General features: G+C 59.5%; 50 protein-coding genes and 1 pseudogene (1 of these 51 running past the window's edge). 28 read left to right on the forward strand and 23 right to left on the reverse strand.

Annotated features, from left to right (window positions below; genetic code table 11):
* The first annotated feature begins 214 nt into the window (after positions 1–214).
* Positions 215–1,141, forward strand: a complete 927-nt coding sequence (locus AC1RS8_RS20260; RefSeq protein WP_150815309.1) for a LysR substrate-binding domain-containing protein — start codon at positions 215–217, stop codon at positions 1,139–1,141.
* A 58-nt stretch (positions 1,142–1,199) separates the two neighbouring features.
* A complete protein-coding gene (locus tag AC1RS8_RS20265) occupies positions 1,200–1,565 on the forward strand; it encodes a 5-carboxymethyl-2-hydroxymuconate Delta-isomerase (protein WP_090453683.1) in 366 nt (121 codons plus the stop codon).
* Between the two features lie 3 nt (positions 1,566–1,568).
* Here AC1RS8_RS20265 and AC1RS8_RS20270 read toward each other — a convergent pair whose 3' ends face one another.
* The 3 genes from AC1RS8_RS20270 to AC1RS8_RS20280 all read right to left on the reverse strand — a co-directional run bounded on the left by AC1RS8_RS20270 (position 1,569) and on the right by AC1RS8_RS20280 (position 4,736).
* Positions 1,569–2,507, reverse strand: coding sequence for a LysR family transcriptional regulator (locus AC1RS8_RS20270; protein WP_489339953.1), 939 nt, complete (start codon positions 2,505–2,507; stop codon positions 1,569–1,571).
* A 113-nt stretch (positions 2,508–2,620) separates the two neighbouring features.
* Entirely contained in the window at positions 2,621–3,538 is a 918-nt protein-coding gene (locus tag AC1RS8_RS20275; protein WP_489339954.1) for a DMT family transporter, read from the reverse strand.
* A 13-nt stretch (positions 3,539–3,551) separates the two neighbouring features.
* Positions 3,552–4,736 carry a cyanate transporter gene (locus tag AC1RS8_RS20280; RefSeq protein WP_489339955.1) on the reverse strand — a complete coding sequence of 395 codons (1,185 nt, stop codon included), beginning with the start codon at positions 4,734–4,736 and terminating at the stop codon, positions 3,552–3,554.
* Positions 4,737–5,234: 498 nt separating this feature from the next.
* On the opposite strand from AC1RS8_RS20280, the gene AC1RS8_RS20285 reads away from it, so the two are divergent.
* From AC1RS8_RS20285 to AC1RS8_RS20305, 5 genes are all read left to right on the forward strand, one after another.
* Positions 5,235–6,617: a glutamine synthetase family protein gene (locus AC1RS8_RS20285; protein WP_057716009.1), complete on the forward strand. Its 1,383-nt coding sequence runs from the start codon at positions 5,235–5,237 to the stop codon at positions 6,615–6,617.
* 190 nt (positions 6,618–6,807) lie between these two features.
* Positions 6,808–8,457: a phosphoethanolamine transferase gene (locus tag AC1RS8_RS20290; protein WP_489339956.1), complete on the forward strand. Its 1,650-nt coding sequence runs from the start codon at positions 6,808–6,810 to the stop codon at positions 8,455–8,457.
* Between the two features lie 232 nt (positions 8,458–8,689).
* The gene (gene rnd, locus AC1RS8_RS20295) at positions 8,690–9,823 is read left to right on the forward strand and encodes a ribonuclease D (RefSeq protein WP_090453691.1); all 1,134 of its coding nucleotides are present in this window, start codon (positions 8,690–8,692) and stop codon (positions 9,821–9,823) included.
* Entirely contained in the window at positions 9,820–10,113 is a 294-nt protein-coding gene (locus tag AC1RS8_RS20300) for a YcgL domain-containing protein (protein ID WP_057716006.1), read from the forward strand. The genes rnd and AC1RS8_RS20300 overlap by 4 nt, the downstream gene beginning before the upstream one ends.
* 119 nt (positions 10,114–10,232) lie before the next feature.
* Positions 10,233–11,165 carry a D-2-hydroxyacid dehydrogenase gene (locus tag AC1RS8_RS20305; protein WP_102671295.1) on the forward strand — a complete coding sequence of 311 codons (933 nt, stop codon included), beginning with the start codon at positions 10,233–10,235 and terminating at the stop codon, positions 11,163–11,165.
* Between the two features lie 123 nt (positions 11,166–11,288).
* On the opposite strand, the gene AC1RS8_RS20310 is transcribed toward AC1RS8_RS20305, so the two are convergent.
* Positions 11,289–11,882, reverse strand: a complete 594-nt coding sequence (locus tag AC1RS8_RS20310; protein ID WP_340314871.1) for a nitroreductase family protein — start codon at positions 11,880–11,882, stop codon at positions 11,289–11,291.
* 164 nt (positions 11,883–12,046) lie between these two features.
* Between AC1RS8_RS20310 and AC1RS8_RS20315 the strand changes: the two genes are divergently transcribed.
* Together AC1RS8_RS20315 and AC1RS8_RS20320 are read left to right on the forward strand one after the other, a co-directional pair.
* Complete coding sequence (locus AC1RS8_RS20315) at positions 12,047–12,496, forward strand: YcgN family cysteine cluster protein (protein ID WP_008015986.1); 450 nt, start codon at positions 12,047–12,049, stop codon at positions 12,494–12,496.
* A gap of 35 nt (positions 12,497–12,531) precedes the next feature.
* Positions 12,532–13,761: a hypothetical protein gene (locus AC1RS8_RS20320; RefSeq protein ID WP_489339957.1), complete on the forward strand. Its 1,230-nt coding sequence runs from the start codon at positions 12,532–12,534 to the stop codon at positions 13,759–13,761.
* Between the two features lie 128 nt (positions 13,762–13,889).
* Here the strand turns inward: AC1RS8_RS20320 and AC1RS8_RS20325 are convergent, their stop codons facing one another.
* The 4 genes from AC1RS8_RS20325 to AC1RS8_RS20340 all read right to left on the reverse strand — a co-directional run bounded on the left by AC1RS8_RS20325 (position 13,890) and on the right by AC1RS8_RS20340 (position 16,120).
* Positions 13,890–14,267 carry a YgaP family membrane protein gene (locus AC1RS8_RS20325; RefSeq protein WP_057716002.1) on the reverse strand — a complete coding sequence of 126 codons (378 nt, stop codon included), beginning with the start codon at positions 14,265–14,267 and terminating at the stop codon, positions 13,890–13,892.
* Between the two features lie 80 nt (positions 14,268–14,347).
* On the reverse strand, positions 14,348–14,818 hold the full coding sequence (locus AC1RS8_RS20330; protein ID WP_007993783.1) for an RNA methyltransferase: 471 nt from the start codon (positions 14,816–14,818) through the stop codon (positions 14,348–14,350).
* A gap of 193 nt (positions 14,819–15,011) precedes the next feature.
* A complete protein-coding gene (locus AC1RS8_RS20335) occupies positions 15,012–15,383 on the reverse strand; it encodes a YajD family HNH nuclease (protein WP_007898702.1) in 372 nt (123 codons plus the stop codon).
* A gap of 50 nt (positions 15,384–15,433) precedes the next feature.
* The gene (locus tag AC1RS8_RS20340) at positions 15,434–16,120 is read right to left on the reverse strand and encodes a spermidine synthase (RefSeq protein WP_489339958.1); all 687 of its coding nucleotides are present in this window, start codon (positions 16,118–16,120) and stop codon (positions 15,434–15,436) included.
* 95 nt (positions 16,121–16,215) lie between these two features.
* On the opposite strand from AC1RS8_RS20340, the gene AC1RS8_RS20345 reads away from it, so the two are divergent.
* Positions 16,216–16,506, forward strand: coding sequence for a hypothetical protein (locus AC1RS8_RS20345; RefSeq protein ID WP_057716000.1), 291 nt, complete (start codon positions 16,216–16,218; stop codon positions 16,504–16,506).
* Here AC1RS8_RS20345 and AC1RS8_RS20350 read toward each other — a convergent pair.
* Entirely contained in the window at positions 16,503–16,976 is a 474-nt protein-coding gene (locus AC1RS8_RS20350; RefSeq protein WP_057715999.1) for a Crp/Fnr family transcriptional regulator, read from the reverse strand. The two genes, AC1RS8_RS20345 and AC1RS8_RS20350, sit on opposite strands and share 4 nt — an antisense overlap.
* 217 nt (positions 16,977–17,193) lie before the next feature.
* Positions 17,194–19,248, reverse strand: a complete 2,055-nt coding sequence (locus tag AC1RS8_RS20355; RefSeq protein WP_057715998.1) for a S9 family peptidase — start codon at positions 19,246–19,248, stop codon at positions 17,194–17,196.
* A gap of 213 nt (positions 19,249–19,461) precedes the next feature.
* Between AC1RS8_RS20355 and AC1RS8_RS20360 the strand changes: the two genes are divergently transcribed.
* Genes AC1RS8_RS20360 through AC1RS8_RS20370 form a run of 3 tightly spaced genes read left to right on the forward strand, consistent with a single transcriptional unit; the run spans position 19,462 to position 21,322 of the window.
* Positions 19,462–19,959 (forward strand): MFS transporter, encoded by a 498-nt coding sequence (locus tag AC1RS8_RS20360; protein WP_489339959.1) that lies wholly within the window; start codon positions 19,462–19,464, stop codon positions 19,957–19,959.
* Positions 19,960–19,991: 32 nt separating this feature from the next.
* Complete coding sequence (locus AC1RS8_RS20365) at positions 19,992–20,768, forward strand: class II glutamine amidotransferase (RefSeq protein ID WP_090453698.1); 777 nt, start codon at positions 19,992–19,994, stop codon at positions 20,766–20,768.
* An 11-nt stretch (positions 20,769–20,779) separates the two neighbouring features.
* Positions 20,780–21,322 carry a DUF2937 family protein gene (locus AC1RS8_RS20370; RefSeq protein ID WP_489339960.1) on the forward strand — a complete coding sequence of 181 codons (543 nt, stop codon included), beginning with the start codon at positions 20,780–20,782 and terminating at the stop codon, positions 21,320–21,322.
* Between the two features lie 44 nt (positions 21,323–21,366).
* On the opposite strand, the gene AC1RS8_RS20375 is transcribed toward AC1RS8_RS20370, so the two are convergent.
* The 3 genes and pseudogenes from AC1RS8_RS20375 to AC1RS8_RS20385 form a co-directional block, all read right to left on the reverse strand.
* Positions 21,367–23,478 carry a TonB-dependent receptor gene (locus tag AC1RS8_RS20375; protein ID WP_489339961.1) on the reverse strand — a complete coding sequence of 704 codons (2,112 nt, stop codon included), beginning with the start codon at positions 23,476–23,478 and terminating at the stop codon, positions 21,367–21,369.
* Positions 23,479–23,492: 14 nt separating this feature from the next.
* Positions 23,493–23,755: pseudogene (locus tag AC1RS8_RS20380) on the reverse strand (MFS transporter); the annotation flags it as partial.
* A 261-nt stretch (positions 23,756–24,016) separates the two neighbouring features.
* Complete coding sequence (locus tag AC1RS8_RS20385; RefSeq protein ID WP_218496908.1) at positions 24,017–24,946, reverse strand: LysR family transcriptional regulator; 930 nt, start codon at positions 24,944–24,946, stop codon at positions 24,017–24,019.
* Positions 24,947–25,092: 146 nt separating this feature from the next.
* Between AC1RS8_RS20385 and AC1RS8_RS20390 the strand changes: the two genes are divergently transcribed.
* The 4 genes from AC1RS8_RS20390 to AC1RS8_RS20405 all read left to right on the forward strand — a co-directional run bounded on the left by AC1RS8_RS20390 (position 25,093) and on the right by AC1RS8_RS20405 (position 28,829).
* Positions 25,093–26,379, forward strand: coding sequence for an MFS transporter (locus AC1RS8_RS20390; protein ID WP_102671282.1), 1,287 nt, complete (start codon positions 25,093–25,095; stop codon positions 26,377–26,379).
* 73 nt (positions 26,380–26,452) lie between these two features.
* Positions 26,453–27,205, forward strand: a complete 753-nt coding sequence (locus tag AC1RS8_RS20395) for a 5-oxoprolinase subunit PxpA (protein WP_489339962.1) — start codon at positions 26,453–26,455, stop codon at positions 27,203–27,205.
* Positions 27,202–27,906, forward strand: a complete 705-nt coding sequence (locus AC1RS8_RS20400) for a 5-oxoprolinase subunit B family protein (RefSeq protein ID WP_102671280.1) — start codon at positions 27,202–27,204, stop codon at positions 27,904–27,906. The genes AC1RS8_RS20395 and AC1RS8_RS20400 overlap by 4 nt, the downstream gene beginning before the upstream one ends.
* A complete protein-coding gene (locus AC1RS8_RS20405) occupies positions 27,903–28,829 on the forward strand; it encodes a 5-oxoprolinase subunit C family protein (protein WP_489339963.1) in 927 nt (308 codons plus the stop codon). Before AC1RS8_RS20400 ends, AC1RS8_RS20405 begins: the two co-directional genes overlap by 4 nt.
* A gap of 100 nt (positions 28,830–28,929) precedes the next feature.
* On the opposite strand, the gene AC1RS8_RS20410 is transcribed toward AC1RS8_RS20405, so the two are convergent.
* From AC1RS8_RS20410 to AC1RS8_RS20420, 3 genes are all read right to left on the reverse strand, one after another.
* Positions 28,930–30,108 carry a vWA domain-containing protein gene (locus tag AC1RS8_RS20410; RefSeq protein WP_008055445.1) on the reverse strand — a complete coding sequence of 393 codons (1,179 nt, stop codon included), beginning with the start codon at positions 30,106–30,108 and terminating at the stop codon, positions 28,930–28,932.
* 11 nt (positions 30,109–30,119) lie between these two features.
* The gene (locus AC1RS8_RS20415; protein ID WP_057715989.1) at positions 30,120–30,965 is read right to left on the reverse strand and encodes an AAA family ATPase; all 846 of its coding nucleotides are present in this window, start codon (positions 30,963–30,965) and stop codon (positions 30,120–30,122) included.
* Positions 30,966–31,110: 145 nt separating this feature from the next.
* A complete protein-coding gene (locus AC1RS8_RS20420; protein ID WP_489339964.1) occupies positions 31,111–32,217 on the reverse strand; it encodes a DUF748 domain-containing protein in 1,107 nt (368 codons plus the stop codon).
* Positions 32,218–32,316: 99 nt separating this feature from the next.
* On the opposite strand from AC1RS8_RS20420, the gene cysK reads away from it, so the two are divergent.
* The 3 genes from cysK (at position 32,317) to AC1RS8_RS20435 (ending at position 35,838) form a co-directional block, all read left to right on the forward strand.
* Positions 32,317–33,291, forward strand: a complete 975-nt coding sequence (cysK, locus tag AC1RS8_RS20425) for a cysteine synthase A (protein ID WP_090453716.1) — start codon at positions 32,317–32,319, stop codon at positions 33,289–33,291.
* A 263-nt stretch (positions 33,292–33,554) separates the two neighbouring features.
* On the forward strand, positions 33,555–34,493 hold the full coding sequence (locus AC1RS8_RS20430; protein ID WP_489339965.1) for an aspartyl/asparaginyl beta-hydroxylase domain-containing protein: 939 nt from the start codon (positions 33,555–33,557) through the stop codon (positions 34,491–34,493).
* A gap of 481 nt (positions 34,494–34,974) precedes the next feature.
* Positions 34,975–35,838 (forward strand): DMT family transporter, encoded by an 864-nt coding sequence (locus AC1RS8_RS20435; protein ID WP_489339966.1) that lies wholly within the window; start codon positions 34,975–34,977, stop codon positions 35,836–35,838.
* A gap of 78 nt (positions 35,839–35,916) precedes the next feature.
* Here AC1RS8_RS20435 and AC1RS8_RS20440 read toward each other — a convergent pair whose 3' ends face one another.
* Positions 35,917–36,825, reverse strand: a complete 909-nt coding sequence (locus tag AC1RS8_RS20440; protein ID WP_489339967.1) for a DMT family transporter — start codon at positions 36,823–36,825, stop codon at positions 35,917–35,919.
* A 159-nt stretch (positions 36,826–36,984) separates the two neighbouring features.
* On the opposite strand from AC1RS8_RS20440, the gene aceK reads away from it, so the two are divergent.
* From aceK to AC1RS8_RS20455, 3 genes are all read left to right on the forward strand, one after another.
* Complete coding sequence (aceK, locus tag AC1RS8_RS20445; protein ID WP_057715983.1) at positions 36,985–38,703, forward strand: bifunctional isocitrate dehydrogenase kinase/phosphatase; 1,719 nt, start codon at positions 36,985–36,987, stop codon at positions 38,701–38,703.
* A gap of 178 nt (positions 38,704–38,881) precedes the next feature.
* On the forward strand, positions 38,882–42,793 hold the full coding sequence (gene hrpA, locus AC1RS8_RS20450) for an ATP-dependent RNA helicase HrpA (RefSeq protein WP_489339968.1): 3,912 nt from the start codon (positions 38,882–38,884) through the stop codon (positions 42,791–42,793).
* A 345-nt stretch (positions 42,794–43,138) separates the two neighbouring features.
* Positions 43,139–44,260 (forward strand): beta-ketoacyl-ACP synthase III, encoded by a 1,122-nt coding sequence (locus AC1RS8_RS20455; protein ID WP_057715981.1) that lies wholly within the window; start codon positions 43,139–43,141, stop codon positions 44,258–44,260.
* A 309-nt stretch (positions 44,261–44,569) separates the two neighbouring features.
* Here the strand turns inward: AC1RS8_RS20455 and AC1RS8_RS20460 are convergent, their stop codons facing one another.
* A complete protein-coding gene (locus tag AC1RS8_RS20460; RefSeq protein WP_489339969.1) occupies positions 44,570–45,901 on the reverse strand; it encodes a putative porin in 1,332 nt (443 codons plus the stop codon).
* Positions 45,902–46,182: 281 nt separating this feature from the next.
* Here AC1RS8_RS20460 and AC1RS8_RS20465 point away from each other — a divergent pair, with 281 nt between their 5' ends.
* Positions 46,183–47,307 carry a GNAT family N-acetyltransferase gene (locus AC1RS8_RS20465; RefSeq protein ID WP_489339970.1) on the forward strand — a complete coding sequence of 375 codons (1,125 nt, stop codon included), beginning with the start codon at positions 46,183–46,185 and terminating at the stop codon, positions 47,305–47,307.
* Positions 47,308–47,318: 11 nt separating this feature from the next.
* Here AC1RS8_RS20465 and aqpZ read toward each other — a convergent pair whose 3' ends face one another.
* The 5 genes from aqpZ to AC1RS8_RS20490 form a co-directional block, all read right to left on the reverse strand.
* Positions 47,319–48,017 carry an aquaporin Z gene (gene aqpZ / locus AC1RS8_RS20470; RefSeq protein WP_057715979.1) on the reverse strand — a complete coding sequence of 233 codons (699 nt, stop codon included), beginning with the start codon at positions 48,015–48,017 and terminating at the stop codon, positions 47,319–47,321.
* A 301-nt stretch (positions 48,018–48,318) separates the two neighbouring features.
* The gene (locus AC1RS8_RS20475) at positions 48,319–50,151 is read right to left on the reverse strand and encodes an ABC transporter ATP-binding protein (RefSeq protein WP_489339971.1); all 1,833 of its coding nucleotides are present in this window, start codon (positions 50,149–50,151) and stop codon (positions 48,319–48,321) included.
* Between the two features lie 94 nt (positions 50,152–50,245).
* The gene (locus tag AC1RS8_RS20480) at positions 50,246–50,809 is read right to left on the reverse strand and encodes a peptidylprolyl isomerase (protein ID WP_057715977.1); all 564 of its coding nucleotides are present in this window, start codon (positions 50,807–50,809) and stop codon (positions 50,246–50,248) included.
* A gap of 3 nt (positions 50,810–50,812) precedes the next feature.
* Positions 50,813–51,616, reverse strand: a complete 804-nt coding sequence (locus AC1RS8_RS20485; protein WP_489339972.1) for an alpha/beta fold hydrolase — start codon at positions 51,614–51,616, stop codon at positions 50,813–50,815.
* A gap of 14 nt (positions 51,617–51,630) precedes the next feature.
* Positions 51,631–52,554, reverse strand: a complete 924-nt coding sequence (locus AC1RS8_RS20490; protein WP_057715975.1) for a PA3225 family LysR-type transcriptional regulator — start codon at positions 52,552–52,554, stop codon at positions 51,631–51,633.
* 49 nt (positions 52,555–52,603) lie between these two features.
* Between AC1RS8_RS20490 and AC1RS8_RS20495 the strand changes: the two genes are divergently transcribed.
* The 4 genes from AC1RS8_RS20495 to AC1RS8_RS20510 all read left to right on the forward strand — a co-directional run.
* A complete protein-coding gene (locus AC1RS8_RS20495) occupies positions 52,604–52,918 on the forward strand; it encodes a hypothetical protein (protein WP_057715974.1) in 315 nt (104 codons plus the stop codon).
* Positions 52,919–53,153: 235 nt separating this feature from the next.
* Entirely contained in the window at positions 53,154–53,753 is a 600-nt protein-coding gene (locus AC1RS8_RS20500) for an FMN-dependent NADH-azoreductase (RefSeq protein WP_349737025.1), read from the forward strand.
* A gap of 354 nt (positions 53,754–54,107) precedes the next feature.
* Positions 54,108–54,974 carry a carboxylate/amino acid/amine transporter gene (locus AC1RS8_RS20505; RefSeq protein WP_349737026.1) on the forward strand — a complete coding sequence of 289 codons (867 nt, stop codon included), beginning with the start codon at positions 54,108–54,110 and terminating at the stop codon, positions 54,972–54,974.
* Positions 54,975–55,137: 163 nt separating this feature from the next.
* On the forward strand, positions 55,138–56,456 hold the 5' portion of the coding sequence (locus AC1RS8_RS20510) for a S41 family peptidase (protein WP_489339973.1). 115 nt of this gene lie beyond the right edge of the window; 1,319 of the gene's 1,434 nt are visible here — the first part of the coding sequence; the start codon lies at positions 55,138–55,140; its stop codon lies off the right edge, out of view.

Raw genomic sequence — 56,456 nt, forward strand, 5'->3', positions numbered from 1 at the left:
GGTCATCGTCAAGATTAAATTCCGAAACCCCTATCTGCGTATGCAGGTAGGGGTTTTGTTTTTGGCGTCCCTGTAGGTGCGAGCTTGCTCGCGATGGGCCTCAGTGCGAAATATCCCCTGACAGCCCGCATCAGGCTGTTGGACCTGTGTTGGATAGACGGCAGTCGCACCAGCTACCTAAACTGTCAGCAGATTTTTTGGATCGGGGCAGTGGATGAATCGCAATGAACTTCGCAAGGCGGATATCAACCTGATGGTGGTATTCGAAACGCTGATGCTCGAACGCAATGTCACTCGGGTGGCGGAGAAGCTGTTTCTCGGTCAGCCGACCATCAGTTCGGCGCTCAACCGCTTGCGTGCGATGTTCAATGATCCGCTGTTCATACGCGTTGGCCATCGCATGGAGCCGACGGCACGGGCCGAGGAGATCATCAGGCACCTGTCGCCGGCGCTGGATTCCTTGTCCGTGGCCTTGAGCCTGACCCATGATTTTGACCCGGCCAGCAGTACGATGTCGTTCCGCATCGGGTTGTCCGACGATGTGGAGTTCGGGTTGTTGCCGCCATTGCTGCGAGCGCTGCGCCAGGAAGCGCCCAACGTGGTGTTTGTGGTGCAGCATGTCGATTACTGGCGGATTCCCGACTTGCTGGCAGCCGGCGATATCACGGTGGGTATCAGCCAGACCCGTGGCTTGCCGGCCAATGCCAAGCGCAAGTTGTTGCGACACATCCAGCCCAGCATTTTGCGCGCCGATGCCTCTGATACACCGCTGACCCTCGATGAATATTGCGCGCGACCGCACGTGCTGGTGTCCCATACCGCCAACGTCAGTGGCTATGCCGACGAGTGGCTGGCGGATATCGGTCGCACACGCCAGGTGGTGCTTTCGGTGCCGCAGTACAGTGCATTGCCGGCCCTGCTTGCCGGCACCGACCTGATTGCCAGCCTGCCTGACTACACCGCTGAGGCGATGGCTGCATCGGGAATGCTGTTCAAGGAACCCTTTCCCTTCAAGACACCGACCCTGGATCTATCCATGGTCTGGCTCAGCCATGTCGATAGCGACCCTGCCGAGCGCTGGTTACGTTCGCGCCTGGAGGCGTTCATGAGTGAGCGTGCTGTATTGCCGCTGCCCGAATGAACAGGGTGGCGCTGTGTTATATGTACGACCTTTCCACCCCACTTACAGGAACCCACTCATGCCTCACCTGCACATGGAATACACCGCCAACCTGACTGATCTGAATGCCGAAGTGGCATTGATGCGGTTGAACAATACGCTGGTGGCTTCCGGTCAGTTTGCTGCCGAATTCGACATCAAGAGCCGCGCGATCAGGGTCGAGGCGTTCAAGGTCGGTACCGCATTGGCTGAACGGGCGTTCGTGCATGTGAAACTGGCACTGTTGAGTGGTCGTTCCGCACAGATCAAGAAACAGCTGTCTGAAAGCCTGCTGGCGGTGGTGCAGGACGTGTGTGAGTGGCCGAGCGGCGTTGAAGTCCAGTTGTGCGTGGAAATTCTCGACATCGATCGCGATTCCTACAGCAAGACCGCCATCAGCAACTGAGCATCAGGCCGTTTCCTGCTCGAAGCAGGCCTGGATCACTTGCGCTCGCAGCCAGGTGTTGGCGCTGTCCTGATCAACACCCTGGTTCCACTGCATGTCGAGGGTGAAACCCGGCAGGCCAGCGGGGGCTTCACAGTGATCGAAGGTGTCTGCACTGGCCAGTAGTCGCTGGATGCGCCGGGGCAGGGTCAGAACATAGTCGGTGCCGGTAATCAGCTTCAGCGCTGCGCTGTAGCTGTTGGCGCGTGCGACGATATGGCGCTGTTGTGCCTGCTGCGCAAGCCAGCCGTCGACCATGTTGGTGGCGGACGTCCAGGGTGTCGGGAACACGTGTCGACGTTCGACATAGGTTTGCAGGCTCAAGCGTGGTTCTGCCGGCGTGGCGCGTTTGTCGAAAACACACACCAGGTCATCTTCGAGCAGCGTCTGCGATTTGAAATCGACGTGACTGCGATGAAAGTTCGGGCCGAAGCACATCACCAGGTCGAGGCTGCCTTCGCGCAACGCTTGGGCAGGGATATCGGCCTGGAGTTTGAACACATTGACCATCACCGGAAGATCGGCGAGGTCGAAGGTTTTCAACAAGCGCGGCAGGATCAGTTGCTCGAAATACTCCGGGGCGCAGATGTTGAAGGTCACGGGTTGCAGGCCTGGGTCGAACGTGGGTAAGCCGGCGTGACACAGGTTGATGCTTTCGAGGATTTTCAGCACGTGAGGGTACATCGCGCTGGCCTTGCCGGTGGGCTGCATGCCGCCGGTGCGAGTATTGATGAACAGTTCGTCCTCGAAACTGGTGCGCAATTTCTTCAGGCAGTAACTCACGGTGGACTGGCTGACGCAAAGCGTCTCGGATACGTCGGTGACACTGTTCTGCTCATGCACGGCGACGAATACCATGAGGTCCTGCATGTCGAGCTTTCTAAGCGAATTACTGTTCAGCATCCATTCCATCTCACTGCGTCCCTTGCGCTGACCGTGTGCAAGGGTGGTGAATTATCCTAGCGGAATGGGCGAGCAGGGAGAATGCCTTGCAGGACGTTTCGCCCAAGGCCGTGTCAGCCCTGGACCATCGCCGACACGGCGCGGCGGCTGGACATCAATAGCGCGAACATGCCGAGGCCCACCAGCACCGCGCCGGTCATTTCCAGCGGCAGCGGCGTCTGGTGTCCCCATAGCCAGTGGAACAAGGTGATGAACAGCGTGCTCAGGTAGATGTAGGAAATCACTGAGGACGGCGCGATCACGCCGATGGCCCGGTGCAGCAGCCAGAACGTCGCCAGGGTGGCGAACACTGCCAGGTACATCAGCCAATAGAAGTCGTTGAGCGTTAGAAATGATGCCGAACGCCAACCGCCACTGAATCCACACAACACCAGCAGAAACAGCGCACCGAACAGCATGTTCCAGAACGTCATGGACACCGGTCCGCGTCCCTTGAGGCTATTGGCTTTCAGACGCTGGCTGAGGGGGGCGTAGAGCGCCATCGCCAAGCAACCGATGCCGTACACCGTCAATGCATAGGGCGATGGCAACTCGCCGGGGCGGGTGCCTTTCATGATCAACAACACCGCCCCGGCAGCGGCGAGCAGCATCGGCATAATCCGTTGTTTCAGACGGCTGTCAGGTGTGAGCACGGCTTCGAAACCCAGGGTCATCAGTGGCACCAGCGTGAACATCGTCCCGGTGTTGACGGCCGAGGTGTAGCGCAACGCTTCGAACAGCGAACCGAAGTACAGCGCCAGCAGCAGGCCGAGCACCGCGTGACCAAACAGTGCGCGGGCGGTCATGACGGCATCGCCTTTGAGCAGCAACAACGGCAGAAACACCAAAGCGCAAAACAGCAGGCGTAAACCCGTCAGCAGGATCGGGTCGATGGCCTGGCTGACTTGCGCCGCCGCGGAAAACGATGCGGCGATCAACAAGGCCCAAAGCAGCATGCTGGCGTGAGCGACGGCGAAAACGGTGGTTTTCATGGCAGGCTCCGGGTCAATGGATGTGGCGGGCGTAGTGCCTTGGGTTGAAGCGCAAAACCATCAGCATCATCAGCGCCATGACCGCCGTGAGCGACCACCAGGCCCATTCAAAGCTGCCGAGCTGGTCGCGGATGATCCCCGCCAGCAGCGGCGACAGGCCGGCGATCAAGTAGCCGATGCCTTGCACGAATGCGGTCAGGCCGCCAGCACGCAATGGATTGTCCAGGTGATCCAGCGATACGATCAGGCTCATCGGGAACAGGCCGCCAATGCCCAGCCCCAGCAGGCATGGCCACAGCAGGCTCAAATGCCGTGGGCTCAGAATCAGTCCGCAGAAACCGGCGATGATCAGTGTCAGCAATACCATCAGCACGACGCGGCGGTCGCGGCTGCGGTTGGCGATGACGGGCGTCAACAGACCCGACAGCACTTCCATGGCGGTCAGAAAACCGAGCAGCAATCCGGCGTGTTGCTCGCTCCAGCCCTTTTCTACGTAGTAAGGCGCCAGCCAGGCCAGAACACAGGTGTAGGACGCAGTGCCCAGGCCAAAGAAAATCGCGAGTAACCACGCGCGGGAATTGGCAAAGTACGAACCTTTGCCGGATGCCCTCGAATCCAGTGTTGGCATCCCCGCGCTTTGGCTGCGCCAGAAGAGCAATGCCAGCACGGCGAGAACGGCCCAGATCGCCAGGCCCATACGCCAGCTGCCGGTACGTTCCATCACCAGCGGCGCAAAGGAGGCACCCATGGCCGCACCGCCCATGATCGATGTGACGTAGAGCCCCATGCACAGGGCTACGTGGTCGCTGAAGCGGGATTTGATCAATGCTGGCATCAGGGCCTGGATCAGGGCGATCCCGACACCGGCCAGCACCGCGCTGAGGAGCAACTGCGGGGCTGAATCAAGGAACAACCGCGAAAGCGTGGCCACGCCGATGATCAGCAATGAGAAGACTACCGTGCGTTGATCGCCGAATCGCTGACTGACGCGCAGGCCGACAAACATCGCCAGCCCCATGGCCGTCACCGGCAACATTGTCAGCAGTGAAGCCTGGCTGAAGCTCAGCGCAATGTCGTCGCGAATCGCTGAGAGCAGCGGCCCGACAGCGGCCATGGAAGGGCGCAGGTTCAGGGCAACCAGGACAATGCTGAACATGAGCCAGAGGGCAGGGCGGGAAGTGGCTCGGGTGTTTTCCATGATCGGACCTTGATGAACAGGCACGCGATTAAGGCGCACGAGGCCCGAAGGGCGCAAATCAGAAAGTCCGGGGTGGTATTTAGAAATCAAATACAGGCCTTCTCCCCACAGAAGGCAGCACAAAACCACCAAATGTTTAGCCAGACGACATCCAAGGTTCTTCAAATCCTGATTTAACGACTTAAGCCATCGTGTGACGCTGCGGGTCATCTGTTTTCTGCGGTTCTCTCTATGGACGGTTGGCCAGTCGCAATCCACTGCAAGGCATCCAACGGCGTTCGAGCGTCGAGCCTTGGTCGTCGATTCACGCCTGCCACCGCGCCAAACCTCTCTGCACTTCCTTCTGAACTGGCTTTTTGGGCGCTGTGGCATTGCCGCCATGCGCGCCCGCCGGATTCCTGCTTTTTCCGCTGATTGTTCCTACCTGTTCCGCTTGATGGCGGGATTAAAGTGCGGGTGCTTTTGCGTACCCGTCTGACACGGAAAAAGAGAGTTCCCATGAGTTGTGCCACGACCTCGTTTGCCACCCGGCAAGAAGCCCTGACCTTTCTGGAGCAGAACCCGGATATTGAAATGTTCGAGCTGTTCATCCTCGACAACAACGGTGTGCCGCGGGGCAAGTTGCTGCATCGTGACGAGTTGCTGGCGGTGTATGAAAGCGGGCGACCATTGCCGAGCACCATCCTCGGCCTGACCATCAACGGTGATGACGTGGAAAACTCCGGGCTGGTCTGGGATGTCGGTGATATCGACTGCCGGGCCTACCCGATCAGCGGCAGCCTCACGCGTATGCCGTGGCGTCTGATACCGACCGCGGCCGTGCAGGTCAGCATGCACCCAACGGAGGGAATGCCCGCCACTATTGCCGATCCCCGTCATTTGCTGGCGAAGGTCATCGAGGGTTTGCAGGCAGACGGTTATTACCCGGTCATGGCGGCGGAATTGGAGTTCTACCTGCTGGATCAGCAACGCGACAGCAATGGCCGGCCGCAACCGGCACGGGATGTCGATGGCGGGCGTCCATACGGCACCCAGGTCTATGGTTTACGCGAGCTTGAACAGATCGAACCGTTCCTGGCCGATCTCTACAGTGCCTGCAAACTCCAGGGGATTCCGGCGCGCACGGCCATTTCCGAATACGCGCCGGGGCAAGTGGAGATCACCCTCGAACACCGCACCGACGCACTACAGGCGATGGATGAAGCGGTACGCTACAAGCGTCTGGTCAAAGGCGTGGCGCACAAGCACGGCATGACAGCCTGTTTCATGGCCAAGCCTTTCGATGACCTCGCCGGCACCGGGATGCACATGCACGTGAGCCTGGCGGACAAGGACGGCAACAACCTCTTCGCCAGCGAAGCTGCGGATGGAACGCCGCTGCTCAAGCAGGCCGTCGCCGGCATGCTCAGTACCTTGCTCGATTCGCTGTTGCTGTTCTGCCCCAACGCCAACTCCTACCGTCGATTCCAGGCCAACAGCTATGCGCCCCTGGCGGCCACCTGGGGCGTGGACAATCGCACCGTGAGTTTGCGTGTCCCAGGCGGGCCTGCGTATTCCCGGCACATCGAACACAGAATCTGTGGCGCAGATGCCAACCCCTATCTGGCGGCTGCGGCGATTCTGGCGGGTATTCATCGTGGCATCCGCGAACAACTCGATCCTGGTGCGCCGGTGGAAGGCAATGGCTACGCCCAGGCCACGAAACTGTTGCCGACAGACTGGCTGACCACCTTGCGATCACTGGAAGGTTCGAGTTGGGCCAGGGAAGCCTTCGGCGGTGAATTCCTCGGCGTCTACCTGGCGGTGAAACGCGCTGAGTATCGTCAATTCATGGGGGAGGTCGGTGAACAGGACTGGCGCTGGTACTTGCATCAGGCTTGAGTCGAATCTGAATCGGGGCTGAACCATTCTCAAATAGTCTGAAAGTGTCAGACGGACTTAATAAGCCAACTAATTGTTGGCTTATTTTTCACAAAAAATTGATTGTTGGCTTCCTAAAATTAGAGCTGTCTCGGTAAATGAAATTTTCACATTTGCCGTAGACACTTATTTTCAGGATCCGCCAAATATCATGCTTAATATTAAAGCCGTGCGCCCCGAATGGGTGACACTGATTGCCAGTGCACTTTTGTTAGTTGGCTTCAATTTTGTACTCTGGCAGCACCTGTTCGAAATCACCGCATCCGATGGCAAAGGCATCGTCATGCGCGCGGCCTTCGGGGTGATGATCTTCGCGGCCTTCAACATTGTGCTGACCCTGTTGGCATTCCGGCCGGTGCTCAAGCCGCTTCTGACCCTGCTGTTCATGACCAGCGCGGGCGTGGTTTATTTCATGAGCCAGTATGGTGTTTTGATCGATACCGGCATGTTGCGTAACTTCGCCGAGACCAATGCAACGGAAGTGCGTGACTTGCTGTCACTCAAATTGTTTGTTTATATTTTACTGCTCGGCGTTTTGCCGTCCTGGCTGTTGTGGAAGACACCGATTAATTATCGTCGTTGGCACCGTGAACTGCTCAGTAAAGTTTTGGTGACTTTTGCCTCGGCAGCAGTCATTGGTGGAGTTGCACTGGTTAACTATCAAGGCCTGTCTTCGTTGTTTCGCAATCACCACGAGTTACGCCTGATGGTGGTGCCAAGTAACTACATTGGTGCCTCGGCTGGCTTCTTGCGCGAGCAGGTTGCGTCTGCACATCAACCTTTTGTGAAGCTCGGTGAAGATGCCCGGCGCAATCCAGCCTGGCAAACTCACGGGCGCAAATCCCTGACGGTACTTGTCGTGGGTGAAAGTGCCCGGGCGGAGAACTTCGGTATCCTTGGCTATAGCCGCGACACCACTCCCAAGCTGAGTAAGGAAGACGGCCTGATCGCTTTCACCGATGTGCACTCCTGCGGTACTGAAACCGCCGTATCGGTGCCTTGCATGTTCTCCAACATGGGGCGCAAGGACTACAACGCCAGCAAGGCAAAGAACGAAGAAGGCCTGTTGGACGTGCTCAAGCATGCGGGTATCGACGTGATCTGGCGTGACAACCAGTCAGGCTGCAAAGGTACGTGCGATCGCGTCACCCTTCAGGACGTCAGCAATCTGAAGGACCCGGCGCTGTGCGCCAACAGTGAATGCCGCGATGAAATCCTGCTGCAAGGGCTGCAGCATTTCATCGATACCCTGGACAAGGACACGGTATTGGTACTGCACCAGATGGGCAGCCACGGCCCTGAGTACTTCAAGCGTTATCCGAAAGAGTTCGAGCGCTTCACCCCGGTTTGCGAGAGTAATGCCCTGAACAATTGCAGTCGCGAAAGTATCGTCAATGGCTACGACAACACCCTGGTCTATACCGACCATGTACTGTCGACCTTGATCGATCTGCTGCGCAGCAACCAGGACAAAGTGGATACCGCGATGCTGTATCTGTCGGACCACGGCGAGTCCCTGGGTGAATACAACTTGTTCCTCCACGGCACGCCCTACATGCTGGCACCGGAGCAGCAAAAGCATGTCGCCATGTTTGCCTGGTTCTCCGACAGCTATAAAAAGTCGTTTGCGCTAGATACCCGCTGCTTGCAACAGAGCCGTGAAAAGTCCCTCAGCCAGGACAACCTGTTCCATTCGATGCTTGGGCTGCTGGAGGTCGACAGCAAGGTCTACCACCAGGATCTGGACATGTTTGCCGGATGTCGTCGTCCAGTGACCGACGGCGTGTTGGCCAAGGATTGATCGCCTCTGACTCTGTTTCACGCGGCGGCCGTCGACCTGGTTTTTGACCGGTGTTGGCCTAACACGGTGATTCTCGCGACGGTTCCAGGTGCTGGGTAAGACCAGCTAGCTCGGCTTTGTAGGACTATTCTTTATGTCACGCAGTAATTTTCGCTAATGCTCTTGTTCAGTGGATGCGCGGAAATCGCCGGGGGCGATATATACTGCGCGCCATTCTTCAAGGGAGAGCCGTGTGGCCATCGATATTCACTGGATTCGCGACAACGATAGCCTCGGACGGTTGTGTGCCGAGTGGCAACAGTTGCCATTCGTTGCCCTCGACACCGAATTCATGCGGGTCGACACCTTCTACCCAATCGCCGGCCTGCTGCAGATCGGTGATGGCGTTCGCGCCTATCTGATCGACCCGTTGACCATCGACAACTGGCAGCCATTGGCCGCTTTGCTGGAAAACCCTGCGGTGGTCAAAGTTGTCCACGCGTGCAGCGAAGACCTCGAAGTCCTGCTACGCCTGACCGGCAGCCTGCCGGCGCCGCTGTTCGATACGCAACTGGCTGCCGCTTATCTGAACCTTGGTTTTTCCATGGGTTATTCGCGGCTGGTGCAGGAAGTGCTCGGCATCGACCTGCCCAAGGGGGAAACCCGTTCCGACTGGCTGCAACGCCCGCTTTCCGAAACCCAGATCAGCTATGCCGCCGAAGATGCCGTGCATTTGGCTGAAGTTTTCGTAAAACTGCGTCCAAAGCTTTCCGACGAGAAATACGCCTGGGTCCTGGAAGATGGCGCCGAACTGGTGGCCAACCTGCGCCGCGAGATCGACCCGTACGAGGTCTATCGCGATGCCAAGCTGGCCTGGAAGCTGTCTCGCGCCCAACTCGCCGTTTTGCGTGAGCTCTGTGCCTGGCGTGAAAAGGAAGCCCGGGCTCGCGACCTGCCGCGCAACCGGATCATCCGCGAGCATTCGTTGTGGCCGCTGGCGCGAACGCAGCCCGATAACCTCGGTGCCCTGGCGAAAATCGAAGACATGCACCCACGTACCGTGCGTCAGGACGGCGAGTTTCTGCTTGATCTGATCAAGCGCTCTGGCAGTGTGTCGCCTGATCAATGGCCGCCAGCCGTGCCGGAGCCGTTGCCGGTGGATGCTGCTGCGCTGCTCAAACAAATGAAGGCCATAGGCCAGGCCGAAGCCGAGCGTCTGAACATCGCGCCGGAACTGATGCTGCGCAAGAAAACCCTGGAAGCGCTGCTCAAGAGCGGCTTCCCCAATGGTCCCTACCAATTGCCTGATTCGCTGCGTGGCTGGCGCCGCGAATTGATGGGCCAGGCGCTGCTCGACAGCCTGGCCACCGCCGGAGAACAGCCTTGAAACGTATTTGCTCCATCTACCGCAGCTCGAAAAGAAACGAAATGTACCTGTATGTGCTCAAGAGCGATGCTCTGGAGCGCGTGCCGGATACCCTGATGGCAGCCTTCGGCAAGGCCATCCACGCGTTCGACCTGGTGCTGAGCCCCGAGCGCAAGCTGTCGCGCGAGGACATCACGGTCGTGCTGGAAAACCTCGAGAAACAGGGTTATCACCTGCAAATGCCGCCTGCCGAAGACGAGTACATCGAGCACTTGCCGGAAGAGTTGTTGCGTCGCAACGATCCGATGTGAGCGGCAGACAGACTCTGTTCAGAGTGGTTATGAAACACTGATTGATTTTAGCGATGGCAGCATCGACGGAGCACTGCTCTGTCGGCGGCCGTCTGCACTGTTTTTGAAAGGTTTGAAGCATGCGCGTCCTGATTGCTGAACACGACCACCCCGTGTACGCCCAACTGTTGCGCGAGGCGGCACCGGACCTGGAGGTACTGACCAGCGGTGATTCCGCCGAACTGGCCAGCCAGGCCGCCGATTGCCCGGTGTGGCTCGGCCAGCCTGATTTGCTGGCGACCCTGTTACGCCAGGGCCATCAACCGCAATGGCTGCAATCGACCTGGGCAGGCATCACTCCGCTGCTGGCCGATGGCTTGCCGCGGCACTATCGGCTGACCCGTGCAGTCGGAATCTTTGGCCAGGTCATGGCCGAGTACGTGCTCACGTACATGCTCGGTCATGAGCGTGAAGTGCTGGCGCGACTGGTCAGCCAGGTCGAGCGCAAGTGGGACAGTCGCCAGGTCCAGAGCCTGGCGGGGCGCAGGGTGTTGATCGTCGGCACCGGTGATATCGGTCAAAGTGTCGCGCAGTTCCTCGTGCCGTTTGGCGTCGAACTGTATGGTGTTGCCAGCAGCGCACGGGAGCAGGCACCGTTTATCGAAGTTGGTTCGATGGCGGATTTGCCGCGGCTGGTCGGTGAAGTCGATTACGTGGTCAATCTGCTGCCGAACACGCCGGACACCCACGATGTCTACGACGCGGCGCTGTTCAAGCAATTCAAGCCGACCGGGTTGTTCATCAACGCCGGGCGCGGAGTGGCGGTGGTCGATGCGGATCTGGTGGATGCCTTGAAGGAAGGGCACCTGGCGGGTGCAGTGATCGATGTGTGCCGTCAGGAACCCTTGCCCCAGCGTCATCCGTTCTGGACGGCCTGGGGCCTGCTGCTGACCGGCCACAGCTCGGCACCGACTTCGCCTTCGATGATGGTGAAGCTGTTTGTCGAGAACCTGCGGGCTTATGAGGCGGGAGAGGCGTTGCGCGGGGAAGTGGATTTCGATCGCGGGTATTGAACACACCATCAAAAACTGTGGGAGCGAGCTTGCTCGCGATGAGGCTGGTACATTCAACATCAATATTGACTGTCCTACCGCTATCGCGAGCAAGCTCGCTCCCACAGGGATTTTCAGTATGGCTCAGAGGGTGAAGTCACCTTCGGCCGCCAGTTCGCTCAACGGACGACGCGGGCTGGGTTCTTCACGGGCTTGCAGATATTCCGCCAGGCTCGCCTTGTCCCCCAGCTTGCCCACCGCGACGGCGGCGTGCAGGGCGTAGCCTTCAGGAATGTTCAGCGCCTTGCGGGTCAGCTCCTGGTCGAAGCCGGCCATGCCGTGGGTGTGCCAGCCGCTCAGGCTCGCTTGCAAGGCCAGGTGGCCCCAGGCGGAACCGGTGTCGAAGGTGTGCCACAGGGCCGGGGTTTCTTCGGCGGCGCCAGGCACGGCGAAGGTGGTTTTCGAAATCACGATCACCAGGGCCGAAGCATGTTGCGCCCAGCTGCGGTTGAATTCGTTCAGCAGGCCCAGGTAACGCTCCCAGTTCGGCGTGTCGCGACGTGCGTAGAGAAAGCGCCAGGGTTGCGAGTTGTAGGCCGAGGGTGCCCAGCGGGCGGCTTCGAAGAAGCTCAGCAGGGTTTCCTCCGGAATCGTTTCGCCAGTGAAGGCGCGGGGCGACCAGCGATCGGTGAACTGAGGGTGAATGGCGTAATCGGCAACGCGTGGGTTGGCACTCATCTAGAGATTCCTGGCTACGTTTGAAAGTGGGAGCAACACAAAACCCTACTTGGCAGCGCAAAAACTGACAAGCCCGGTGTACCGACAGTCGCCAGTGCTTGGCCCGCGGAGCTGCGGGCACTAGACTGGCGGCCTTTTCACCACCTGATGTCGATACTCGAACCATGGCCGCCAAAGTAGAACCGTTCTGGATACGCAAGACCCTTGATCAACTCGATCAGGAGGAATGGGAGTCGCTGTGCGACGGCTGTGGATTGTGCTGCCTGCAAAAGCTTGAAGACGAAGACGACAACAGCGTCTATTACACGCGCATCGCCTGCAAGTTGCTGGACCTGAAAACCTGCCAGTGCACGGACTATCCCAACCGCCGTGACTCGGTGCCGGACTGTATCCAGCTCACACCGGGCAAGGCCGACGAATTCAAATGGCTGCCACCGACCTGCGGCTATCGCCTGGTCAGCGAAGGCAAGGACCTGCCGTTGTGGCATCACCTGGTGTGCGGTGATCGCGATGCCGTTCATCACGAGCGGATTTCCCAGTCCGGGCGCATGCTCGCCGAAGGCAGCGTGCCGGAAGATGATTGGGAAGATCATCTGATTTTCCGCGCAGGCTGATTGCCTGAGGTTCAACGTTTCACGAAGGAGTGTGTATGGCTGTGGGATGGCGGCAGGCGTGGATCCTTGGATTACTGGCCGTGAATTCGCCGGCATGGGCTGCGAACAAGGTCAATCTGGATTACCACGTGCGCCTGTTGCCGCAGAGCGATCAGGCCGAAGTGCGCCTGACGCTCGCCCAGGGCTCGGCGGTACGCAGCCTGGATTTCGATCTTGGCGACGGCAGCCACTACAGCGATTTCAAGGCTGACGGCCAATGGCAATTGACCCCCGGCAAAGCGGCGCGCGGTGTCTGGCGTCCGGCTGCGGACAAGGCCAGCCTGACCTACCGCGTGAGTATCAGCCACGGGCGCAAGAGCGGCAGCTTCGACACGCGCATGACGCCAAGCTGGGCGTTGATGCGCGGCGACAATCTGGTGCCGGCTGCCAGACTCGATCAACAGGACGGCATCGAGCTGGTTTCACGTCTTGAGTTCGAGCTGCCCGGTGGCTGGAAAAGCGTTGAAACCGCTTGGCCACGAATCGGCCCGAATAAATTCCGTATCGATAACCCTTCCCGACTGTTCGACCGGCCTACCGGCTGGATGCTCGCAGGTGAGCTCGGCAGTCGCCGCACTCGTCTGGGCGAGACCGAAGTCACAGTCGCCTCGCCGCTGGGGCAGGGCATGCGCCGTATGGATGTGCTGACGCTGCTGACCTTCGTCTGGCCGCAAGTGCAGGCGCTGTATCCGCGACACCCGGGCAAACTGCTGATCGTCGGGGCCAATGATCCAATGTGGCGTGGCAGCCAGTCGGCGCACGAGTCGATCTACCTCAACAGTCGTCTGCCGGTGGTCAGCGAAAGCGGCAGCAGTGCCCTGGTCCGTGAGTTGGCCCAGGTGTTCGGGCGTGTCAAAGGCACCCGGCGCAGTGACTGGATCAGTGAGGGCTTTGCTGAGTATTACGCCATCGAACTGGTGCGTCGGGCTGGCGGCATGAGCGATGAGCGCTACGAGAGCCTGCATCGCAAATTGGTCAAGATCAGCCAGAAAGTCACCACGCTGCGCGGTGAGCGGATCAGCTCGACGCAGTTGGCCAGGGCGGTGGTGTTGCTGCAGGAGCTGGACCGCGAGATTCGCCTGAAAACCCACAACAAGCGTTCGCTCGATGATGTGCTGCGCGGGGCGATGCGGCTGGATAACGTTGATACCAAGGACTTTGTGCAGCTGTCGGAGAGTGTTATTGGCGACTCTTCCAAAGTCCTTGATACCGGTTTGCTTCAGTGAGTCCGTCATCGCGAGCAAGCTCGCTCCCACAGTGATTGGGGGTGAACACAAATGTTGTGAGCGCCACATAACCCTGTGGGAGCGAGCTTGCTCGCGATGAGGCCAGTGGCTTCAGCGCAAATCCCGATTCAAACCCCGGCTTTCGGCGACTTCAAGGAATCATTGCCGGTAACGGTTGCGGTTTTGGTCGCCGCCTCGGCATTGGCCTTCAGCGTCTTCAACTCTTCACCCGCCCGCTGAATTTTCGCCCGCACGTTGTTCATGTCCTGACGGCTTTTCTCCAGCAGGCTTTTCGCCGAGCTGTGACCGGTAATTCCACGCGCCAGGGCCACGCCGCCGATGGCCACCTGGATCAGGCCAAAGATCCCGCCACGCCGCAGTCCCTTGCCCACCATCACCACGCCACCGGCCAGGGAGCCAATGCGTTCCCAGCCCTGCACGTTTTGCTCGGAAGGGCTCTGGAACGGGGTGGATTCGATACGCTCGACGGGTTTGAGTTCGCTCATGGTCTGTCTCCAGGCTTCAGTGATCGATAGTCAAACTGACAGCCTGGGCGGGCAGCTCGTTCAATCGGATGTGTGGCGATTCAGCGGAATTTTGGCCCGGAGCGGGTATTGAGCCCCTTGGACATGCGGTCGTAGAGCACGACGTTGACCGTGGCGGCCAGGTTCATGCAACCGGTGGTCGGAATGTAGACCACGTCTTCGCACCAGTCGCGAATCTCTTTATCCAGCGATCCGTCTTCCGGGCCGAAGATGTAGAGCGCGCGATCCGGGTGGGTGTATTCCGGCAACGGGCGGGCGCCCTCGACCAGTTCCACGGCGACGGGCACACAATTGAGGGGCAGGATTTTCTTCAGGTCGTCGATGCCGATCAGCGGGATGTCGTAGTGCACGCGCTTGGTATCGGTGACGAAGTCGGCGGCGCGCTCATAGCGCTTGCCGGTGTAAAACACCGACGCCACGCCATAACAGCCAGCGGCGCGCATCACCGAACCGACGTTCTCCGGTGATTTGGGGTTATACAAACCAATGCAGCTGTACCGTTTGTCTGCCACGAGCGGGGTGCCTTTCGGGAAAAAAGCGGGATTATACGGGGATTGGGCGGCAGCGGTCAGTTTGGAGATTGGCGGTGGCAGGGCTATTGCCATCGCGAGCAAGCTCGCTCCCACATTTGATCTGTGTCGTTTACAAAGTCAACTGTAGGAGCGAGCTTGCTCGCGATGAGGCCGGATCAGGCGCTGAAAATCTTCAGTCTTCTTTCTTCATCAACCCCGCCAACGCCGCAAACGGGTTGTGCGTGGCCTTGGCGATTTTCGGCGTGCTCAGCGAGCCTTCGTCGAAATACTGCTGGTCGGTATACCGCGAGTGTTCGTTATCGTGGCAGTACAGGCACAACAACTCCCAGTTCGAGCCGTCCTGCGGGTTGTTGTCGTGGTTGTGGTCGCGGTGGTGCACGGTCAGTTCGCTCAGGCGCTTGCCGGAGAACTCACGGGCGCAGCGGCCACAGACGTGCGGGTACATCTTCAGGGCCTTGTCGCGGTAGCCCATTTCCTTGTCGCGCTGGTTGTCGGCGAGGATGCGATCCAGCTTCGAGGTGTTGGTCGGGGTGGACGAACTCATGGGTTCACCTTTGTAGAAAGACTAATGACGGTTATAGGGTGAAGTTTAGCCTAGCCCTTGAGCTTCTCGGCAATCCAGATGGTGTGGCGGGTGCCCTTGTTGCCGTGGGCGAAGACCTGCACTTCCTCGGCCTTGAAACCCGCCTTTTTCAGTTTGTCGGAAAACTGCCGGTCAGCGCTGGCCGACCAGACGGCCAACACGCCTTTTGGTCTCAGGGACTTGGCGCAGGCACTGAGGCCTGCGGCGGAGTAAAGCCAGCTGTTGGCTTTCTGAGTCAGGCCTTCGGGACCGTTGTCGACGTCGAGCATGATGGCATCGAAACCCTGGGGCTCGGCCTGCAGGACTTTGGCCACGTCTTCCATGCGAATCACGGTCCGCGGGTCTTGAAGCGGGTTTCCGGCTTTCTCGCCGAGTGGCCCGCGATTCCACTCCACGACGCCAGGCACTAATTCAGCGACCACCACTTCGGCAGTCTTGCCCAGGTGCCTGAGCGCCGAAGCGAGGGTGAAACCCATGCCCAGGCCGCCGATGAGCACCCGTGAACCCGGTCGGCCGGCGACCTTGCGACACGGGATCTCGGCCAGGGCATCTTCGGAGCCGTGCATGCGCGTGTTCATCAATTGTCCGCCGTCGCCGCCCTGGATCTTGATGACAAAATCCTCGCCGTATTCGAACAGGCACAGGGCGCCGCCGTTTTCAGGGATGGGGGTGGTGTCCAGCAGAACGAAACGTTTCATGGGGCTCACTTGAAGAAAATTGGCAGAACTCGGGAGGGCAAACAGACGCAGTTGGGAGTAGCCTGTTTATGACGACAAGGCCAACGGAGCCATTGATGAAGCGCACCATTCTAACGGTCATTGCCCTGGCCGCGCTCTCGATAACTGCAGTGCAGGCGCAACAGCTGCAATCGATTCCCGTCAGCCCCGCGCCGATACCCGGTTCGCCCGGCACCGCGACGCCCACGCCGTACCCGCAAATCAGCCCGGCGCCTTTACCTAAAGTCGGCCCCGGCAGTAGCGGTCCGCCGTTGGTGCCGATTGAAATGCCCAGCCCGCCGATCAAGGACCAGCCGATACCGGGCCTGGAGCCCAATCCGCCGAAAACCAAATCGCCGGGCGGCTAGACCTGCTGCGAAAGCAGTTGACCGTCGGCCATGCGCAGTCGTTTGGAGAGGGACACGGCGAGGGCGCGGATGATCTTGGCGGCGATTTTCGGTGCGTCGTTGAGCATCTTTTCCAGCGAGTCCTTGCCCAGGTTGAGCAACTGGCAGTTGCTTGCGGCCACGCAACTGGCCGAGCGCCGTTCGCCGTCGAGCACGGCCATTTCACCGAACGAGCGGCCGCTGCGCAACGTGGCGATGGTAACTCGCTGCCCGTCAGCGTTGGTTTTCTGCACCGCCACCTGACCGGTATGGATGATGCACATGAAACTGCCGGCATCGCCCTCCTGGAAGATTTCCTCGCCCTGGGCAATGGTGCTGATACTGAAGTAGCCCGAAGCCGCGGCGAAGTCGGCTGGCTGCAGTTGATTGAACAGGCCGCAATCCATCAGCCAGTCGCGAATTTCGTTGTTCAGAAAGGTTGGTTCAGACATGTCGTCACGGTCTTTATTGTTGTGTCTGTTACTGGCTCGAATTTGAAGTCACCGAAAACCCCTTGTGGGAGCGAGCTTGCTCGCGATTGCGGCTTCACAGGCAACGGTAATGTTGAATGTGCTGACGCCATCGCGAGCAAGCTCTCTCCCACAGGGTACTGGTGTTGTATCGGCTACCAGTGTGTGGAATTAAGACCGGTTCATCGGCCCGGGTTCCTCAGGCCATGCCCAAAACCTTGAACAAAAATGCATATTCGAGTGCTACGTCACGCAATCCCTGATATCGACCGCTCATCCCGCCATGCCCGGCACCCAATTCAGTCTTGAGCAGCAGGGGATTGCTGTCGGTCTTGGTCGCGCGCAATTTCGCCACCCACTTGGCTGCTTCCCAATACTGCACGCGGCTGTCGTTGTAACCGGCGATCACCAGGGTTGCCGGATAAGCTTGCGCGGTGACATTTTCATACGGGGCGTAGGCCTTGATCCGATCATGGACGTCCGGCTCTTCAGGGTTGCCCCACTCGTCGTACTCCGTCACGGTCAATGGCAGATCAGGGTCGAGCATGGTGTTGAGTACGTCGACGAACGGCACTTCGGCGATGGCGGCGCCAAACAGCTCCGGCCGTTGGTTGAGCACCGCGCCGATCAGCAAGCCACCGGCGCTGCCGCCACTGATAGCCAACTGCGGTGCAGTGGTGAAGCCTTGGGCGATCAGGTGTTCGGCGCAGGCGATAAAGTCGCTGAAGGTGTTGTGCTTGTGCTCCTGCTTGCCGGCGCGATACCAGGCTTCCCCCAGTTCGCCGCCGCCACGCACGTGGGCAATGGCAAACGCCATGCCGCGATCCAGCAGACTCAGGCGCGCGTGGGAAAACCACGGGTCGAGGCTTTCGCCGTAGGCACCATAGCCGTAGAGGTACAGCGGCACGGGTTTGCCCAGGTCTGCGCGCTTGATCACCAGGCTGATGGGCACTTGCGTGCCGTCCGGCGCCGTGGCCCACAGGCGTTGGCTGACGTAGGCGTCGGCATCGAACGGGCCGAGCACCGGGGTTTGCTTGAGGACTTTCTGCTCGCCGGTCGCCAGTTCAAGCTGGCGGATTTGCGCCGGACGGTTCAACGCTTCGTAGCGCAGGCGAATCCGGTCGCTTTCGAACTCCAGGCTGTTTTGCACGTGCAGGCTGTAGGCCGCATCCGGCAGTTGCACACGATAAGGCGCCAGGCTTTGTGGGTGGACTTCAATGACCGGCAAGCCGCCAACCCGCAGGCTCAGGGTCATGGCCCCGGTGTTAAGGCTGATGCCGTCGATCATCACCGTGTCGCTGTGGGGGATCAGGTTCTGCCAGTCGGCTTCGGTGGGCGCGGCGCCGGTATCGACGGCCGTGTACAAGGCGAAATTGATGCCGTCACGGTTGCTGCGAATGAACCAGGTCCATTGACCGTCGAGTACGCCGTGATCGACGTCGTACTCATGCTCCTCGACCCGTGGCGCGATGCAGGCAAAGGCGTGCTGCGGTTGGTTGGCGTCAAGCACCCAGGCTTCGCTGGTGGTCTTGCTGCCCACGGACAGCAGCAATTGCTGCTCGGAGCTTGAACGGTAGCAATGCATGAAGAAGCGCCCGTCCGGCTCATGGAACACTTCTTCGGCCGCCGTGCCGTCCAGTCGATAGCGATACAGCTTGTGCGGACGATGGGTGTCATCCAGTTCGCCAAAGAATAGCGTCAGGCTATCGTTGGCCCAGGTCATGCTGCCGTCGCAGTCCTGGAATTCCAGCTCGCTGACACGGCCGTCGGACAATTCCTTCACGAACAGCGTGTAAATCTCCTCGCCGCTGGAGTCGATGCTGTAGGCCAGACGCTGGTGGTCCGGGCTGATGCTGAACGCCCCGAGCGAAAAGAAACCACCCTTGGCCAGTTCGTTGGGGTCCAGCAGCAGTTGTTCGCGGCTTTCGTCGAGGGTCAGGCTGTCATCGGCCGGACGCGGGCAGCGGTAGTGCCTGGCGTACTCATCGCCTGCCGTGGTGCGGGTGTAATACAGATAGGGGCCCCATGGCGAGGGCAGGGACAGATCGGTCTCGAGAATCCGCCCCTTGATCTCTTGGAACAGGGTTTCGCGCAATGCGGCCTGGTCGGCGGTTTGCGCTTGCTGATAGCTGTTTTCGGCTTTCAGGTAGTCGAGCACTGCCTCGGTGTCGCGCTCCTGCAGCCAGGCATACGGGTCGGAGCCTTCAGCCTTGTGGGCAATCGGAGCGTCGTGAATGTTGGCGGATAGGGGCATGAAGGGATCTCGAGCAGTGTACGGAATAGGTTTGGAGCCTGTGGGAGCGAGCTTGCTTGCGATGAGGCCAGTACATCCAACATCAATGTTGACTGTCAGTCCGCCATCGCGAGCAAGCTCGCTCCCACAGGGTTCTATGTCTTGACCGAAGGCATTGATGCAGCCTGATGGGCGAAAAGCCGTTATCATAAGCGCCTCTTTGCCTGCCTTGCCATGGACACCATGACCGAGAACGACTATCTGATCGCTTGGGGCCTCTACGCCTTCGCCGCTTTGGGCTGCCTGTTGGTGTGGATGCGCTTGACCCGCTGGATGTGGCGTTGGCTGCGTGAGCCGCTACGGCTGGCGATGGTCGTGCTGCTGTTCAGCCCGACCATCATCGACCCGGTCAAGGACAAAATCGCACCGGCTCTCGCCATTACCGCGCTCGACCTGCTGTTCAAGGTCGGCAACAACGCCTGGCGGGCGATTTCCGATCTGTTCATGTACGGCATGATCGCGTTCGGCTTCTATCTGGTGCTGGTGGCGATCCGTTTCCCCATCGAGCGTGCCTCCAATGCCCGCAGGGAACAGGCTGCCGCCGCCAAAGCCGCCGTCCGTGCCGACGAGCCCGAGGACGATCAACCGTTCGGCGGTGCCGGCGATGATCGTTACGGTCGTCCGCCCGTGCCGAGCAGCCCTCAGCGGATGCGAGTCGAACCCCGTCTGTAACCTTGCCCCTGCGATTGAGCGAGAGTCCGAGCATGTGTGAGTTATTGGGCATGAGCGCCAATGTCCCGACCGATATCGTGTTCAGCTTCACCGGGCTGATGCAGCGCGGCGGACGCACCGGCCCGCACCGCGATGGCTGGGGCATTGCCTTCTATGAAGGCCGTGGACTGCGGCTGTTCCAGGACCCGGCGGCGAGCTGCGAGTCGGAGGTCGCGAACCTGGTGCAGCGCTATCCGATCAAGAGCGAAGTGGTGATCGGGCACATCCGCCAGGCCAACGTCGGCAAGGTCTCCCTGTCCAACACGCATCCGTTCGTCCGTGAGCTGTGGGGGCGCAACTGGTGTTTCGCCCATAACGGCCAGTTGGCGGATTTCCAGCCAGTGGCCAGTTTCTATCGCCCGGTCGGTGATACCGACAGCGAAGCAGCGTTTTGCGATTTGCTCAACCGTGTGCGTGCGGCGTTCCCCGAGCCGGTCGAGGTCGAAGAGCTGCTGCCTGACCTGGTGGCAGCGTGCGCCGAATACCGCAGCAAAGGCGTGTTCAACTGCCTGCTCAGCGACGGTGACTGGCTGTTCTGCTATTGCTCGACCAAGCTGGCGCAAATCACCCGTCGTGCACCGTTTGGCCCGGCACGCTTGAAGGATGTCGACGTGATCGTCGACTTTCAGGCCGAAACCACGCCTAACGATGTGGTGACCGTCATTGCCACCGAACCCCTGACCGAAAACGAAACCTGGACCCGTTACGAACCGGGTCAATGGAGCCTGTGGCGACGCGGCGAATGCGTCAGCCAGGGCCAGACCGAATAAGGACTCCTTGCATGTTGCTCAGTTATCTACGGCTGGTGTTGTTTGCGGCGGGCCTGTTGATCGGTGTCCAGGTACCGGGCTTCATCAGCGATTACACCAAACGGGTCGAGGCGCACCTGATCGAGGCGCAGGCCAGTCTGAGCGGCTTCCAGAACACCGCCAATCAGTTCTTCAAGGGTGACATGCAGGCTCTGGTCGCGCATTACCGCGCCAGCGAAGACCCGATCTTTCGCAGCGACGCCAACAGCCTGGGCAACCTGCTGACCCGTCAGGTGGCGCTGGACAAGCAATTCCAGGCGATGCAGGGCCCGTGGTACATCCGCTTCCTGCAAGTGGTGCTGGCTGCTGATCCGGACATCCGCAAGGAAACCTGGAATGGCTACAGCTACCAGATCCTGTTGACGCCCGAAGCGATGGTCTGGGGCATGAGCGGCGCGTTGCTGCTGTCGTTCGGGATCGAGTGCCTGTTCCGACTGATCGACTGGGTGGTGCTGGGCGGCAAGCGTCTGCGCCAGAGCCGGCCGATCGAAGAGCGGGATTTACGCGGTTTGTAACCCCGGCGAACGTCAAGGAACCGGCAAGCCGGCTCCTCGGTTGATTACCAATCTATCGAATAGCTCATGCTCAAGGTACGGCCTTCGGCGTTGGGGTATGGCGCTTTGGCGTTGGCCTGAGCGAACAGGTTGACGTACGTGCGGTTGGTCAGGTTGTACACCCCGCCTTCCAGGCGACCGACCGGCAAGTACACGGAGCCGAGCAGGTCCACCAGCGTATAGCCTTCGATGTCGCGCCCGTTGTTGTCCTTGGCGGCAGCGTCGTAACTGGACAGGTGCATGCCTTGCAGGCGCAGGCTGTAGTCGTCTTCGGTGTAGCCGACGAACAGCGTGGTTTTGGCCGGTGAAATGCGTGTTGCCGGCAGATCGATCCATTTCCCGTTCTGCTGGGTCTCGCCCTTGGCCCAGGCATAGGTACCACCCACCGACCAGTGATCGGTCGCGCGGTAGGTCAGGCTGTTTTCGATGCCGCGAACCCGCTCCTTCTGATTGATCAGACGCAAGACACGGCTATTGGCATCGTAGAACTGGGTCACGTCCGAGGTGTTTTCATAGACGGTGACGTCGGCCTGCCACCGGTCCCAGTCACCGCGCCAGCCCAGCTCATAGCTGTCGACCTTGATGGCCTGGGCGTTGAGGCTCTGGATGTCGAAGGTGCTGCTCACGTCACGCAGGAAGCGCTGGATGTCCGGCAGCGAAAAGCCCTGGCTGTAATTGGCGAAGACGTCCTGATGCTCACTCAGGTGATAGACCGCGCCCAGGTTATAGAGCGTGGCGTCGTATTTGAGGGTGTCACCGGGCAGGATGGCGCGTACGCCGGTCTGCACGATCTGACCGTAGGCGATGCTGTCGGAGACCTCGCTTTCGATCCATTCGCGGCGCACACCGCCACGCAGGGTCCAGTCTCCGATATCCCAGGACATCTGCCCGAACAGCGCCTTGGTGGTGGTTTCGATATCCGGGCCCATCTCGTAGGTGGTGCCGGTCTTGGTGTAGGTCAGCCCTTTGAGGGTGTATTGGTCACCGCGTTGGCGGGAGCGTTCGTGATCATAGTCGGCGCCCCAGACCAGGTGGCCTGTGGCGCTGCCGATGGCCGGCAAAGGCGTGTCGATGGCCGCACGCAGGCCGTAGACATCCTGCACGCTGTTGTTGTCGGCGATCCCGGCCTTGCCTCGCGACAGGTCCGGGAAGAACAGCGCGTCGGCCCGGCGCCAGTAGCTTTCCAGTTGCAGGCCCTGGCCGTAGAAGTCGTTGTCGGTGTAGTTGAGGTTGGCCGCCTGGTTATGGGTATAGGGTTGGTCATCAAGTTTCAGCCCTTTGACCGCCACGGCTTGCTGCGAGTTTTTCGGGTCTTTGGTGTAGCCGGTGTCCTGCTGATCCTTGTAGTCCTGCAGCGACAGACTGAGTTTTTTGTCGGCATCCAGTTCGTAACCGAAACGACCTTGCAGGTCATAGGTTTCGGTGTCCATGTTGCTGCCCTGGGACGTGTCCTGAGGGATGCGGTTGCCGTTGCCGTCGTACTGATCGTTACGCTGGGTCAGGTCGGCGGACACGTACCAGTCCAGGGCATCCTTGCGCCCGGTCGCACTCTGAAAGGCCTCGTAGGCGAAACCCTTGCTGTTGAGGTTGTTGCCGCTGGTCAGGCCCAGTTTGCTGCTGTAGGCAAGGTCCTGACCCTGATTGCGTTTGGTGATGATGTTGATGATGCCGCCTGAGGCGCCGGCACCGTAAATGCTGCTGGCGCCGGAAACCACCTCGATGCGTTCGATACTGGCCGGTGCGATGCTGTTGAGCTGACGGAAGTTGTCACGCGTGGCGTTCTGCGACACGCCGTCGATCAACACCAGCATGTTGCGCCCGCGCAGGGTCTGGCCGAAGTTGCTCATCCCGCCGCTGGACGGCGCCAGGCCGGGAACCAGTTGCCCCAGAATGTCGGAGACCCGACGCCCGGCACCACTCTGTTCGCGGATCTGTTGTTCGTCGATCACCTGGACCGAGCCAGGAATCGAGGCAATGCTCGCTTCGCTGCGAGTCGCGGAAACGACGGTGGCTTGCATGTTCAATGTGCCGGGTTGCTGGTCGGTGTCCTCGGCCCAGGTCTGGACGCTGACGGAGCCGAGCAGCGGAATCAGCAAGGAAAGTTTGGTTCGGGTCATGAGGTGGTCTTTTTTTAGTCGTGATAAGTGTGGCTAGGTAACTTTGCGGGGCCGGATGTGGAGGTGAATGAGCGCACCCGGCGGATCCCGAGGGCAAAACCCTGCTGGCTTGAAAACACGGTGTTGGCGATCAGTGCCTAGGTGATGGGGAACAGTGCGCCTTGCCAGATGCCCCGGAGACGAGAACCCCCAGCCATTCGTAAGCCAGTGCCGTGGCCGCCAGTGTCAAGGCGCAGAGCCAGGCAACGCTCTCGATGAGACGCAAGATGTAAGCAGGATCGGACGCTGGAGGCAGCGCAGCGCGGCGGGCGCCGGGGTATAGCTCAAATGGTCGGGGGTGATGCGGCGAGACTGGAAGGCCTGAGTGCCGAAGGCTTCGCTCCAGTGTGAGAGCAGTTGCTGCTGTCTTTGCGTGAAAGCGCGCATCAAGTCCGATTCCTTCTGGACAGTGGTTTAGCTGAATGCGCGCAGAGAATACATTTTCAAAATATTAATGCAAATGATAGTAATTGCTTCTTGTGCTGTGGGGCGCTCCTTTTCAGAGGCTGGCCAAGGGTTTACTCAAAACCATGTAGTGCTCGCCTACCTTCTGCGCATACCGCTCCACCACGTGCTGGCACAACGTCACGATCTCCTCGACCCACTCCGCGCCAACCCGCCATGACACCACCACTTGCAGGTTGGGCGGGCGTTGGTCGATGGCCAGCAAGGTCAATTCCCCCCGCTCCAGTTCCTCGGCCACCAGCACCGGTGGCAATGCGCCGATGCCGAAGCCGTCGCGCAACAAACGGGTGATGGCCGACACCGAATTCACGCAGTTCAGTCGCGGTGTCATGACGCCATTGGCCTGCATCAGCGCCAGCACTTCCTGATGCGGATGGGAGTTTTTCGAATAAGTGATGATCCGCTCACGTGCCAGTTCGGCGACGTTCGTGTAATTGCGGTTGTAGATCGAGTTGCTGGCGACAATCCAGCCCATGGGGTGGCTGGCCAGTTCCAGGCTGCGCACGCTTTCCTGGCGCAGCAGGTCGGTCTGCAGGATCACATCGAGAAAGCCTTTTTGCAGCTGATCGCAGAGGTTGAGCGAGGTATCGGCCACCAGTTCGATTTCCACCAGCGGGTAGTGATCGGTCATCTGCGCCACCAACGGGCTGAGCCAGGTATGGATCACCGTGTCCATCACGCCGATGCGCACCCGTCCGGCCTTGCTCGAGCGGGTCTCGATCGACTGTTTGAGCGCCTGCATGGTGTCCATCATCTGCTCGGCGTAATCGAGCACCTTGAGGCCTTCGGGCGTCAGGCTCACGCCGCGCGAATCCCGCAGAAACAGCTTTACCCCCAGCTCGCTTTCAAGCACTGCGATGCGGCTGGAAATCGAGGCCTGAGTGGTGAAGAGCTTGTCGGCGGTCAGGCGGAAACTCTTGAGTCGGGCGACCCAGACAAAGGTCTCGAGAAACTTCAGGTTCATGGGATAAAGATTTCTTATGTCTAAGGCGGGTTTTTATTAGTTGGACGCAGCAGGGGCGCGCGTCCAAAAATCGGCGCATCCGGTTCCCACGATAGGCGTCGTCGGGGCTCAGAACAATACCAATAAAATCAGCGCGGAGATTTGCCATGAGTGCGCCCGACACCACCGCCATTCCGAAAGCCTCGGCCCGTCCGGGACCTTTCGACTGGTATCGCAACATCAATCAGCAGGAACGCCGCACCTTCTGGAGCTGCAAGATCGGCTATGGCCTGGACGGCATGGACACCCAGATGCTCAGCTTTGTGGTGCCAACCCTGATTGCCATGTGGGGTATCACCACCGGCCAGGCCGGGCTGATTCACACCAGCACGCTGATCGCTTCGGCCATCGGCGGCTGGGTAGCGGGGATTCTCTCCGACCGCATCGGTCGTGTGCGCACCTTGCAATTGACTGTGTTGTGGTTTGCCTTCTTCACCTTCCTCTGCGGCTTTGCCCAGAACTACGAGCAACTGCTGATTGCACGGACCCTGATGGGCTTCGGTTTCGGCGGTGAGTGGACGGCCGGCGCGGTGCTGATCGGTGAAGTCATTCGAGCCAAGGACCGTGGCAAGGCCGTGGGCATGGTGCAGTCCGGCTGGGCGCTGGGTTGGGGGTTGACGGCGATTCTGTATGCGCTGCTGTTCTCGGTATTGCCACCGGAAGACGCCTGGCGCGCGCTGTTCATCCTCGGCATCGTGCCGGCAATCTTCGTGATATTCGTCCGCCGCCTGGTCAAGGACCCGGAAATCTATCGTGAAGCCAAAGCCAGGCAGGAGCCGAGCAACCCGTCGAAGTTCTACGAGATTTTCGCCCCCGGCATGCTCTTCACCACGATTCGCGCTTCGTTGCTGACTACCGGCGCCCTGGGCGGCTACTACGCGATCACGTCCTGGTTGCCGACTTTCCTGAAGAACGAACGCGGTTTGAGCGTGCTCAATACCAGCGGTTATCTGGCGATGGTGATCGTCGGGTCCTACGTGGGTTATGTCATCAGCGCCTATTTGACCGACATCCTCGGACGTAAAAAGAACTTCATCCTGTTCGCCGTCGGCTCGTTCACCATTGTGTTGCTGTACACGCAACTGCCGGTCAGCAACGGCGTGATGCTGTGGCTGGGCTTTCCGCTGGGCTTCTTTGCCTCCGGGATCTTCAGTGGCATGGGTGCATTCCTGACCGAGTTGTTCCCCACGCGCATTCGCGGTTCGGGCCAGGGTTTTTGCTACAACATCGGACGGGCGCTGGCGGCGTTGTTTCCACTGTTGATTGGCCTGCTCAGCCAGACCGTGCCGCTGAGTGTAGGCATCGGTGCCTTTGCGGCGGTTTCCTACGGCGTGGTGATCCTCGCGGCCTTGAGTTTGCCGGAAACCCGTGGCAAGCAACTCGACGCCCAGTAACTGATAATCTGCGGGGCTGTCTTACAGATATGTCCCGCAGCTGAAAAGAATAAAGCCTACAGGAGTGTTCAGTGTGAGCCGCCTGCTATTGAACTGCGACATCGGCGAGAGTTTCGGCAGCTGGACCATGGGTCTGGACGCGGAAATCATGCCCTTCATCGATTGCGCCAACGTTGCCTGCGGTTTTCACGCCGGCGACCCGAGCATCATGCGCAAGACCGTCAGCCTGGCCCTCAGCCACGGTGTGCAAGTTGGCGCGCATCCGGCCTATCAGGATCTGGTGGGGTTCGGCCGTCGTTCCATGGCCTATGCCCCCCAGGAACTTCAAGACATTCTGCATTACCAGATCGGCGCCCTCGACGGCATCTGCCGGGCCCAGGGCGGTCGTGTCAGTTACGTCAAACCCCATGGCGCGATGTACAACGACATGATGGCCAACCCGGCACAACTGCGCGCGGTGCTGCAAGCGGTAGCGTCCTATGATCGCAACCTGCCGTTGATGTTGATGGCCACCCGCGACAACAGCGCCGCCCAACAACTGGGCGATGAATACGGCGTGACCCTGTGGTTCGAGGCTTTTGCCGACCGCGCTTATGACAGCGCCGGCAGGCTGGTGTCGAGACAACTGCCGGGAGCGGTGCATCACGATCCGGAAACAATCATCGAACAGGCACTGACCATTGCCCGTGGCGATCCGCTCACCGCCAGCGATGGCAGCGCCCTGCATTTGCAGGCCAACACTCTTTGCGTGCACGGCGACAACGCCAGTTCGGTCGCTGCCGTGCAACGCATCCGTGAAGCCTTGAACCGGCAGAGCGCGTCATGAAGCTGCGGGTGGAAGTGGTGGCGCTGGATTGCCTGATGGTGCGCCTGTTCGATGAAATTGCCGAAACCAACATGCCGTGGATGCTGGCAGCCAGTGAAAGTCTGCGCACGGCATTCGCCGGGCATCTGATTGATCTGGTGCCGTCCTACACCACCTTGATGGTGCATTACGACTTGACCGCGCTGAGTCCCGCCCAGGCCCGGGAGTTGATTGCCCAGGCACTGATCGATCTGTCGCCCAATGCGCGTACGCGCGGTACCTGCCATGTGTTGCCGGTGTGGTACGACTTGAGCGTCGGTCCGGAATTGAGCCTGTTGTCGCAACGCAGCGGGTTGGCGGTAGAGGAGGTGATCCGTCGTCACTGCGAGCGTGAATATCAGGTGTTTGCCCTGGGCTTTGCGCCGGGCTTCGCTTTCATGGGGCTTGTGGAAGAGGTGCTCGCCGCGCCGCGTCTGAACACGCCCCGCAAGAAAGTCGCCGCCGGCAGTGTCGGCATCGCCGAACGGCAAACGGCGGCCTACCCGGTGGTGTCGCCTGGGGGCTGGAACCTGATCGGCCGCACGCCGGCCAAATTGTTCGATCGCAACCGTGACGGCTACAGCCTGATGCAACCCGGTGACACCGTACGGTTTGAAGCAATCGGCCACGCCGAATTCATTAACCTGGGCGGTGACGATACGCCACTGGAGGCCCAGGCATGAGCCGTCTGACCATTGAAGCGAGTACGGCGCTGTGCCTGTTGCAGGATGCCGGTCGATTTGGCGTGCGGCATCTGGGCGTGACCCAGGGCGGAGCCGCCGATTGGCGTTCGATGTCCTGGGCCAACTGGCTGTTGGGCAACGGACTGGATGCGCCGGTAATCGAAATCACCCTTGGCGGATTCACCCTCGTGGCCGAGGACGATTGCGTGCTGGCCTTGGCCGGAGCGGATCTTGGCGCGCAGGTGGACGGCGAAGCGCTGGCGCCATGGCGCAGTTTCAGGTTGCACAAAGGTCAGCGTTTGCAATTCACCCGGCCGCTACTCGGCGCCCGGGCCTATCTGGCGGCGCCGGGTGGGTTTGATGCACCGAAAGTGCTGGGCAGCAGCGCGACGGTGGTCCGTGAAGAACTGGGTGGCCTGGACGGAATGGGCCATGCGCTGGGTAAAGGCGCGTCCTTGAGCTACTCGGGGAACTCGCTGGTATTGCTGCGGGAGTTGCCAAGCCAATGCGTGCCGGATTTCACCGGCGAGCCATTGCTGGATCTGGTGCTTGGTGCGCAGATTGGCGAGTTCAGCGGGCAGAGTCTGTTCGATGCGTTCAACAGCGTGTGGAGTCTTGACAGCCGAGCCGACCGGATGGGCATTCGCCTGTTGGGCACGGCGCTGCAGTACCAGGGCAAACCGATGATTTCCGAAGGTATTCCGTTGGGGGCGGTGCAAGTGCCGCCTGACGGGCAGCCGATTGTGTTGCTCAATGATCGACAGACCATCGGTGGTTATCCGCGATTGGGGGCGTTGACACCGTTGGCACTGGCGCGGCTTGCGCAGTGCCTGCCGGGGGCGCGGGTGCGGTTGCGGCCGGTGGTGCAGGATGTGGCGCATCGAGAACAGGTCGAGTATTTGCGGCGCTTTTTGAAAGGCTAAAAGCTTCGCGAGCAAGCCCGCTCCCACATTGGATCTTTGTCGTACATAAGACCCTGTGGGAGCGAGCTTGCTCGCGATGGCGTCAGTCCAGACAGCAGAACTACTTGGACAGAAACCGCATCCCTTCCTCCAGCCCGCGAAGGGTCAGCGGATACATCTGGTCCTCAATCAAATCCCGCACGATGTTGGTCGAAGAGGTATAGCCCCACGTGTCCTTCGGATACGGGTTGATCCAGATGAGTTTCTTGTACTTCTCCTTGAACCGCTGCATCCACACGTAACCGGCTTCTTCGTTCCAGTGCTCGACGCTGCCGCCCGCCTGGGTGATTTCATAGGGCGCCATGGCGGCATCACCGATGAAGATCACTTTGTAGTCGGCACCGTACTTGTGCAGCAGGTCCATGGTCGAGGTGCGTTCGGAGGTGCGGCGCATGTTGTTCTTCCACACCGATTCATAAATGAAGTTGTGGAAGTAGAAGTACTCCAGATGCTTGAACTCGGTCTTGCAGGCCGAGAACAGCTCCTCGCAAATCTTCACATGGGCGTCCATCGAGCCGCCGATGTCGAACAGGAGCAACAGCTTGACGGTGTTACGCCGCTCCGGCCGCATCTGGATGTTCAACAAGCCGGCATCCTTGGCGGTATGGTCGATGGTGCCATCGATGTCCAGTTCTTCGGCCGCGCCCTGTCGGGCAAACTTGCGCAAGCGCCGCAGGGCGACCTTGATGTTGCGGGTGCCCAGCTCGACCGAATCGTCAAGGTTCTTGTATTCGCGCTGGTCCCAGACCTTGACCGCCTTGCCCTGGCGCTTGCCGGCATCGCCGACCCGAATGCCTTCCGGGTTGAAACCGCCGGAACCGAACGGGCTGGTGCCACCGGTGCCGATCCACTTGTTGCCACCGGCGTGGCGTTCCTTTTGTTCTTCCAGACGTTTCTTGAACTCTTCGATCAGCTTGTCCAGGCCGCCCAGGGACTGGATCGCCGCCCGCTCTTCGTCGGTCAGCGAACGCTCGAATTCCTTGCGCAGCCAGTCTTCGGGAATCAAGGCCTGCAAGTGGTCGTCGAGTTTTTCAAGACCATTGAAGTAGGCACCGAACGCCCGGTCGAACTTGTCGAAATGCTTTTCGTCCTTCACCAGGATCGCCCGGGACAGGTAATAGAACTCGTCCATGTCGGCGAAGGTCACGCGCTGTTTCAGCGCGTTGATCAGGTCCAGCAGCTCACGCACCGAGACAGGCACCTTGGCTGCGCGCATTTCATTGAACAGGTTGAGCAACATGGCGTTGACCCTTATCGGCTGCCGCGACGGCTCATGAACGCCAGACGCTCCAGCAGTTGCACGTCCTGTTCGTTCTTGACCAGCGCACCGGCCAGCGGCGGGATGGCCTTGGTCGGATCACGCTCGCGCAGCACCGCTTCGCCGATGTTGTCGGCCATCAACAGCTTCAGCCAGTCCACCAGCTCGGAGGTCGAAGGCTTCTTCTTCAGGCCCGGCACCTTGCGTACGTCGAAGAACACGTCCAGCGCTTCGCTGACCAGGTCTTTCTTGATGTCCGGGTAGTGCACGTCGACGATCCGCTGCATCGTCACGCGATCCGGGAAAGCGATGTAGTGGAAGAAGCAGCGGCGCAGGAACGCATCCGGCAGCTCTTTTTCGTTGTTGGAGGTAATGATGATGATCGGGCGTTTCTTCGCCTTGATGGTCTCGTCGATCTCGTAAACGTAGAACTCCATCTTGTCGAGTTCTTGCAGCAAGTCGTTCGGGAATTCGATGTCGGCCTTGTCGATTTCGTCGATCAGCAGGATGACCCGTTCTTCGGATTCAAAGGCTTCCCAGAGCTTGCCTTTTTTCAGGTAGTTGCGAACGTCGTGGACCTTTTCCGTGCCGAGCTGCGAATCGCGCAGACGGCTGACCGCGTCGTACTCGTACAGGCCCTGGTGGGCCTTGGTGGTGGATTTGATGTGCCAGGTGATCAGCTTGGCGCCAAAGGATTCGGCCAGTTGCTCGGCGAGCATGGTCTTGCCGGTGCCCGGTTCGCCCTTGACCAGCAACGGCCGCTCCAGGGTGATGGCGGCGTTGACCGCCAGCTTCAGGTCATCGGTGGCGACGTAGGCCTGGGTGCCTTCGAACTTCATCTGCTAATCCTCGAACGGTAACGCCGACCTGTACGAGGCAGGGCGGGGGGCAATAAAAGAGTCAGCCCCGACTATAACGCGGTGTCCGGTCGACTGTGAACGCAGACGGCTTATTCAGTCTCTGAATGGGGCGTCACTTGGTGACTCAGCCTGCATCCGGCTTTGGCCGTTCATACCGCGCATTGAATGCCTGGATGAAACCATTGCGCAAAATCTGTAAAAAAGCCTGGAATGCGCTGACATCTTGCTGATGCACATTACCCTTGAGCTCGACCCGTGTCGCAAACTGGTTTTTGCCCTGGTTTTTCAAGACGGTCTCGGTACCGCCGACGAGGGCTTCCCAAATCGAGCGGAATAGCCCTTTGTCCTCGCTTTGCACATCCTGCTGCCAGTTGAACACGTCAACATCGCGCAGCAATGGCTTGATATAGCCGGTCAGTCGCCCCTTGCTGGCTGAGGCTTCGATCACCACGTCGCCATGGCCGGCGTTGAAGTCGAACTTGCCGTAGGCCGCGGCGAAGTCGTTCAAGCGCTTGAGCTCGATATCCGTGGTGCGCAAACGAAACTCGAAGTCTTCGAAGTCGCTCAAGGGATCGAAAGTGGCTGTGGTTTCCAGTGGTGCGTGCCCCAGCAGCAGGGCTTTGCCTTCGAAGCGCGCATCACGCTTGCCTTTGGTGTCGACCACGTTGGTGAGGTTGTAGATGTTGGCATCCACTTTTGTGGCATTCATGTTCACGGGTGGCTTGGAGTTGAAGTTGCGAAAACTGATCTTGCCGTCGTTGATCCGCACTTCGTTCAGGGTAATGGGCAGCAGCTTGCCTAATTGTGCTCGCCAGTCGGTACCCTCGCCGGTCTGGGAGTTTTTCTTGTTGGCACCGCCATCGACGAAGTTGACCTCGGGTTTGTCGAACTGCGCCTCGGCCACCACTGCGTGGTCATGCCAGAGCGAGTGCCAGCTGACGGAGAGGTCAATCAATGGCGCATTGACGAAAGGCACGGGGACCTTGCCATTGACCTTGACGATTTTCAGTCCATTGATTTTGTAGGCGCCGCGCCACAGGGCCAGGTCCACGTCGGTAATCTGGCCGCGGTAGTCACCCATATTCGCCAATCTCTCGTTGAGGTAATCGCGCACCATGTAGGGCAGGGCAATGTGCAAGGCAACCAGCAGCAGACCGAGGCCGGCGAGGGTCCACAGGGGCCAGCTGTATCGACGTTTCATGGCGGCAAATCTCTGGCTGTCTAAAGCCATTGACTGCACTGATAAGCGGACGTTCGACCCGACTGGACGCCTGCGGGCAAGAGGCTTACCTTGATGCCCTATTTCAATGCTGTCGTTAAGGACCCAGCCATGAGCCGCATTTTCGCTGACAACGCCCACTCCATCGGTAATACGCCGCTGGTGCAGATCAATCGCATTGCGCCGCGTGGTGTGACCATCCTGGTCAAGATCGAAGGGCGCAACCCCGGTTACTCGGTCAAGTGCCGGATCGGTGCGAACATGATCTGGGATGCCGAGGGCAGCGGCAAACTCAAGCCGGGGATGACCATCGTAGAACCCACCTCCGGCAATACCGGCATCGGCCTGGCCTTCGTGGCCGCCGCCCGTGGCTACAAGCTGATGCTGACCATGCCGGCGTCCATGAGTATCGAACGCCGCAAGGTACTCAAGGCACTGGGCGCCGAACTGGTGTTGACCGAGCCGGCCAAAGGCATGAAAGGCGCCATCGAGAAAGCCGGTGAAATCGTTGCCGGCGACCCGTCGAAGTACTTCATGCCGGCGCAATTCGATAACCCGGCCAACCCGGCCATCCACGAAAAAACCACCGGCCCGGAAATCTGGAACGATACCGACGGCGCGGTCGACGTGCTGGTGGCAGGCGTCGGAACCGGTGGAACCATCACCGGGGTTTCACGGTATATCAAGAATACCCAGGGCAAACCGATACTCTCGGTGGCGGTGGAACCAGTGGTGTCGCCGGTGATCACCCAGGCCCTGGCCGGTGAAGAAATCAAGCCGAGCCCGCACAAGATCCAGGGCATCGGTGCCGGTTTTGTGCCGAAGAACCTCGATTTGTCGATTGTCGATCGGGTGGAACTGGTCAGTGACGAAGAGTCCAAGGCCATGGCCTTGCGCTTGATGCAGGAAGAGGGAATCTTGTGCGGGATTTCCAGCGGCGCCGCCATGGCGGTGGCCGTAAGACTGGCGGAGACCCCGGAAATGCAGGGCAAGACCATTGTCGTGATCTTGCCGGATTCCGGTGAGCGTTACCTGTCGAGCATGCTGTTCAGTGATCTGTTTACCGAACAGGAGAATCGCCAGTAAGTGCCAGATATTGGCGGATCGTGGCTGGCGCTGACGGTTGAGGCGTTATCGCTGGTTGCGATCCATTGATCTGTTCCGGTTGATGATGGATTGCATCAGCCAGCGTTCAGGCACCTTATGTTAATAAGTGCTTTGTTGCACATTCATTAACATTGAATGTTGAAAAGTGCAGGTTTTCACCGGGGCGGTAGTGTTTATCATGCTGGTAGCCACGTCGGGCAATGGACGTGGTGCGGTGCCGTTTATCTTCAAAGGAGTTGTCGATGATCCCGTCGTTTGCCGCGAAAGCCTCGTTGTTGTTGCTGTTTCTCGGTAGCACCCTCTATGTGCATTTGCGCGGCAAGGCGCGCCTGCCGGTTTTGCGCCAGTTCGTTAACCATTCGGCACTGTTCGCCCCCTATAACGCCCTGATGTACCTGTTTTCCGGCATACCTTCGAAACCGTATCTGGATCGCAGCAAGTTCCCGGAACTTGATGTGCTCAAGGACAACTGGGAGGTGATTCGCGACGAAGCGATGCACTTGTTCGACGAGGGGTATATCCGCGCGGCGGCAAAGAACAACGACGCTGGCTTTGGCTCGTTCTTCAAGAAGGGCTGGAAGCGCTTCTATCTCAAGTGGTACGACAAACCGCTGACTTCCGCCGAAGCCTTGTGCCCGAAAACCGTGCAACTGGTCAACAGCATTCCCAGCGTCAAAGGCGCCATGTTCGCGCTACTGCCGGGCGGCAGCCACCTCAATCCGCATCGCGATCCGTTTGCCGGTTCCCTGCGTTATCACTTGGGCCTGTCCACCCCCAATTCCGATGATTGCCGCATCTTTGTCGACGGTCAGGTTTACGCCTGGCGCGATGGTGAAGACGTGATGTTCGACGAGACCTACGTGCACTGGGTCAAGAATGAAACGCTAAAGACCCGTGTCATACTGTTCTGCGATATCGAACGTCCGCTGAGCAATCGCTTCATGACCCGCATCAATCGCAGTATCAGCGCCTGGCTAGGTCGTGCGACTGCACCGCAGAACCTTGATGACGAGCGAGTAGGGGGCATCAACCGGGTCTATGCCTGGAGCAAGAACTCCAGCGATAAATTCAGTGGTGTGGTCAAGCAATGGAAGCGGCGCAATCCCGAGGCCTACCGTGTACTGCGTCCGGTACTGGCGGTGCTGGTGCTGATGTTGTTGGGGTATTGGTTGTTTGGCTAACGCCGGATACAGAATAAAAGAGCCGCTCGTTGTGAGCGGTTTTTTACAGGTTTTCGCGCAATCCCTGAATGCCCCTCCAACCGCACACTGCAGACTCTGTAACAACTGTCGTAGCTGGCCTTTTGGTCGAGTCGTTGCAATCCATGTCGAACGCTGGTTATAGTCGGCGCACGGTGAGTTTCGGACTCACTTTTTTATCCCTCGAGTAAAGATCAGCCCAATGCCTGCATCCCTCATCAACGCGGTAGTCGATTCAGCGGTCAACGCTGGCGTCGTGCCGTGCGGGAATCAGCAGCCGGGGCAGATCAGTCATTACCCCCCTCCTGTCAGTCGCACGCCAGTGTGCGCGGTGGTCTCACCGCCAGGCGTTGGCATTTCGGGCTGATCAGCTGCTTTCTGCTGTTCCCCTGCCTACCTGAAAAAAACGACTGAATTTCAGCTTCGGCTGAGTTGGCTTTTTGCCTGACTACAGGTGGTATTCATGTTTGTCCTTTCGAAAAACTCCGCGCTCGCGGCGGCGTCCACGAGCCTGTTCGTTCTGCTGTGGAGCAGCGGGGCGATCTTCTCCAAATGGGGGCTGGCCCACGCGTCGCCCTTTGCCTTCCTGATGTTCCGTTTCGTCATCGCCCTGGGCGGCCTGGTGTTGCTGGTGCCGTTGCTCAAGCTGAAGTTGCCCAAGGGCGGCAAACCGATGCTGTATGCGATGGTCACCGGCGTGGTGTTGTTGGGGGCGTATCAGATTTTCTATCTGCTGGCCCTCGACCTTAAAGTCACGCCCGGGGTGATGGCGACCATCATGGGCGTGCAGCCGATTCTCACCGTAGTGATCATGGAGCGGCACCGATCAATAAGCCGGATGTTCGGTCTGGCGCTAGGCTTGGCCGGGTTGATCATGGTGGTTTACCAGGGCATCGGTTTGGCCGGCATGTCTTTGGCGGGCATGCTCTTCGGTCTGCTGGCGCTGGCGAGCATGACGTTCGGTTCGATCATGCAGAAACGCATCACCGACAATCCCCTCGGCACACTGCCGGTGCAGTATCTGGCCGGACTGCTGTTGTGCGGGATTTTCGTACCCTTCCAGCCGTTTCACTTCGAACACAGCAGTGGATTCATCCTGCCGGTGCTATGGATGGGGCTGGTGGTGTCGGTGCTGGCAACGCTATTGCTGTACCGCTTGATCGCTCGAGGCAATCTGGTGAACGTCACCAGCCTGTTTTATCTGGTGCCGGCGGTAACGGCGGTGATGGACTATCTGATCTTCGGCAATCGCCTGGCGATGTTGAGCCTGTTCGGTATGCTGCTGATCATCGTCGGTCTGGTGTTTGTGTTCCGTAAAACCGCGTAATTGCGTGCAAACCCGCAAGGGCCTGGAGCCATGCTCCGGGCCTTTGTGATTTTTGGCGTCATCCGCAACGCCACAACACTACCGGCCAGCCACCAAACCCGGTTTCACCGCCGCCGGCTTCAACACCAACCACAACGCCAGCGCAATCAACATCCCGCCATAGATATGCGCCATCGACAGTGGCTCATCGAGAAACAGCGCCCCCCACAACACGCCGAACAATGGGATCAAAAAGGTCGTAGTCATCGATTTCACCGGACCAATCGAGCTCAGGAGGCGGAAGTAAATAATGTACGCAAACGCCGTGCATCCCAGACCCAACCCCAGCAACGAGAGCCAGACACTCCAGCCGCCCCAGGTCGCGGGTGGTTGGCTGATCACGCTGTAGCCGAACAGCGGCAGCAGGAACAATGTCGCGCCAAGCATGCTGCCCACTGCCGACAAACGGCTGTCGAGACCACCGGCCTGATCGAGCCAGCGGCGGGCCAGAAACCCCGCAAATCCATAGCAGGTGGTCGCGAGCAGGCAGGCGACGGCACCCATCAGCAGTTCCAAATCGAACGCCACCGGACCGGCGCGGGTCAGCACGCCCACGCCGAACAGCCCCAGGAACACGCCGCCGAGTTTGGCGCCAGTGAGCCTTTCATGGAAAAACAGGCCGCCGATCAGCACGCCCATCAAGGGTGTCGTGGCATTGAAAATCGACGAGTAACCGGCTGGAAGCACCTGCGCAGCCACCGAATAGAGCGTCGCCGGAATCCCGGAGTTGATCACCCCAAGCAGCATCACGGTCTTGAGTTTGCCCTTGAAGTCCCAACTGATGCGCATCAGGCCGAGAATCACCAGCAGTCCGGCAGCGGCGATCGATACACGGAAAAAAGCGGTAGGAATGCTGCCGATCACCGGGGCGATGATGCGCATGAACAGAAAACTGGCCCCCCAAATGGCCGCCAGGGACAGTAAACGGAAAATATCGACGGGGTTCACAGCGCGGTCCTTCCTTGGGGGAGGGGCGAAAGTGTTGCTGAGTGTGTGATCGATGGCAACCGAAAACCGGGCATTTAATTCACCCAGAAAATTACGCTTCTCCTGCACCCGGTTCACTGGCTAAGCTCAAGCCTCCCGAATTCCCGCAGAGGTCTCACCATGCCGCAGCAATGGCCAGCCGCCGACATCGCCCGCTTGATCCTCGATGGCTTTGACGATTACCGCGAGCATTTTCGCCAGATCACCGACGGCGCCCGGGCCCGCTTCGAACAGGCCAAGTGGCAGGAAACGCAGACGGCGTCGGCGGCACGGATCAATCTGTATGAAGACAAGGTCGGTGAAACGGTGGAGCGACTGCGCACCGCGTTTGACGCCGACACCCTGGACGTCAGCTGCTGGCCGCTGGTCAAAAACGCCTACATCAGCCTGATCGACCTGCGCTTCGACGATGAACTGTCCGAGACCTGGTACAACTCGATCTTCTGCGGGCTGTTCAGCCATGACCTGATCAGTGACGGCTGCATGTTCATCCACACCACCCGGCCGAGCCTGCGCCGCGCCCGGGCCGCGCAAACCCGTACCTACAAGCCGCAAGGCCAATTGTCGGCGATGCTCGCCAGCATCTTCGCCGACTACCGTTTCAGTGAGGATTACGCCGACCTGGCCGGTGACCTGAAGCGCCTCGAAGCGCAGTTGCGCGAGAACCTGCCGGATTGGGTGTGCAAGGATCCGGAGCTGAGCGTCGAGCTGTTTTCCTCGGTGCTGTACCGCAATAAAGGCGCGTACCTGGTGGGGCGCATCTACACCGCCGACGAGCAATGGCCGCTGGCAATTCCATTGCTGCACCTGGAGGGTCGCGGCATCCAGATCGATGCGCTGATCACCGATGAAGCAGACGTGTCGATCATCTTCTCGTTCACCCGCTCGTATTTCATGGTGGATGTGCCGGTGCCGGCGGAGTTCATCGGCTTTCTGCGGCGCATCCTGCCGGGCAAGCACATCGCCGAGCTGTACACCTCGATCGGCTTCTACAAGCACGGCAAGTCGGAGTTCTACCGGGCACTGATCAATCACCTGGCCAATACCGACGACCAGTTCATCATGGCCCCCGGCGTGCGCGGCATGGTCATGAGCGTGTTCACCCTGCCGGGTTTCAACACCGTGTTCAAAATCATCAAGGACCGTTTCTCGCCGTCGAAAAACGTCGACCGCGCCACGGTGATCGAAAAGTACCGCCTGGTGAAAAGCGTCGACCGGGTCGGGCGCATGGCCGATACCCAGGAGTTCGCCGACTTCCGTTTCCCCCTGAGCAAGTTCGATCCGGCGTGCCTGGAGGAACTGCTGGAAGTCGCACCATCCACGGTGTCGGTGGAAGACGATACGGTGCTGATCCGCCACTGCTGGACCGAGCGCCGGATGACCCCGCTGAACCTCTACCTGGAGAACGCCAACGAGGCGCAGGTGCGCGAGGCCCTGGAAGACTATGGGCTGGCGATCAAGCAACTGGCGGCGGCCAACATCTTTCCCGGCGACATGCTGCTGAAGAACTTCGGGGTGACCCGTCACGGTCGGGTGGTGTTCTACGACTACGACGAGATCTGCTTCCTCACCGAGGCCAATTTCCGCCACATCCCGTTGCCACGTACACCCGAAGATGAAATGGCGTCCGAACCGTGGTACTCGATCGGGCCACTGGACGTATTCCCGGAAGAGTTTCCACCGTTCCTGTTTGCCGATTCGGGGCAGCGCAAGTTGTTCGATCAGTTGCATGGCGAGTTGTACAACGCCGATTACTGGAAGAGCCTTCAGGAAGCGATTCGGGCGGGGAAGGTGATTGATGTGTTTCCGTATCGGCGTAAAGGCTTGGACAACGAGTAGTTCTCACTGACGCCATCGCGAGCAAGCTCGCTCCCACATTTGACTGCAGTGTGCCCTGATTTTGTGGTCACTATACATCCAGTGTGGGAGCGAGCTTGCTCGCGATCGGCCGCGCAGCGGTCGTAAAATCTGCGACAATCGCCACCCTGCGCCACTAGACGACCGAATTGCGTACCCGATGACCGACGAATCGCCCTCCATCGACAAACTGCTGAAAAACCTCGATCACGCCATGCTCGCCGACCGCCACCGGCTGCGGCGGCAGTTGCTTGAGCTGCGCAAGAAACCCGACGAGGCCAGGCTGGGCCAGTGGGTGACGCGGATGCAGGCGTCCTGTGAGCAGGTACTGGCGCGCAAGGCCAGCCTGCCGGTGATCCGTTACGACGACAGCCTGCCGATCGCCGCCAAGCGCGACGAAATCAAAAAGGCGCTGGAAAAGCATCAGGTGCTGATCATCGCCGGTGAGACCGGCTCGGGTAAAACCACCCAGTTGCCAAAGATTTGCCTGGAAATCGGTCGCGGCCAGCACGGCCTGATCGGCCACACCCAGCCCCGCCGGATCGCTGCGCGCAGCGTCGCCAGCCGGGTCGCCGAAGAACTCGGTACACCGCTGGGCGCGTTGGTCGGCTATCAGGTGCGATTTGAGGATCAGAGCGATTCCAGCACCCTGATCAAACTGATGACCGACGGCATCCTGCTGGCGGAAACCCAGAATGATCGTTATCTGGAACGCTACGACACGATCATCGTCGACGAGGCCCACGAACGCAGCCTCAACATCGACTTCCTGCTCGGCTACCTGAAAACCCTGCTGCCGCGCCGTCCCGACCTGAAAGTCATCATCACTTCGGCAACCATCGACCTGGAGCGTTTCTCCAAGCACTTCGATGACGCGCCGATTGTCGAGGTATCCGGCCGCACCTACCCGGTGGAGACCTGGTATCGCCCGCTGACGCTTGAGCAGGACGAAGAGGGCAACCGCGTCGAGGACGACCTGACGGTGGATCAGGCGATCCTCGCCACCCTCGACGAAATCGCCGCCTACGAGCGCAGCGAACGGCGTAGCCCCGGTGACGTGCTGGTGTTCCTGCCCGGCGAGCGCGAGATTCGCGACGCCGCCGACATGCTGCGCAAGGCTCAGCTCAAGCACACCGAAATCCTGCCGTTGTACGCGCGGTTGTCGCCGGCCGAGCAACAGCGGATTTTCCAGTCTCACCCAGGCCGTCGCGTGGTACTGGCGACCAACGTCGCGGAAACCTCGCTGACCGTGCCGGGCATTCGTTACGTGATCGACAGCGGAACGGCGCGCATCAGCCGCTACAGCTACCGGGCCAAGGTCCAGCGCCTGCCCATCGAAGCCATTTCCCAGGCCAGCGCCAACCAGCGTAAAGGCCGGTGCGGACGGGTCGAGCCGGGCATCTGCGTGCGCCTGTACAGCGAAGAGGATTTCCTCGGTCGCCCGGAGTTTACCGATCCGGAAATCCTGCGCACCAACCTCGCGGCGGTCATTTTGCAGATGCTGCATCTGCGCCTCGGCGAGGTCACCGCATTCCCGTTCATCGAGCCACCGGATGGCAAGGCCATCAGCGACGGTTACAACCTGCTGCAAGAACTTTCGGCGGTGGACCGCAACAGTCAGCTGACTCCGCTCGGTCGCCAACTGGCGCGGCTGCCGGTGGACCCGCGCATGGGCCGCATGCTGCTGGAAGCGGCGAAGCTCGGCAGCCTGCAGGAAGTGCTGATCGTTGCCAGCGCCATGTCGATCCAGGACCCGCGCGAGCGTCCGCCGGAGCGTCAGCAAGCGGCGGATCAGGCCCACGCCCAGTGGAAAGACGCCGACTCGGACTTCGCCGGGCTGGTCAATCTGTGGCGTGGTTTCGAAGAGCAGCGCCAGGCGCTGACAGCCAGTCCGCTGCGTAACTGGTGCCGCAAGAATTTCCTCAATTACCTGCGCCTGCGCGAGTGGCGCGACTCCCATCGCCAATTGAGCCTGATCTGCCGCGACATGCAGCTGAGCCTCAATAAAGAGCCGGCGGACTATCCGAAACTGCACAAAGCGGTGCTGGTGGGGTTGCTCAGCCAGATTGGCCAGAAAACCGAAGAGGGCGATTACCTTGGCGCCCGTCAGCGGCGCTTCTGGATTCACCCGTCGTCGGGAATCGGCAAAAAACGCCCGCAATGGTTGATGACCGCCGAACTGGTGGAAACCACCAAGCTCTACGCGCGTATGGTCGCCAAGATCGATGCCGACTGGATCGAGCCGCTGGCCGGGCACCTGATCAAGAAGAACCACTTCGAGCCCCACTGGGAGAAGAAGCGTGGCCAGGTCGTGGCGTTCGAGCAGATCACCCTGTTCGGGTTGATCGTGGTCGGGCGCAGGCCGGTGCATTACGGCCCGGTCGACCCGGTGGTATCCCGCGAATTGTTCATCCGCGAAGCGCTGGTGCGCGGCGAGATTCAGTCCAGGGCCAAGTGCCTGACGGCCAACAAGCAATTGCTGGAACAACTCGACGAACTGGAAGCCAAAGCCCGCCGTCGCGATATCCTCGCCGACGAAGAAACCCTGTACGCCTTCTACGACGCACGGCTGCCGGCGGAGATCCATCAGACCGCGACCTTCGACAGCTGGTACCGCATCAACAGCCAGAAAGACCCGCAGCTGCTGATCATGCGCGAAGAAGACGTGCTGGCCCGCGAAGCCAGTGAAGTCACTGCCCAGCATTACCCGGATACGCTGCATATCGGCGATCTGGAATTAGCCCTCAGCTACCACTTCGAACCGAATCACCCGCGCGACGGCGTGACCCTGCGCGTGCCGGCACCGCTGTTGCCGATGCTGCCACCGGAACGCCTGGAGTGGCTGGTGCCGGGCGTCATCGAAGCCAAATGCATTGCCTTGGTGCGCAACTTGCCCAAGGCCTTGCGCAAGAATTTCGTACCGGTACCGGACTTCGTCAAGGCGGCCTTGCAGCGCATGACCTTTGCCGAGGGCTCGCTGCCTCAGGCCTTGGGTCGCGAACTGCTGCGCATGACCGGTGCGCGGGTCAGCGACGAAGCCTGGAGCGAGGCCGCGCAGCAGGTCGAAAGTCATCTGCGGATGAACCTGGAAATCGTCGACGCCCAGGGCAAGTTCCTCGGCGAAGGTCGCGATCTGGCCGAGCTCACCGCGCGTTTCGCCGAGGCCAGCCAGGCTGCATTGGCGGTGCCGCAAACCGCGAAGAGCCAGCAACCGGTGGAGCCGAAAGTGTTTGCCGCCGTGGCCGAGAAAACCCAACAGAAGATCGCCGGGCTATCGATGACGGTCTACCCGGCGCTGGTGGAGGAAGCAGGGACGGTCAAGGAAGGGCGTTTCTCCACCCCGGCCGAAGCCGAGTTCCAGCATCGCCGTGCCCTGCAACGCTTGCTGATGCAGCAACTGGCTGAGCCTGCGAAGTTCCTGCGCGGCAAGTTGCCGGGCCTGACCGAATTGGGCCTGCTGTACCGCGACATGGGACGGGTCGATGCGCTGGTGGAAGACATTCTGCTGGCCAGCCTCGACAGCTGCATTCTCGAAGGTGAAGACCCGCTGCCCCGTGACGGCGCCGGTCTGGCGTCCCTGGCCGAGCGCAAGCGTGGCGCCTGGACCGAGCACGCCGAACGTGTGGCGAAGCTGACCCTGGAAATCCTCAAGCTCTGGCATGGCCTGCAAAAGCGCTTCAAGGGCAAGATCGATCTCGCCCAAGCCGTGGCCCTGAACGACATCAAGCAGCAGCTCAGCTACCTGGTCTATCCGGGATTTGTCCGGGAAACGCCGATGCAGTGGCTCAAGGAGTTGCCGCGTTACCTCAAGGCGATCGAACAGCGCTTTGAAAAAATCGGTGCCCAGGTGCAGCGCGACCGGGTCTGGAGCGGCGAATTGAGCGGCCTGTGGACGCAATACCAGACCCGCGCCAGCAAACACGCCCAGGAAGGCAAGCGCGATCCGCAGCTGGAGTTGTATCGCTGGTGGCTGGAGGAATACCGGGTTTCGTTGTTTGCGCAACAGTTGGGAACCAAGGTGCCTATCTCCGACAAGCGCCTGAACAAGCAGTGGTCGCAAGTAGAGCCGTAGGCTCGAAGGCGGTGCAACCCCTGTGGGAGCGAGCTTGCTCGCGATAGCGGCCTGTCATGCAGCATAGATGTTGAATTTGATGGCCCCATCGCGAGCAAGCTCGCTCCCACAGGTTGCTGTGGTGTCTATAACAGGTGGGTTGTCCAGCAAAAAGGGGCCAAAACCCACGGTTTATGGCAAACTTCGCGCCTATAAACGCCGGCCCCGCGGTTTTGAGCCTTCACGGTCTCGGGCAGGTCGGAATAAAGCGATGCCAGGTTTGCGTCCCCCGGATGGGAATAGACCCTTTGTGTATTGGTACGACGGTGCCAATGCTTTCTGCCTGAACAGATTAGAGACACGACCATGCATAACGTCGTCATCAGCGGCACCGGCCTGTACACCCCGGCCAATAGCATTTCCAACGAAGAGCTGGTGCAGTCTTTCAATACTTACGTCGCGCAATTCAACGCCGACAACGCCGATGCCATTGCGCGCGGTGAAGTGGAGGCATTGACCGAATCCAGCGCCGCGTTCATCGAAAAGGCCTCGGGCATCAAAAGCCGCTTTGTCATGGACAAGGATGGCATCCTCGACCCGCAGCGCATGGCCCCACGCCTGCCGGAGCGCTCCAACGACGAGTGGTCGGTGCTGTGCCAGATGGCCATCGGCGCGGCCGAACAAGCCTTGCAGCGCGCCGGCAAGACCGCCGCGGACATCGACGGCGTGATCGTCGCCTGTTCCAACCTGCAGCGCGCCTATCCAGCCATTGCCATCGAAGTCCAGGAAGCGCTGGGCATCCAGGGTTTCGGTTTCGACATGAACGTGGCGTGCTCCTCGGCGACCTTCGGTATCCAGACCGCCGCCAACAGCGTGCAGCTGGGCCAGGCCCGGGCGGTCCTGATGGTCAACCCGGAAGTCTGCACCGGCCACCTGAACTTCCGTGACCGCGACAGCCACTTCATCTTCGGTGACGCTGCCACCGCGGTGATCATCGAGCGTGCTGACCTGGCGACGTCCAAGTACCAGTTCGACATCGTCAGCACCAAGCTGCTGACCAAGTTCTCCAACAACATCCGCAACAACTTCGGCTTCCTCAACCGTGCGGCGGAAGAGGGCATCGGTGCCAAGGACAAACTGTTCGTGCAGGAAGGCCGCAAGGTGTTCAAGGAAGTCTGCCCGTTGGTTGCCGAGCTGATCGGTGAGCATCTGCAGGAGAACCAGCTCAACGTCAGTGACGTGAAGCGCTTCTGGCTGCATCAGGCCAACCTCAGCATGAACCACCTGATCGTCAAGAAACTGCTGGGTCGCGACGCCACCGAACAGGAAGCGCCGGTGATTCTCGACACCTACGCCAACACCAGTTCCGCCGGTTCCGTGATTGCGTTCCACAAGAACCAGGACGATCTGGCTGCAGGTTCGCTGGCCGTGCTCAGTTCGTTCGGTGCCGGGTATTCGATTGGTAGCGTGTTGCTGCGCAAGCGCTGAAATTGTTTTAACTGTCGCAGCTGCGATTTTTTTGGCAGGGCTTTTGTGGCGAGGGGGCTTGCCCCCGTTCGGCGACGAAGTCGACGTAGAACAGGCTGATACGGTATGTCTGTCAAATTGCAGTGGCCGGGTTTGGGATCGCTTCGCGATCCAACGGGGGCAAGCCCCCTCGCCACAATGAATATGTGCAGGCGGGGATATGAAAACAGCCCGGCGTTGATGTGTCGGAGGATGATGGGGACCGATACATCAAAGCCAGGCTGTAAAAGCGTCCCGGGCTTCCTTGCCCGAGTCGTATAGCGGGGTGAATCAGAACTTGGCTTCGGCATCCAGTTGCAGGGTGTTGATGTCCGAATCGGTTTTCTTGATGTTGGCGTTGGTCTGGTCCGAGGTCGCCATGTAGTAGGTCGCGCCCAGGGTGAAGTTCTTGTCCAGTTCGTAGCTCACTTTCAGCTTGCTGCCGCGCGAACCGGTGAAGCCGTTGGCGAAGTCGGAGTCGGTGAAGGCGCCCACCACAGCGTTACGCTGTACGTCGCGGTAGTTGTAGTCCACACCGAAGCCGTAGAGCTTGGTTTTGACACCGGCCAACCAGCCAGTGTCCTGGTCGTTGCTGGCATCGGCGTTGTTGACGTACTGACCGTACAGCGACAGCGGTACTGGCAGGTTGGAGAAGTCCAGCTGGCCAAAGCCTTCGTACAATTTGAACTGTTCGCCCGGGCTGTTGCCGTTGACGGCCAGTGCGCACGGCGTGGTGACGGTGCCGCTAGTAGGGCAGGCGCTGCTGTCATCGTTGTCGTAGGCGTAGAGACTGCCGCCCAAGGTCATTTTCATGCTGTCGGTGATGGCGAAGCGACCACCCAACTGGCCGGCATACAGGCGCAGGTCGTGCTTGAACTGCACGCCTTCACCGTCGACGTTGTCCTTGAGGGTGTAGTGACCGGCGCTGCCGAACAGCTCGGTGCTGCCGCTCAGCGGGTACTTGTAGGTAACGGCCAGACCTTCCGGGCTGATGTCGCTATCCCAGATGATGTCGCCCATGCTCACCCATTGTTGCGGCATCTTGCCGCCAACCAGGTGCAGGTTCTTGATCGCGTCCGGGTGGTAATCGACGTAACCCTGGTCCAGCCAGATCTGCTTCTTGTCGAAGTAGTTGTCCAGGCTCTGGTTGGTGGATCGAGCGTCGTCGTTGTTGCCGGTGGCGATACGGATACCGGTGTCGACTTGCGGGTTGATTTCGGTGTAGGCACCCAGGCGGGCACGAATGCGCTGACGGTCCTGGTCTTTGTTGTTGGATACGCCATCGTTGTGCACGGTTTCCTGACGGAAGCGCACGTCGCCCTTGAACTGGGTCTTGGCAGCCCAGGCCAGTTTCTGGTCGAAAGCGCTCAGTGTGTCGGTTTTCTTCGCGGTGGCCGCGATTTGCTCGTTGGTCTCTTGCTGAGCCTGACGGGCGATCTGCTGTTCTTTCTTATCCCTGGCCAGCTCGGCTTGCAGTTCGCTGTACTGCGCGCTGGTGATCGAGCCGTTAGCCTTGAGCATGTCGAGCAGTTTGGCGTCGACTGCGGCACTGGCCGGAACACTCATGGCCAGCAACAGGCCACCGCACAAGGCCGCCGCAGTTTTCGTGGAAGCAAGACGCATATCAATCTCCGAAGATGAGAGGGGATGACAGAGCCATCCGGGACACAACCGACCATAAGGGGGCGGAAAACAGTGGCCGGGTATAACCCGGCGCTCTAAAAACAGGCGCCAGTATCGCGATGGTTTATTACAGGGCGGTGGCAATGTGATGTCATGTCGATGACGATACAAAGCTGCCGTGAACTATTGAGTTAGAGCGCTGTCGTCGTTTTGCCCGTGTGCATTGCAGAGCGATAGGCGATACTCGCGGGGCTTTCACGCCATGAAGAGTGAGGATGGTGATGCCGTTGCAACGCCTGCAAAAACTGTCAGAAATCGCCCCGCAGACGTGGGACGCACTGGTGCCCGAGACTCAGCCTTTTCTGCGTCACGCCTTTTTGAGCGCACTGGAAGACAGCGGCAGCGTCGGACCCCATACCGGCTGGCAGCCCGAGCATTTATTGCACGTCGAAGGGGATCGACTGATCGCCGCGCTGCCCGGTTATCGCAAGTGGCATTCCTATGGCGAGTACGTGTTCGATCACGCCTGGGCCGATGCCTGTGAACGTGCCGGCATCGACTACTACCCCAAGCTGTTGGGCGCGGTGCCGTTCAGTCCGGTCACCGGGCCGCGGTTGTTGGCGGCCACGGTCGAAGACGGCTTCGAGTTGTTGAAAAGCCTGCCGGGCTACCTGGAGCTTGAAGGGCTCTCCAGTGCCCACATCAATTTCACCGATCCGTTCACCGACGCGGCACTGAGCGAGCAACCGGGCTGGCTGCAGCGCGTTGGCTGTCAATACCACTGGCAGAATCGCGGCTACCGGGATTTCCAGGACTTCCTCGACGTGCTCAGTTCGCGCAAGCGCAAACAGATGCGCAAGGAGCGCGAGCAGGTGGCCGGCCAGGGCTTCGAATTCGAATGGCTGGAGGGGCGGGAACTGAGCCAGGCGCAATGGGATTTCGTCTATGCCTGCTACGCCAATACGTACGCGGTGCGCCGGCAAGCGCCGTACCTGACGCGGGAGTTTTTCAGCCTGCTGGCCGAGCGCATGCCGGAGTCGATTCGCGTGGTACTGGCCAAACAGGGTTCAAGGCCGGTGGCGATGGCGTTCAGTCTGGTGGGGGGCGACAGTTTATATGGCCGTTACTGGGGATGCCTGGCAGAGTTCGACCGCCTGCATTTCGAGACCTGTTTCTATCAGGGCATGGACTATGCCATTGCCAACGGTTTCCAGCGTTTCGATGCCGGAGCCCAGGGCGAGCACAAACTGATTCGCGGATTCGAGCCAGTCATTACGCATTCCTGGCACTACTTGCGGCATTCGGGATTGAAAGCTGCGGTGAAAGACTTCCTGGAGCAGGAGCGGCTGGGGGTGCTGGCTTATGCAGAGGATGCGAAGTCAGCCTTGCCTTATCGACAAGGCTGAACTTCAGCGTGTCAGCTTTCTTCCTTGCCCAGCCCGCGATACAGCACGCCACCGACCACTGCACCCAGTAGCGGCGCGACCCAGAACATCCACAGTTGTTGAATCGCCCAGCCGCCGACGATCAGTGCCGGGCCGGTGCTGCGCGCCGGGTTGACTGAAGTGTTGGTGACCGGGATCGAGATCAGGTGGATCAGCGTCAGCCCCAGGCCGATGGCAATGGGTGCCAGTCCTGCCGGTGCACGTTTGTCGGTGGCGCCGAGGATGATCAGGATGAACATCGCGGTCATCACCAGTTCACAGACAAACCCTGCCGCCATCGAATAGCCGCCAGGCGAGTGTTCGCCGTAGCCGTTGGACGCCAGGCCTCCCGCCAGTTCGAAACCGGGTTTGCCGCTGGCAATGAAGTACAGCAGCGCGGCGGCAATCACACCGCCAATGACCTGGGCAATGATGTAGGCCGGCAATTCCTTGGCCGGAAACCGTCCACCCACCACCAGGCCGAGGGATACCGCGGGATTGAGATGACAACCGGAAATATGGCCAATGGCAAAAGCCATGGTCAGCACTGTCAGGCCAAACGCAAAGGACACCCCGAGCAGGCCGATCCCCACCTCCGGAAAAGCCGCCGCCAACACTGCGCTGCCGCAACCACCCAACACCAGCCAGAACGTACCAACCAACTCAGTCGCCGAACGTTTTAACAGAGACATAGGAGAGTGCCCTTTCGAGATTATGCTGCCTTTAGCATCCAGCTGATGGACTGCAGAACCATCTCCAGAACGTTGAAGTCAGTACAGCACGGTTTTTTCAGAATTCCAGCAGGCACAAAAAACCGCCAGGGCCCGTTGTTGGCGGGCCCTGGCGGTTATTTCGATCTTCGGTATGGCGCTTATCCCTGTGGGAGCGAGCTTGCTCGCGATGACGGAGTATCAGTCGACAACGATGTTGTCTGACGCACCGCTATCGCGAGCAAGCTCGCTCCCACAGGGATTGGTGTGTTGATCCAATGGATCAATCGATCCCGACAAACCCACCGGTCTGGTGTTGCCACAACCGCGCATACAAACCGCCATGGGCGAGCAGTTCGGCGTGGGTTCCGGTTTCGGCGATCTTGCCGTTTTCCAGCACCACCAGCCGGTCCATCCGGGCGATGGTCGAGAGCCGGTGAGCGATGGCGATCACGGTTTTGCCCTGCATCAGGGTCTCGAGACTTTCCTGGATCGCCGCTTCGACTTCCGAGTCCAGTGCCGACGTGGCCTCATCCATGATCAGGATCGGCGCGTCCTTGAGCAGTACCCGGGCGATGGCGATGCGCTGGCGCTGGCCGCCGGAGAGTTTCACCCCGCGCTCACCGACGTGGGCATCGAAACCGGTACGGCCTTCAGCGTCCGACAACGAAGGAATGAAACCGTCAGCCCGGGCCTTGTGCACCGCTTCCCAGAGTTGGGCGTCGGTGGCGTCGGGTTTGCCATACAGCAGGTTGTCACGGATCGAGCGGTGTAGCAGCGAGGTGTCCTGGGTGATCATGCCGATGCGTTCGCGCAGGCTTTCCTGGCTGACGTCGGCGATGTTCTGGCCGTCGATCAGGATGCGTCCGCCTTCGACGTCGTACAGGCGAAGCAGCAGGTTCACCAGGGTTGACTTGCCGGCGCCGGAAGGGCCGATCAGGCCGATTTTCTCGCCAGCCTTGATGCTCAGATTGAGGTCGCCGATGATCCCGCTCTGCTTGCCGTAGTGGAAATCCACCTGTTCGAAGCGTACTTCGCCACGGGCCACCGCCAGGGGTTTGGCCTGGTCGCGGTCGGTGACGCTGACCGGTTGCGAGATGGTCTGCAGACCGTCCTGCACCATGCCGATGTTTTCGAAGATGCCGGTCACTACCCACATGATCCAGCCGGACATGTTGACGATGCGGATCACCAGGCCGGTGGCCAGGGCAATCGCCCCGACGCTGATCAACGACTGCGTCCACAACCACAGGGCCAGGCCGGTGGTGCAGACGATCAGCAAGCCGTTCATGCTGGTGATGACCACGTCCATGCTGGTGACCACACGGCCAGCCAGTTGCGCCTTTTCGGTCTGTTCCTTGATCGCTTCGCGGGCGTATTGCTGCTCGAAGTTGGTGTGGGCGAACAATTTCAGGGTGGTGATGTTGGTGTAGCCGTCGACAATCCGCCCCATGAGTTTGGAGCGCGCATCGGACGCCACCACCGAGCGATCCTTGACCCGTGGCACGAAGTAACAGAGGGCGCCGATGAAGGCGAAGATCCAGGTCAACAGCGGGATCATCAGGCGCCAGTCGGCTTCGGCGAACAGCACCAGGGAACTGATGGCGTAGATCAGCACATGCCACAACGCATCCACGGCCTGCACGGCGGAATCGCGCAGTGAGTTGCCGGTTTGCATGATGCGTTGGGCGATGCGCCCGGCGAAGTCGTTCTGGAAGAAATTCAGGCTCTGCTTGAGCACGTAGCTGTGGTTCTGCCAGCGGATCATGCTGGTCATGCTGGGGCTCAGGGTCTGGTGCACCAGCAGGTCATGCAGGCCCACGAATATGGGGCGCAGCACCAGCGCAACCACCACCATCCAGGTCAGTTCGAGGGAGTGATCCCGGAACAGATTGATGTTCGGCGTGCCTTGGGCCAGGTCGATGATACGGCTCAGGTAGCTGAACAACGCCACCTCGATCAACGCACCAATCAGGCCGACGATCAGCAGGGCGGCGAAGCTCGGCCAGACTTGCTTGAGGTAATAAGTGTAGAAAGGGAAAACCCGGTCCGGCGGAGACGCCGTCGGTGCTTCGCGGAACACATCGATCAGTTTTTCAAAGCGGCGATAAAGCATTGGTTGTTCGCCCGCGAGCGGGCTCTCCTTTTAACGTTTTGAGCGTTGCCGGCAAACACCGGCAACGGCTCGGACATCCTTGTCCAGCTTAGTCTCAGTCGATGCGCTTGGCCGACTTGATGAGCACCGGGTCGATAGGCACATTCTGCATGCCTTGCTTGGTGGTGGTTTGGGAGTTGACGATGATGTCCACTACATCCATGCCCTTGACCACTTTGGCGAACACGGCATAACCGGCGTCACGGCCCGGATCGAGGAAGTCGTTGTCCTTGACGTTGATGAAGAACTGACTGGTGGCCGAGTCTGGATCGGAAGTGCGCGCCATCGACAGCGTGCCACGCACGTTATGCAGGCCGTTGCTGGCTTCGTTCTTGATCGGGTCCTTGGTCGGTTTCTGCTGCATCGAGGAGGTGAAACCACCGCCCTGCGCCATGAACCCCGGGATCACCCGATGGAAAATCGTGTTGTTGTAGAAGCCGCTGTCGACGTACGCAAGGAAGTTCTTGGTACTGATCGGAGCCTTGACCGGGTCCAGTTCGATTTCGATCTGGCCGTTGGTGGTGTCCAGCAGCACATGCGGTGCCTTTTCCGGCGTCGCGGCCATCAGGTTGGCGGCAAACAGGACGGTGCCTGCGGCGAGGGCGATTTTTTTCAGCATGGGTCAGTGATCCTGAGTGGTGGTGTCGACTGCGGTCAGAAACTCCAGCAGCGTCTGGTTGAAGTGTTCCGGCTGGTCCAGCGGCGTGGCGTGGCGTGAATCGGCGATCACCACCAGCCGCGCGTCGGGCAGCAGTTTTACGTAGTTTTCCTTCAGCGCCACCGGTGTGTAGTCACGGTCGGCGCTGACGATGAGGGTTGGACAGGTGACCTTCGAAAGTCGTTCCTGGACTCCCCAGCCGACAATGGCATTGAAGCTGGCGAGATAAGCATGTTTGTCGTTTTTTGCCCAGCGTTCGGCCATTTTTTGTCGCAAATCGGCCTGCTCGGGTTTGGGGAACAGCTTGCTACCCAGTGCCTTGCCAATGGTGCGCAGGCTGAGTGCGTGCATCAGGCTCCAGCGTTTGAACCACTGCCAGTAGTCATCGCGGCTGCGCAGCTTGACCTCGGGCGCGCTGTTGACTATGCACAGGCTCTTGAGCAGTTGCGGCTGATCCACGCCCAGCTGGAAGCCGATCATGCCGCCCATGGACAGGCCGACATAGTGTGCCGGACCGAGATTGAGGTGTTCGATCAGTGCAATCAGGTCAGCGCTGAATCCGGCGATGCTGTAGCGCTCTTGGGGCTTGTCCGAACGGCCGTGACCACGCACATCCGGGACGATCACCCGGTAGCGGGTAGCAAGTGCCGGGATCTGTTTTTCCCAGTCCAGGGTGCTGGAGCCGAGGCCGTGGACCAGCAGCAGCGGAGTGCCGTGACCATATTCCTCATAGTGCAGGTTACAACCTTCGTGTTCGAAATAGGCCATGCATACACTCCGTGTCAGGCTTGTTCGGGGGCGGCGAACGGTGCGTCCAGTGGTGCGGTGTCAAACGTACGCAGCAGTTCGATGAGAATCTGCGTGGCCGGTCCCAGCGGTTTGTCCTTGTTCGAATACAGGTAAAAGCTCGGGTTACGGCTGCCGCCCTGATCCAACGGTAGCAGCTTGAGCGTACCTTCCTTGAGTTCCCGTTCGATCATGTGTCTGGGCAGCCAGGCAAACCCCAGGCCGCTGCCGACGAAGGTCGCGGCGGTGGCCAGGCTGCCGACGGTCCAGCGCTGTTCGGCACCGAGCCAGCCGACGTCCCGTGGTTGCTGGCGGCCCGAGTCGCGGATCACCACTTGCATCTGGCTTTCCAGGTCCTGGAAGCTCAGTTCGCGGTTGAGGCGGTGCAGGGGATGCTCCGGATGGGCGACAGCGACGAACTCGACGTCACTCAATTCCGCGCCCAGGTAACCGGGAATACTGAAACCCGTGATGGCCAGGTCGGCCACGCCTTCGAGCAGGACTTCCTCCACGCCAGACAGCACTTCCTCGCGCAGGCGCACCCGGCAGCCACGGCTTTGCGGCATGAACGCGGTCAAGGCGCGGACGAGGCGGGCGCTTGGGTAAGCGGCATCGACCACCAGGCGCACTTCGGCTTCCCAGCCCTGCTCCATGTGATGGGCCAGGTCTTCGAGTTGACTGGCCTGTTTCACCAGTTGCCGGGAACGGCGCAACAGCACCCCGCCGGCTTCGGTCAGCACGGCTTTGCGTCCGTCGATACGCAGCAACGGCACGCCGAGTTGATCCTGCATGCGGGCCACGGTGTAGCTGACTGACGATTGCGAGCGATGCAGCGCCTCGGCGGCCTGGGCGAAACCACCGTGATCGACCACGGCCTGCAGCGTTCGCCATTGATCGAGGGTCACGCGGGGCGCTTTCATGTTGAACTCCTCTTGTCCTAAGCTGGCAGCCCTAATTGGAGGCTGCTGAATGAAAAAATTCTGTTGTGTGCTGCTGGCGCTGCTGCCGCTGACGGCGATGGCTTACCCGATCGATGTGAAAAAAGACCTCAACGGCATGAAGATCGATTACCAGACCTACGACACGGATAACGACATCGGCTCCATTCAGGTAGCCAACTACGGCGACGTCGATGCGAGTTGCAAGGTCGTTTTCATCAATGGCCCGGAAGCACCGCGTACCCGCAAGATCGACGTACCGGCCGGCAAGCACAAGAATGCCACCGCCAAGTTCACCCGCAGCATCATCAAGCTGCGCATCGAGCTGACCTGCACCCCGAAATGAAATCAATCCCCTGTGGGAGCGAGCTTGCTCGCGATAGCGGTGTGTCAGGCAACAAAAAAATTGAATGACATGACGCCTCGCGAGCAAGCTCGCTCCTACAGGGGGTAGTGCATGCTGAGCTTATAAACGAATTTATTGATGGGTTATAGCAGTTATTTGCGCTTTTTCATCGATATGACTCTGTTTAACCTTCACTCCATCGACCTACAGCATTCTCAGATGGAGGCTACATCCCATGTCCCGCGTTCTGATCATCGAAAGCAGTGCCCGTCAGCAAGACTCGGTTTCCCGCCAATTGACCCAGACGTTCATCAGCCAGTGGAAAGCCGCTCACCCGAATGACCAGATCACCGTCCGGGACCTGGCCGTCAAGCCGGTGCCGCATCTGGACATCAACCTGCTGGGTGGCTGGATGAAACCCGCCGAACAGCGCAGCGACATCGAACAGGCATCCCTGGAACGTTCCAACCAGTTGACCGACGAATTGCTTGCCGCCGATGTACTGGTCATGGCCGCGCCCATGTACAACTTTGCGATCCCCAGCACCCTGAAAGCCTGGCTCGACCATGTACTGCGTGCCGGCGTGACCTTCAAGTACACCGAAACCGGTCCCCAAGGCCTGCTCAGCGGCAAGCGTGCGTATGTGCTGACGGCTCGCGGCGGCATCTATGCCGGCAGCACCGCCGATCACCAGGAACCGTACCTGCGTCAGGTCATGGGCTTCATCGGCATCCACAACGTGACGTTCATCCACGCCGAAGGCATGAACCTGGGTGGCGACTTCCAGGAGAAAGGCCTGAACCAGGCGAACGCCAAGCTTTCGCAAGTGGCCTGACCGGTTAATCGCCAGATAATCGCTGGATGGTCTAGTGACCTGGCGCAACCCTTCAAGCCTGTACGCGCATCGAACCTCCCTTCGCACTTGTTGCTCCTGAGTGCCCTGGCCCGATTGAACGCTTTAGCGAGATCGGGCTTTTTTTTGCCTGCGATTTAACCAACACCGACAACCCCCTGTGGGAGCGGGCTTGCTCGCGAAAGCGTCGTGTCAGTCGATACCATTGTTGCCTGACACACCGCTTTCGCGAGCAAGCCCGCTCCCACAAGGTTTTGCGTGTTTTCCGACAGGTCTTGGGGATCGCGATTCAAGGCAAAACCCGCTATCGTCGCCGCCATTCGAAATGAGGCGAGCATGGGCTATCTACTTTTTGTCACGCTGATCCAGGCGTTTTCCTTCAGTTTGATCGGCGAATACCTGGCCGGTCATGTCGACAGTTACTTCGCCGTGCTGGTACGCGTGCTACTGGCAGGGCTGGTGTTCATCCCGCTGACCCGCTGGCGCTCGGTAGAGCCGGCATTCATGCGTGGCATGCTATTGATCGGCGCGTTGCAGTTCGGTGTGACCTACGTCTGCCTGTACCTGAGCTTTCGCGTACTGACGGTGCCGGAAGTGCTGCTGTTCACCATCCTCACGCCGCTGCACGTGACCCTGATCGAGGATGCACTGAATCGTCGCTTCAATCCCTGGGCCCTGGTCGCGGCGCTGGTGGCCGTGGCGGGAGCGGCGGTGATTCGCTTTGACCGGATCAACCCGGACTTCTTCATGGGCTTCCTGTTGCTGCAACTGGCCAATTTCACCTATGCCGCCGGGCAGGTGCTCTACAAACATCTGGTCGCGCGCCATCCGAGCGATCTGCCGCATTACCGACGTTTCGGCTTCTTCTATCTCGGCGCACTGGCGGTGGCATTGCCGGCGTTTCTGTTGTTCGGCAAACAGAACTTCCTGCCTGAAGCGCCGTTGCAATGGGGCGTGCTGCTGTTCCTCGGCCTGGTCTCGACCGCTTTGGGGCTCTACTGGTGGAACAAAGGTGCGTGCCTGGTCAACGGCGGTACCCTGGCGGTGATGAACAACCTGCATGTGCCGGTGGGGTTGCTGATCAACCTGCTGATCTGGAACCAGCACGAAGAACTGGGGCGGTTGTTGCTCGGTGGTTCCGTGATTTTGCTGGCGGTGTGGATCAGTCGGTTGGGTATACGGCGCGCAACCAGCTTCGTGTAGGCGTTGCCGCAGGCTGCGATTTTTGACGAAGAGCTGCTCGCATTCGGTGAGCAGCGAGCGTTGGCATACTGGTGCGCAATGCTCGGATGACCTCTATCTGAGCATAATTTGTCTGGTTATTTAAATGACGTGTAATGTATTTCTCTTGAATCGTTTATGTTTAATGCTTCTTTTGCTTATTGATTTACCATCTTTTGTGTTGGCTGATGAGGTGCATGCAAAAGACTGGAGAGCGATTACTGTTAATGATCTTTCTGTCATTCGACAACTGGTAGTTACTTCTCATCCGGGCGCTATAGACCGTGAAAATGAGTCTTTTTCAGGCTGGGTTGAACGGGGTTATGTGGATGCCAGTCAGCTGTCCAGACGCGTCAACTCAAGGAAAGACTCCCTGGCTGTGCTTAATTTCTACATCGCAGGCTTTAAGGACGGGCACGTAGGGCTGAGTCAACCGGATAAAGGAAGTTCGTCCTGGGCAGGTTTTATTCTGGATAGGCGAGGTCAGAGTTTTTTTGTAAGGCGCGTCGCTGAAAATTGGCCTGTGCCGCTGCCGCCGATAGGCTCCGAGGTTATATCGTGTGATAACAAATCGGTCCGAGAAAAAATAGAGAGTGAAATATCTCCATATATTGATCGCAGGCTTGATCTACAGTCCACATGGTTGCATTTGGCTCAGCAGTTAACTGTCGATGATGCCAGTTATCCCGTACTGGCGAGAGACTTGTCAAAAAACTGTCTGGTTGCTCTTCCAAATGGGGAAAGACAAAGCTTTGCGTTGCTGTGGCAAGAGGATTCCGGGCAGCTGAAGACTTTCCTGCGCCAACCCCAACCACCTCAATCGCTCCAGAGTTTGGGAGAAGGGCGATATTGGATACATGTATCGAATTTCATGCCGTCAGCAGCCGAGAATGCTTCCCTGGATAAAATGCTCGAGGCCATCAAGCGTATTAACGATGCCAAGCTGGTTGTGCTTGATACAAGAGGTAATCGCGGCGGTAATAGCTTGGTTGGTGCTGAAATACTTTCTGCGCTGTTAGGCTCGCAAAGGGTAAAAAACCTGAGTGAGCCATCTCGTGCGTATGCGATGTGGCGTGTTTCTCCCTTTGCACTCTCAACGCTCAATAATGCTCTAACTACCATGGGGAGTGATTATGGAAAAGACAGCGAAGCTTACAAGTTTGTTCTTGGTCTGACCGGGTCGATGGAGTTCGCGCTTCACGAGAAGAAAGACTGGTTACGACAGCCGAACGAATCCTCGGTCCTTCAAGAAGGCGCGAGAGGATCCAATACCCAAGGTTTTAAAGGCAAGCTTGCACTGGTTACTGACTCTTTTTGCGCGAGTGCCTGTCTAGACTTTGCGGACGTTGTTCTTGCAGTTCCGGGGGTTGTCCATTTAGGTTTACCAACGAGCGGCGATACACTTTATATCGACATAGGCTCTCAAACACTGCCGAGTGGTGCTCAGTTCTGGCTGCCGTTAAA

The organism is Pseudomonas sp. GW821-FHT12A04 (assembly GCF_058807755.1).

What these genes read in the sequence shown, in the direction of transcription:
- AC1RS8_RS20260 (WP_150815309.1), top strand. Translation starts at nt 215, where the DNA reads ATGAATCGCAATGAACTTCGCAAGGCGGATATCAACCTGATGGTGGTA.
- AC1RS8_RS20265 (WP_090453683.1), top strand. Translation starts at nt 1,200, where the DNA reads ATGCCTCACCTGCACATGGAATACACCGCCAACCTGACTGATCTGAAT.
- AC1RS8_RS20270 (WP_489339953.1), bottom strand. Translation starts at nt 2,507, where the DNA reads ATGCTGAACAGTAATTCGCTTAGAAAGCTCGACATGCAGGACCTCATG.
- AC1RS8_RS20275 (WP_489339954.1), bottom strand. Translation starts at nt 3,538, where the DNA reads ATGAAAACCACCGTTTTCGCCGTCGCTCACGCCAGCATGCTGCTTTGG.
- AC1RS8_RS20280 (WP_489339955.1), bottom strand. Translation starts at nt 4,736, where the DNA reads ATGGAAAACACCCGAGCCACTTCCCGCCCTGCCCTCTGGCTCATGTTC.
- AC1RS8_RS20285 (WP_057716009.1), top strand. Translation starts at nt 5,235, where the DNA reads ATGAGTTGTGCCACGACCTCGTTTGCCACCCGGCAAGAAGCCCTGACC.
- AC1RS8_RS20290 (WP_489339956.1), top strand. Translation starts at nt 6,808, where the DNA reads ATGCTTAATATTAAAGCCGTGCGCCCCGAATGGGTGACACTGATTGCC.
- AC1RS8_RS20305 (WP_102671295.1), top strand. Translation starts at nt 10,233, where the DNA reads ATGCGCGTCCTGATTGCTGAACACGACCACCCCGTGTACGCCCAACTG.
- AC1RS8_RS20310 (WP_340314871.1), bottom strand. Translation starts at nt 11,882, where the DNA reads ATGAGTGCCAACCCACGCGTTGCCGATTACGCCATTCACCCTCAGTTC.
- AC1RS8_RS20315 (WP_008015986.1), top strand. Translation starts at nt 12,047, where the DNA reads ATGGCCGCCAAAGTAGAACCGTTCTGGATACGCAAGACCCTTGATCAA.
- AC1RS8_RS20320 (WP_489339957.1), top strand. Translation starts at nt 12,532, where the DNA reads ATGGCTGTGGGATGGCGGCAGGCGTGGATCCTTGGATTACTGGCCGTG.
- AC1RS8_RS20325 (WP_057716002.1), bottom strand. Translation starts at nt 14,267, where the DNA reads ATGAGCGAACTCAAACCCGTCGAGCGTATCGAATCCACCCCGTTCCAG.
- AC1RS8_RS20335 (WP_007898702.1), bottom strand. Translation starts at nt 15,383, where the DNA reads ATGAGTTCGTCCACCCCGACCAACACCTCGAAGCTGGATCGCATCCTC.
- AC1RS8_RS20340 (WP_489339958.1), bottom strand. Translation starts at nt 16,120, where the DNA reads ATGAAACGTTTCGTTCTGCTGGACACCACCCCCATCCCTGAAAACGGC.
- AC1RS8_RS20345 (WP_057716000.1), top strand. Translation starts at nt 16,216, where the DNA reads ATGAAGCGCACCATTCTAACGGTCATTGCCCTGGCCGCGCTCTCGATA.
- AC1RS8_RS20350 (WP_057715999.1), bottom strand. Translation starts at nt 16,976, where the DNA reads ATGTCTGAACCAACCTTTCTGAACAACGAAATTCGCGACTGGCTGATG.
- AC1RS8_RS20355 (WP_057715998.1), bottom strand. Translation starts at nt 19,248, where the DNA reads ATGCCCCTATCCGCCAACATTCACGACGCTCCGATTGCCCACAAGGCT.
- AC1RS8_RS20360 (WP_489339959.1), top strand. Translation starts at nt 19,462, where the DNA reads ATGGACACCATGACCGAGAACGACTATCTGATCGCTTGGGGCCTCTAC.
- AC1RS8_RS20365 (WP_090453698.1), top strand. Translation starts at nt 19,992, where the DNA reads ATGTGTGAGTTATTGGGCATGAGCGCCAATGTCCCGACCGATATCGTG.
- AC1RS8_RS20370 (WP_489339960.1), top strand. Translation starts at nt 20,780, where the DNA reads ATGTTGCTCAGTTATCTACGGCTGGTGTTGTTTGCGGCGGGCCTGTTG.
- AC1RS8_RS20375 (WP_489339961.1), bottom strand. Translation starts at nt 23,478, where the DNA reads ATGACCCGAACCAAACTTTCCTTGCTGATTCCGCTGCTCGGCTCCGTC.
- AC1RS8_RS20385 (WP_218496908.1), bottom strand. Translation starts at nt 24,946, where the DNA reads ATGAACCTGAAGTTTCTCGAGACCTTTGTCTGGGTCGCCCGACTCAAG.
- AC1RS8_RS20390 (WP_102671282.1), top strand. Translation starts at nt 25,093, where the DNA reads ATGAGTGCGCCCGACACCACCGCCATTCCGAAAGCCTCGGCCCGTCCG.
- AC1RS8_RS20400 (WP_102671280.1), top strand. Translation starts at nt 27,202, where the DNA reads ATGAAGCTGCGGGTGGAAGTGGTGGCGCTGGATTGCCTGATGGTGCGC.
- AC1RS8_RS20405 (WP_489339963.1), top strand. Translation starts at nt 27,903, where the DNA reads ATGAGCCGTCTGACCATTGAAGCGAGTACGGCGCTGTGCCTGTTGCAG.
- AC1RS8_RS20410 (WP_008055445.1), bottom strand. Translation starts at nt 30,108, where the DNA reads ATGTTGCTCAACCTGTTCAATGAAATGCGCGCAGCCAAGGTGCCTGTC.
- AC1RS8_RS20415 (WP_057715989.1), bottom strand. Translation starts at nt 30,965, where the DNA reads ATGAAGTTCGAAGGCACCCAGGCCTACGTCGCCACCGATGACCTGAAG.
- AC1RS8_RS20420 (WP_489339964.1), bottom strand. Translation starts at nt 32,217, where the DNA reads ATGGCTTTAGACAGCCAGAGATTTGCCGCCATGAAACGTCGATACAGC.
- cysK (WP_090453716.1), top strand. Translation starts at nt 32,317, where the DNA reads ATGAGCCGCATTTTCGCTGACAACGCCCACTCCATCGGTAATACGCCG.
- AC1RS8_RS20430 (WP_489339965.1), top strand. Translation starts at nt 33,555, where the DNA reads ATGATCCCGTCGTTTGCCGCGAAAGCCTCGTTGTTGTTGCTGTTTCTC.
- AC1RS8_RS20435 (WP_489339966.1), top strand. Translation starts at nt 34,975, where the DNA reads ATGTTTGTCCTTTCGAAAAACTCCGCGCTCGCGGCGGCGTCCACGAGC.
- aceK (WP_057715983.1), top strand. Translation starts at nt 36,985, where the DNA reads ATGCCGCAGCAATGGCCAGCCGCCGACATCGCCCGCTTGATCCTCGAT.
- hrpA (WP_489339968.1), top strand. Translation starts at nt 38,882, where the DNA reads ATGACCGACGAATCGCCCTCCATCGACAAACTGCTGAAAAACCTCGAT.
- AC1RS8_RS20455 (WP_057715981.1), top strand. Translation starts at nt 43,139, where the DNA reads ATGCATAACGTCGTCATCAGCGGCACCGGCCTGTACACCCCGGCCAAT.
- AC1RS8_RS20460 (WP_489339969.1), bottom strand. Translation starts at nt 45,901, where the DNA reads ATGCGTCTTGCTTCCACGAAAACTGCGGCGGCCTTGTGCGGTGGCCTG.
- AC1RS8_RS20465 (WP_489339970.1), top strand. Translation starts at nt 46,183, where the DNA reads ATGCCGTTGCAACGCCTGCAAAAACTGTCAGAAATCGCCCCGCAGACG.
- aqpZ (WP_057715979.1), bottom strand. Translation starts at nt 48,017, where the DNA reads ATGTCTCTGTTAAAACGTTCGGCGACTGAGTTGGTTGGTACGTTCTGG.
- AC1RS8_RS20475 (WP_489339971.1), bottom strand. Translation starts at nt 50,151, where the DNA reads ATGCTTTATCGCCGCTTTGAAAAACTGATCGATGTGTTCCGCGAAGCA.
- AC1RS8_RS20480 (WP_057715977.1), bottom strand. Translation starts at nt 50,809, where the DNA reads ATGCTGAAAAAAATCGCCCTCGCCGCAGGCACCGTCCTGTTTGCCGCC.
- AC1RS8_RS20485 (WP_489339972.1), bottom strand. Translation starts at nt 51,616, where the DNA reads ATGGCCTATTTCGAACACGAAGGTTGTAACCTGCACTATGAGGAATAT.
- AC1RS8_RS20490 (WP_057715975.1), bottom strand. Translation starts at nt 52,554, where the DNA reads ATGAAAGCGCCCCGCGTGACCCTCGATCAATGGCGAACGCTGCAGGCC.
- AC1RS8_RS20495 (WP_057715974.1), top strand. Translation starts at nt 52,604, where the DNA reads ATGAAAAAATTCTGTTGTGTGCTGCTGGCGCTGCTGCCGCTGACGGCG.
- AC1RS8_RS20500 (WP_349737025.1), top strand. Translation starts at nt 53,154, where the DNA reads ATGTCCCGCGTTCTGATCATCGAAAGCAGTGCCCGTCAGCAAGACTCG.
- AC1RS8_RS20505 (WP_349737026.1), top strand. Translation starts at nt 54,108, where the DNA reads ATGGGCTATCTACTTTTTGTCACGCTGATCCAGGCGTTTTCCTTCAGT.